The organism is Alcanivorax sp. IL2 (assembly GCF_047495475.1).
In the GTDB taxonomy this organism is placed as follows: domain Bacteria; phylum Pseudomonadota; class Gammaproteobacteria; order Pseudomonadales; family Alcanivoracaceae; genus Alcanivorax.
Genome location: NZ_CP179932.1, coordinates 1313169 through 1369819, shown reverse-complemented (window position 1 = coordinate 1369819; position 56651 = coordinate 1313169). Strand labels below are relative to the sequence as shown.

The 56651-nt window shown below is 57.7% G+C and carries 58 protein-coding genes and 1 tRNA gene (2 of these 59 cut by a window edge); 26 read left to right on the top strand and 33 right to left on the bottom strand.

The window, feature by feature from the left end:
- Positions 1–72, top strand: the end of a protein-coding gene (locus ACMG4N_RS06395) for an N-methyl-D-aspartate receptor NMDAR2C subunit (RefSeq protein WP_297770202.1). Its footprint begins 555 nt before the window's first position; the window shows 72 of its 627 coding nt (coding positions 556–627); its start codon lies beyond the left edge, outside the window; it ends in the stop codon at positions 70–72.
- A gap of 229 nt (positions 73–301) precedes the next feature.
- Here ACMG4N_RS06395 and ACMG4N_RS06390 read toward each other — a convergent pair whose 3' ends face one another.
- The 6 genes from ACMG4N_RS06390 to ACMG4N_RS06365 form a co-directional block, all read right to left on the bottom strand.
- The gene (locus ACMG4N_RS06390; RefSeq protein ID WP_297770200.1) at positions 302–598 is read right to left on the bottom strand and encodes a hypothetical protein; all 297 of its coding nucleotides are present in this window, start codon (positions 596–598) and stop codon (positions 302–304) included.
- A 153-nt stretch (positions 599–751) separates the two neighbouring features.
- Positions 752–1054 (bottom strand): hypothetical protein, encoded by a 303-nt coding sequence (locus ACMG4N_RS06385; RefSeq protein WP_297770197.1) that lies wholly within the window; start codon positions 1052–1054, stop codon positions 752–754.
- 1332 nt (positions 1055–2386) lie between these two features.
- Entirely contained in the window at positions 2387–2983 is a 597-nt protein-coding gene (locus ACMG4N_RS06380; RefSeq protein WP_297770194.1) for an NlpC/P60 family protein, read from the bottom strand.
- Between the two features lie 28 nt (positions 2984–3011).
- Entirely contained in the window at positions 3012–3686 is a 675-nt protein-coding gene (gene rpe, locus ACMG4N_RS06375; protein WP_297770191.1) for a ribulose-phosphate 3-epimerase, read from the bottom strand.
- A 117-nt stretch (positions 3687–3803) separates the two neighbouring features.
- A complete protein-coding gene (murU, locus tag ACMG4N_RS06370; protein WP_297770188.1) occupies positions 3804–4469 on the bottom strand; it encodes an N-acetylmuramate alpha-1-phosphate uridylyltransferase MurU in 666 nt (221 codons plus the stop codon).
- The gene (locus tag ACMG4N_RS06365; RefSeq protein WP_297770185.1) at positions 4466–5470 is read right to left on the bottom strand and encodes an aminoglycoside phosphotransferase family protein; all 1005 of its coding nucleotides are present in this window, start codon (positions 5468–5470) and stop codon (positions 4466–4468) included. The genes murU and ACMG4N_RS06365 overlap by 4 nt, the downstream gene beginning before the upstream one ends.
- Positions 5471–5560: 90 nt before the next feature.
- Here ACMG4N_RS06365 and ACMG4N_RS06360 point away from each other — a divergent pair, with 90 nt between their 5' ends.
- The 9 genes from ACMG4N_RS06360 (at position 5561) to ACMG4N_RS06320 (ending at position 17485) form a co-directional block, all read left to right on the top strand.
- Entirely contained in the window at positions 5561–7843 is a 2283-nt protein-coding gene (locus tag ACMG4N_RS06360; protein ID WP_414433122.1) for an LPS-assembly protein LptD, read from the top strand.
- The gene (locus ACMG4N_RS06355) at positions 7836–9164 is read left to right on the top strand and encodes a peptidylprolyl isomerase (RefSeq protein WP_297770179.1); all 1329 of its coding nucleotides are present in this window, start codon (positions 7836–7838) and stop codon (positions 9162–9164) included. Before ACMG4N_RS06360 ends, ACMG4N_RS06355 begins: the two co-directional genes overlap by 8 nt.
- On the top strand, positions 9161–10165 hold the full coding sequence (gene pdxA / locus ACMG4N_RS06350; protein ID WP_366516928.1) for a 4-hydroxythreonine-4-phosphate dehydrogenase PdxA: 1005 nt from the start codon (positions 9161–9163) through the stop codon (positions 10163–10165). Before ACMG4N_RS06355 ends, pdxA begins: the two co-directional genes overlap by 4 nt.
- Positions 10162–10956: a 16S rRNA (adenine(1518)-N(6)/adenine(1519)-N(6))-dimethyltransferase RsmA gene (gene rsmA, locus ACMG4N_RS06345; protein WP_297770176.1), complete on the top strand. Its 795-nt coding sequence runs from the start codon at positions 10162–10164 to the stop codon at positions 10954–10956. The genes pdxA and rsmA overlap by 4 nt, the downstream gene beginning before the upstream one ends.
- Before the next feature lie 75 nt (positions 10957–11031).
- The gene (apaG, locus tag ACMG4N_RS06340; protein WP_297770174.1) at positions 11032–11409 is read left to right on the top strand and encodes a Co2+/Mg2+ efflux protein ApaG; all 378 of its coding nucleotides are present in this window, start codon (positions 11032–11034) and stop codon (positions 11407–11409) included.
- A gap of 54 nt (positions 11410–11463) precedes the next feature.
- Complete coding sequence (locus ACMG4N_RS06335) at positions 11464–12270, top strand: symmetrical bis(5'-nucleosyl)-tetraphosphatase (RefSeq protein ID WP_297770171.1); 807 nt, start codon at positions 11464–11466, stop codon at positions 12268–12270.
- Positions 12271–12656: 386 nt separating this feature from the next.
- Positions 12657–14579, top strand: coding sequence for a PrkA family serine protein kinase (locus ACMG4N_RS06330; protein WP_297770168.1), 1923 nt, complete (start codon positions 12657–12659; stop codon positions 14577–14579).
- Between the two features lie 108 nt (positions 14580–14687).
- On the top strand, positions 14688–15971 hold the full coding sequence (locus ACMG4N_RS06325; protein WP_297770165.1) for a YeaH/YhbH family protein: 1284 nt from the start codon (positions 14688–14690) through the stop codon (positions 15969–15971).
- Complete coding sequence (locus ACMG4N_RS06320; protein WP_297770163.1) at positions 15968–17485, top strand: SpoVR family protein; 1518 nt, start codon at positions 15968–15970, stop codon at positions 17483–17485. Before ACMG4N_RS06325 ends, ACMG4N_RS06320 begins: the two co-directional genes overlap by 4 nt.
- Positions 17486–17688: 203 nt before the next feature.
- Here the strand turns inward: ACMG4N_RS06320 and ACMG4N_RS06315 are convergent, their stop codons facing one another.
- Positions 17689–18606, bottom strand: coding sequence for a DMT family transporter (locus ACMG4N_RS06315; RefSeq protein ID WP_297770160.1), 918 nt, complete (start codon positions 18604–18606; stop codon positions 17689–17691).
- 416 nt (positions 18607–19022) lie between these two features.
- On the opposite strand from ACMG4N_RS06315, the gene ACMG4N_RS06310 reads away from it, so the two are divergent.
- From ACMG4N_RS06310 to ACMG4N_RS06295, 4 genes are read left to right on the top strand one after another with little or no spacing between them, the layout of a single operon-like run.
- Positions 19023–20261 (top strand): multifunctional CCA addition/repair protein, encoded by a 1239-nt coding sequence (locus ACMG4N_RS06310; RefSeq protein ID WP_297770154.1) that lies wholly within the window; start codon positions 19023–19025, stop codon positions 20259–20261.
- A complete protein-coding gene (locus ACMG4N_RS06305; RefSeq protein WP_297770151.1) occupies positions 20240–20977 on the top strand; it encodes a pteridine reductase in 738 nt (245 codons plus the stop codon). Before ACMG4N_RS06310 ends, ACMG4N_RS06305 begins: the two co-directional genes overlap by 22 nt.
- A 19-nt stretch (positions 20978–20996) precedes the next feature.
- Positions 20997–21422, top strand: a complete 426-nt coding sequence (locus ACMG4N_RS06300) for a DUF4124 domain-containing protein (RefSeq protein ID WP_297770148.1) — start codon at positions 20997–20999, stop codon at positions 21420–21422.
- Positions 21395–22339, top strand: a complete 945-nt coding sequence (locus ACMG4N_RS06295; RefSeq protein WP_297770145.1) for a DUF4124 domain-containing protein — start codon at positions 21395–21397, stop codon at positions 22337–22339. The genes ACMG4N_RS06300 and ACMG4N_RS06295 overlap by 28 nt, the downstream gene beginning before the upstream one ends.
- Positions 22340–22532: 193 nt before the next feature.
- Here ACMG4N_RS06295 and folK read toward each other — a convergent pair whose 3' ends face one another.
- Both folK and folB read right to left on the bottom strand, forming a co-directional pair.
- Positions 22533–23039 (bottom strand): 2-amino-4-hydroxy-6-hydroxymethyldihydropteridine diphosphokinase, encoded by a 507-nt coding sequence (gene folK, locus ACMG4N_RS06290; RefSeq protein WP_297770142.1) that lies wholly within the window; start codon positions 23037–23039, stop codon positions 22533–22535.
- The gene (gene folB / locus ACMG4N_RS06285; RefSeq protein ID WP_035244902.1) at positions 23032–23394 is read right to left on the bottom strand and encodes a dihydroneopterin aldolase; all 363 of its coding nucleotides are present in this window, start codon (positions 23392–23394) and stop codon (positions 23032–23034) included. Before folB ends, folK begins: the two co-directional genes overlap by 8 nt.
- A gap of 176 nt (positions 23395–23570) precedes the next feature.
- Between folB and plsY the strand changes: the two genes are divergently transcribed.
- A complete protein-coding gene (plsY, locus tag ACMG4N_RS06280) occupies positions 23571–24185 on the top strand; it encodes a glycerol-3-phosphate 1-O-acyltransferase PlsY (protein WP_297770136.1) in 615 nt (204 codons plus the stop codon).
- A 113-nt stretch (positions 24186–24298) separates the two neighbouring features.
- On the opposite strand, the gene tsaD is transcribed toward plsY, so the two are convergent.
- Positions 24299–25357 carry a tRNA (adenosine(37)-N6)-threonylcarbamoyltransferase complex transferase subunit TsaD gene (tsaD, locus tag ACMG4N_RS06275; RefSeq protein WP_297770833.1) on the bottom strand — a complete coding sequence of 353 codons (1059 nt, stop codon included), beginning with the start codon at positions 25355–25357 and terminating at the stop codon, positions 24299–24301.
- Positions 25358–25517: 160 nt separating this feature from the next.
- Here tsaD and rpsU point away from each other — a divergent pair, with 160 nt between their 5' ends.
- The 6 genes from rpsU (at position 25518) to ACMG4N_RS06245 (ending at position 30762) form a co-directional block, all read left to right on the top strand.
- Positions 25518–25733, top strand: coding sequence for a 30S ribosomal protein S21 (gene rpsU / locus ACMG4N_RS06270; protein WP_035244904.1), 216 nt, complete (start codon positions 25518–25520; stop codon positions 25731–25733).
- 13 nt (positions 25734–25746) lie between these two features.
- Positions 25747–26193 (top strand): GatB/YqeY domain-containing protein, encoded by a 447-nt coding sequence (locus ACMG4N_RS06265; RefSeq protein ID WP_297770133.1) that lies wholly within the window; start codon positions 25747–25749, stop codon positions 26191–26193.
- A 137-nt stretch (positions 26194–26330) separates the two neighbouring features.
- Positions 26331–28232 carry a DNA primase gene (gene dnaG / locus ACMG4N_RS06260; protein WP_297770131.1) on the top strand — a complete coding sequence of 634 codons (1902 nt, stop codon included), beginning with the start codon at positions 26331–26333 and terminating at the stop codon, positions 28230–28232.
- A gap of 184 nt (positions 28233–28416) precedes the next feature.
- Positions 28417–30321: an RNA polymerase sigma factor RpoD gene (gene rpoD / locus ACMG4N_RS06255; RefSeq protein ID WP_297770128.1), complete on the top strand. Its 1905-nt coding sequence runs from the start codon at positions 28417–28419 to the stop codon at positions 30319–30321.
- A gap of 66 nt (positions 30322–30387) precedes the next feature.
- Positions 30388–30464, top strand: a tRNA-Ile gene (locus ACMG4N_RS06250).
- Positions 30465–30594: 130 nt separating this feature from the next.
- Positions 30595–30762 carry a hypothetical protein gene (locus ACMG4N_RS06245; RefSeq protein ID WP_297770124.1) on the top strand — a complete coding sequence of 56 codons (168 nt, stop codon included), beginning with the start codon at positions 30595–30597 and terminating at the stop codon, positions 30760–30762.
- A gap of 51 nt (positions 30763–30813) precedes the next feature.
- Here the strand turns inward: ACMG4N_RS06245 and ACMG4N_RS06240 are convergent, their stop codons facing one another.
- Positions 30814–31749: a DUF808 domain-containing protein gene (locus ACMG4N_RS06240; protein WP_414433121.1), complete on the bottom strand. Its 936-nt coding sequence runs from the start codon at positions 31747–31749 to the stop codon at positions 30814–30816.
- Between the two features lie 148 nt (positions 31750–31897).
- On the opposite strand from ACMG4N_RS06240, the gene ACMG4N_RS06235 reads away from it, so the two are divergent.
- Positions 31898–32590 carry a 4'-phosphopantetheinyl transferase family protein gene (locus ACMG4N_RS06235; RefSeq protein WP_297770119.1) on the top strand — a complete coding sequence of 231 codons (693 nt, stop codon included), beginning with the start codon at positions 31898–31900 and terminating at the stop codon, positions 32588–32590.
- A 108-nt stretch (positions 32591–32698) separates the two neighbouring features.
- Here the strand turns inward: ACMG4N_RS06235 and ACMG4N_RS06230 are convergent, their stop codons facing one another.
- The 13 genes from ACMG4N_RS06230 to ACMG4N_RS06170 all read right to left on the bottom strand — a co-directional run bounded on the left by ACMG4N_RS06230 (position 32699) and on the right by ACMG4N_RS06170 (position 43782).
- Positions 32699–33553 carry a tetratricopeptide repeat protein gene (locus ACMG4N_RS06230; protein ID WP_414433120.1) on the bottom strand — a complete coding sequence of 285 codons (855 nt, stop codon included), beginning with the start codon at positions 33551–33553 and terminating at the stop codon, positions 32699–32701.
- An 11-nt stretch (positions 33554–33564) separates the two neighbouring features.
- Positions 33565–34518 carry a type II secretion system F family protein gene (locus tag ACMG4N_RS06225; protein WP_414433119.1) on the bottom strand — a complete coding sequence of 318 codons (954 nt, stop codon included), beginning with the start codon at positions 34516–34518 and terminating at the stop codon, positions 33565–33567.
- Positions 34519–34533: 15 nt separating this feature from the next.
- The gene (locus ACMG4N_RS06220) at positions 34534–35523 is read right to left on the bottom strand and encodes a type II secretion system F family protein (RefSeq protein ID WP_290510988.1); all 990 of its coding nucleotides are present in this window, start codon (positions 35521–35523) and stop codon (positions 34534–34536) included.
- Positions 35524–35532: 9 nt separating this feature from the next.
- Complete coding sequence (locus ACMG4N_RS06215) at positions 35533–36834, bottom strand: CpaF family protein (protein WP_414433118.1); 1302 nt, start codon at positions 36832–36834, stop codon at positions 35533–35535.
- A 14-nt stretch (positions 36835–36848) separates the two neighbouring features.
- Positions 36849–38036 carry an AAA family ATPase gene (locus tag ACMG4N_RS06210; RefSeq protein ID WP_414433117.1) on the bottom strand — a complete coding sequence of 396 codons (1188 nt, stop codon included), beginning with the start codon at positions 38034–38036 and terminating at the stop codon, positions 36849–36851.
- A gap of 21 nt (positions 38037–38057) precedes the next feature.
- Positions 38058–38558 carry a TadE/TadG family type IV pilus assembly protein gene (locus ACMG4N_RS06205; RefSeq protein WP_297770105.1) on the bottom strand — a complete coding sequence of 167 codons (501 nt, stop codon included), beginning with the start codon at positions 38556–38558 and terminating at the stop codon, positions 38058–38060.
- On the bottom strand, positions 38548–39027 hold the full coding sequence (locus ACMG4N_RS06200) for a TadE/TadG family type IV pilus assembly protein (RefSeq protein WP_297770102.1): 480 nt from the start codon (positions 39025–39027) through the stop codon (positions 38548–38550). Before ACMG4N_RS06200 ends, ACMG4N_RS06205 begins: the two co-directional genes overlap by 11 nt.
- On the bottom strand, positions 39020–40348 hold the full coding sequence (locus tag ACMG4N_RS06195; RefSeq protein ID WP_414433116.1) for a pilus assembly protein TadG-related protein: 1329 nt from the start codon (positions 40346–40348) through the stop codon (positions 39020–39022). The genes ACMG4N_RS06200 and ACMG4N_RS06195 overlap by 8 nt, the downstream gene beginning before the upstream one ends.
- Positions 40349–40393: 45 nt before the next feature.
- Positions 40394–40648 carry a hypothetical protein gene (locus ACMG4N_RS06190; protein ID WP_297770097.1) on the bottom strand — a complete coding sequence of 85 codons (255 nt, stop codon included), beginning with the start codon at positions 40646–40648 and terminating at the stop codon, positions 40394–40396.
- Entirely contained in the window at positions 40641–42098 is a 1458-nt protein-coding gene (locus ACMG4N_RS06185) for a type II and III secretion system protein family protein (RefSeq protein ID WP_414433115.1), read from the bottom strand. The genes ACMG4N_RS06190 and ACMG4N_RS06185 overlap by 8 nt, the downstream gene beginning before the upstream one ends.
- 26 nt (positions 42099–42124) lie before the next feature.
- Positions 42125–42967, bottom strand: a complete 843-nt coding sequence (gene cpaB, locus ACMG4N_RS06180; protein ID WP_414433114.1) for a Flp pilus assembly protein CpaB — start codon at positions 42965–42967, stop codon at positions 42125–42127.
- A 73-nt stretch (positions 42968–43040) separates the two neighbouring features.
- The gene (locus ACMG4N_RS06175) at positions 43041–43541 is read right to left on the bottom strand and encodes a prepilin peptidase (protein WP_414433113.1); all 501 of its coding nucleotides are present in this window, start codon (positions 43539–43541) and stop codon (positions 43041–43043) included.
- 61 nt (positions 43542–43602) lie between these two features.
- Positions 43603–43782 (bottom strand): Flp family type IVb pilin, encoded by a 180-nt coding sequence (locus ACMG4N_RS06170; RefSeq protein ID WP_297770085.1) that lies wholly within the window; start codon positions 43780–43782, stop codon positions 43603–43605.
- A 543-nt stretch (positions 43783–44325) separates the two neighbouring features.
- Here ACMG4N_RS06170 and ACMG4N_RS06165 point away from each other — a divergent pair.
- A complete protein-coding gene (locus tag ACMG4N_RS06165) occupies positions 44326–44937 on the top strand; it encodes a TetR/AcrR family transcriptional regulator (protein ID WP_414433112.1) in 612 nt (203 codons plus the stop codon).
- Between the two features lie 106 nt (positions 44938–45043).
- The gene (locus tag ACMG4N_RS06160; protein WP_414433111.1) at positions 45044–45679 is read left to right on the top strand and encodes an endonuclease; all 636 of its coding nucleotides are present in this window, start codon (positions 45044–45046) and stop codon (positions 45677–45679) included.
- 150 nt (positions 45680–45829) lie between these two features.
- Here the strand turns inward: ACMG4N_RS06160 and ACMG4N_RS06155 are convergent, their stop codons facing one another.
- From ACMG4N_RS06155 to ACMG4N_RS06140, 4 genes are all read right to left on the bottom strand, one after another.
- Entirely contained in the window at positions 45830–47605 is a 1776-nt protein-coding gene (locus ACMG4N_RS06155; protein ID WP_414433110.1) for an acyl-CoA dehydrogenase C-terminal domain-containing protein, read from the bottom strand.
- A gap of 197 nt (positions 47606–47802) precedes the next feature.
- Entirely contained in the window at positions 47803–48174 is a 372-nt protein-coding gene (locus ACMG4N_RS06150) for a YbaN family protein (RefSeq protein WP_290510974.1), read from the bottom strand.
- 102 nt (positions 48175–48276) lie between these two features.
- Entirely contained in the window at positions 48277–49773 is a 1497-nt protein-coding gene (locus tag ACMG4N_RS06145; RefSeq protein ID WP_414433109.1) for a DUF945 family protein, read from the bottom strand.
- Positions 49774–49915: 142 nt separating this feature from the next.
- On the bottom strand, positions 49916–51712 hold the full coding sequence (locus ACMG4N_RS06140) for an acyl-CoA dehydrogenase C-terminal domain-containing protein (protein WP_297770068.1): 1797 nt from the start codon (positions 51710–51712) through the stop codon (positions 49916–49918).
- Positions 51713–51988: 276 nt separating this feature from the next.
- Here ACMG4N_RS06140 and ACMG4N_RS06135 point away from each other — a divergent pair, with 276 nt between their 5' ends.
- Positions 51989–52177 carry a Trm112 family protein gene (locus ACMG4N_RS06135; RefSeq protein ID WP_290510782.1) on the top strand — a complete coding sequence of 63 codons (189 nt, stop codon included), beginning with the start codon at positions 51989–51991 and terminating at the stop codon, positions 52175–52177.
- Positions 52178–52230: 53 nt separating this feature from the next.
- Positions 52231–53325, top strand: a complete 1095-nt coding sequence (locus tag ACMG4N_RS06130; RefSeq protein WP_297770066.1) for a phospholipase A — start codon at positions 52231–52233, stop codon at positions 53323–53325.
- Positions 53326–53628: 303 nt separating this feature from the next.
- Here ACMG4N_RS06130 and ACMG4N_RS06125 read toward each other — a convergent pair whose 3' ends face one another.
- The 5 genes in view from ACMG4N_RS06125 to ACMG4N_RS06105 are tightly spaced (at most 29 nt apart) and all read right to left on the bottom strand, a layout consistent with a single transcriptional unit that may run on beyond the window.
- Positions 53629–54756, bottom strand: a complete 1128-nt coding sequence (locus tag ACMG4N_RS06125) for a DUF3570 domain-containing protein (protein ID WP_290510780.1) — start codon at positions 54754–54756, stop codon at positions 53629–53631.
- On the bottom strand, positions 54747–54968 hold the full coding sequence (locus tag ACMG4N_RS06120) for a DUF4266 domain-containing protein (RefSeq protein ID WP_297770064.1): 222 nt from the start codon (positions 54966–54968) through the stop codon (positions 54747–54749). Before ACMG4N_RS06120 ends, ACMG4N_RS06125 begins: the two co-directional genes overlap by 10 nt.
- 11 nt (positions 54969–54979) lie before the next feature.
- The gene (locus ACMG4N_RS06115; protein WP_414433108.1) at positions 54980–55471 is read right to left on the bottom strand and encodes a TlpA disulfide reductase family protein; all 492 of its coding nucleotides are present in this window, start codon (positions 55469–55471) and stop codon (positions 54980–54982) included.
- A 23-nt stretch (positions 55472–55494) separates the two neighbouring features.
- Entirely contained in the window at positions 55495–56097 is a 603-nt protein-coding gene (locus ACMG4N_RS06110) for an outer membrane beta-barrel domain-containing protein (RefSeq protein WP_290510777.1), read from the bottom strand.
- 29 nt (positions 56098–56126) lie between these two features.
- Positions 56127–56651, bottom strand: partial view of an outer membrane beta-barrel protein gene (locus ACMG4N_RS06105; RefSeq protein WP_414433107.1) — the 3' portion only. 219 nt of this gene lie beyond the right edge of the window; only the last 525 of its 744 coding nucleotides appear in the window; its start codon lies beyond the right edge, outside the window; its stop codon occupies positions 56127–56129.

Here is a 56651-nt window from a genome sequence, read left to right as displayed (position 1 = left end):
GAGCTAAGGGAGAAGCTGGAGTTGCCAGCCAGAGAAAACCTCTGTCGCGCACTGAAGAATCTGCGAGATTAACGCCCTATCCGTAGGAGTGTCGCTCGCGGCGCGATTTCTAAAAATCGGGATCAGGTCTTAAATATTTCAATCAAGTGCACGATGCAAGAGCTGACCCCATTAATCGTGGTTATGTTTTTTGGTCCCACCCTACAACTTGATCGTTATCAAGTGTGATTCGAAGACCGTATCGGTTACCACCTTGGTGATTATACTTCCAGACTTCTTTCTTCTTGGTTTTAAGGGCTTTTTAGTCCACGGAGTGTGGCCGACCCAACGAATCCACAAGCTGTTCAGCAGTTTGCCCCTGCCAAAAGGAACGATTCATAAGCGCCAAAACAAGATCTTCATCCTTATACTTCGCCATCAAGGACTCTCTTCGCTGTTTTTTCTGAACGGCCCGGACAAAAATGATCACCCCGACAACTGAAGCCACAATAGCTACAATTGAAACCCAACCAACAGACTCTCCCAGCTTCATTGCCCCATAAATAGGAAGAGCAATCACAATCAAGGCTGCTATACCTTGCGTCTCTGCTTTCGTCATCCTTTTCGCCATTCAGCCCCCTTTCAAACATAACGTCGCCAACAACGGCAGACTTGTGATTGTAAATTTTGCGCAACAATGGCGAAGCCATGCACAAAAGGCGCAAGCCCAAGGCTGTCCAGAGAGCGCAGCGAACGATGTTGCTTGGCCTTGTTAGGTGTTTCTGCCTTTAAGTAAGCCAAGTTCATAAAATGTTTTATCAAAGTCTCTTAATCGCTCATTCTCAGGGTAGCTGTACTCTGCTTGCATTAATACATCACGCCAATCTACTTGAGCGAGCTTTACTTTCTCGTGAAAAGTTGAAACATCACCATTAGATAGATAAACAATAGCCCGTATGATTCTATTGCCAATCATGCCCTTTGTTTTGGCATCAAGAACTTTCAACTCTTCGTGGACTTCGTTGGCTCTTTCGCCAAAGTCGTTCTCGATTTTTTGGTATATGTCTAATGCCATTTAACACCTAACGCCCGGCTCACGCGCCGGTTTGGAGCCGCGAAGCGGCGAAAAACCGGTCTCTGTGCAGCCGATTGTTATAAGTTCTTGGTATTAACTCTGTTCCCGCAATGAATGCACACGATGGAGCCACTGAACCACTTTGCAACCACGGATGCCCAATTACCACTTGAGTCAGGATGTGGCTTTTTAAAGGTCTGGATGGTGAGGCACCGGCCACAATGAGGGCAGCGGACGAAGAATGCGAGAACAACGTGCACTGCTGCGAAAACCAAAAACCCGTAGAACAGCCTGACCAATACACCTTTATCTCCAGACTCAGCCACCATCGTAAAGGCGAAATACAAGCCACAGGCCAATAACATTGCCCAAGCGCAGTAGACGCTGATCGCATTAAGCTTTCCGATGGTAAGGAATTTCACCATGCTTTTAGATCCCGCAACTTATAACGCCATGCTCAGCCGCCGCGTCAGCGGTCTAACTGGAGCTTCTTGTTAGGTTGCGGCACAAGAACCTCAACCAGCCTCACTTCTTCAGGCGTTCTCCATGCGTAAAGGAACAAAGCAATCAAGGCAATCCCTCCAACAATGACAAGTACCGACGGATGGTTAGCACCTAGATATATAGCTAAAAAATGCAAGACAAATGCTACCAAACCATATTTTATCAGTGTAGGAGCCGCACCCTTCCACCCCTTTTCTTTGATAATATTCTCAGGCCTTTTTAGATACACACCACAATGAGGGCATATAAAAGACAACTTCTTTTCCCTCCAATCCTCGCATCCCGCATTACGGGGAGAGAAAAGTTCACCACAATTTTGGCACTTGTATCTCATGACAACCTAACAGTGTATTCAATTGCAGATGCGATATATCACTTTGCAATATATCCCCGACCCAACTCTTTGCTCAAATCACGCTAAAACCGAATTGACTCAGTGGGTTACCGCCAGAGCAGCATCCACTCTCACCTGACTTTTCTTGCATTTGCGTGTTGAACAGGAAATTTAGTTCGGACTTTTCTCGCACCCCAAAACCCGAAAATTCACTTTATCTCAGCAACTTACAAAAATATGTAAGCCATATCCTACAAATTAAACTTGCGCGCGGGTGAAAAACGGGCGGAGGAGTGGCCACATATCAGGCCGACAATAAGCGGGACGCTTCGGGTACAACGGATGAATTGCGGTTTGCGTAGGGTGCACTGAGCCTGGGGCGAACTGCACCGCTTGGGTGGGAAATGGTGCAGTTCGCCTTAGGCTCAGTGCACCCTACTCGTTCGGTAGAGGGGTAGGTGCGGTAACGCTAGGCGCGCAAGAGATGGAGCGTATTACAGGCCTGCCAGACGACGGGCCTGCCAGTAACGCTGGCGCCAGTAGGGATTACTGAGGGACGAAGTCATCACGCCCTTGCTGGAGGACGCATGAAGGAAATCGCCGTTGCCCATGTAGATGCCTACATGGCGGTTGCCGGGGCCGGTGCGGAAGAACACCAGGTCGCCCACGCGGATCTCATCACGGCGGACTTTTTCGCCGCTTTTCAGCAGTTCGGTGGTGGTGCGCGGTACCTGCATACCCAGGCGGGACAGGAAGGTGAGATAGACAAAGCCGGAGCAATCCACACCGCGGGGGCTCAGGCCGCCGTAGCGGTAGGGAACGCCTTTCCAGTCTTCGTGCTGGGCTTGCAGGGAAACGCGCAGGGGCGGCGCTTCGGACATCACTTCTGCCACCAGCGCATCCAGTTCCTGCTGGGACTGGAGATCCGGTGCTGTGCCGGCATACGCCGCATCGGCGGGCGCACCGGGCGCTTGCGAGGCGGGAGGCGCGTCAACAGGTGCCCTGCCGGCACAGCCGGCCAGCAGGAGCAGCAAACAACTTAACAAAGGAAGGGTGTGGCGCATGGAGGGATAAGGCAGCGGTGTGGCCATTCGGTTCCCTCCTGAGCGGCGTAGGCCCTCAGGCCTGCGCCAGCTCCTCGCGCATTTGCTGGATGACCGCGGCGTAGTCGTCCTTGCCGAAGATGGCGGAGCCGGCCACGAAGGTGTCGGCGCCGGCGGCGGCGACTTCGCGGATGTTCTTTTCGGAAACGCCGCCATCCACTTCCAGGCGGATATCATAGCCGCTGGCGTCGATCATCTGGCGCACGGCGCGGGTTTTGTCCAGCGTGGAGGGGATAAACTTCTGACCGCCGTAGCCCGGGTTCACGCTCATCAGCAGGATCATGTCCAGCTTGTCCATCACGTATTCCAGGCAATCCGGGCGGGTGGCCGGGTTGAGGACCAGGCCGGCCTTGCAGCCGTAGCTCTTGATCAGCTGCAGGGAGCGATCCACGTGCTGGCTGGCTTCCGGGTGGAAGGTAATGTAGCTGGCGCCGGCTTCGGCGAACATGCTGATCAGTTCATCCACCGGGCTGACCATCAGGTGCACGTCGATGGGGGCGGTGATGCCGTGGTCGCGCAGGGCCTTGCAGACCATGGGGCCGATGGTCAGGTTGGGCACGTAGTGGTTGTCCATCACGTCGAAGTGGATCACGTCCGCCCCGGCGGCCAGCACGTTATCGCACTCTTCCCCGAGACGGGCGAAGTTGGCCGCGAGAATGGAGGGGGCGATCAGATAATCCTGCTTGGGCATGACAATTCCTCAAAATTCGTTTGTCGCGACAGTGTCACTGTGGGAGCGGTCGTTCGACCGCGAAAATGTGCCGGGGCCGAAATCGCTGTCGAACGACCGCTCCCACAAAAAACCGTTTCAGCGTCGGGTCAGCAATCGATCCAGTTCGTTCAGGCGCTCGGGGGTGCCGATATCCCACCACTGGCCGATGTGGTGCTCGCCGCTGACGGCATCGTCTGCCATGGCGGCGCGCAGCAGCGGCGCCAGTTTCGCTTCGCCATCGGGCAGATCCCGGAACAGGGCCGGATCGAACCGCCCCATGCCCGCATAGGTCAGCCTGGGTTCGCCATTATCGCGCACCCGGCCCCCTTCTGTCAGATGAAAATCCCCGCCCGGGTGGTGGTCCGGGTTATCCGCCAGCACCAGATGCACCGGGTCGGGACGGTCTGCCACCAGCCGGGACAGGTCGAAGTCGGTCCAGATATCGCCATTCACCAGCACAAAGGGCGCATCGCCCAACAGCGGTAGCGCCCGGCGAATGCCGCCGGCAGTTTCCAGCGGAGTGCCTTCATGGGAATAGGCGATGGGGATGCCAAAGCGCCGACCGTCGCCCAGGGTGGCGGCCAGTCTGTCGCCCAACCAGCCGGTGTTGATTACCAGGGAGTCGATGCCGGCATCACGCAATTTCTCGATATGGTATTCGATCAGCGCCTTGCCCCCGGCCTGCAGTAACGGCTTGGGGGTATGGTCGGTGAGGGGCCGCATGCGCTTGCCGTAGCCGGCGGCCAGGATCATGGCTTTCACTCGTTGTCCTCGAGCTGATCCAGGATCCACTCCAGGTCCGCCAGCTCCGGGCGGCGGGCGATGACGGTGCGCAGGTAGGCGAAGAATCGGGCTACATCGCCCAGATATTTGGGTTTGCCGTCCCGGTGGCAGATGCGGGCAAAGATACCGATCACCTTGAGGTGGCGCTGGGCGCCCATCAGGTCGCAGTGGCGCAGAAAGGTATCGAAGTCCGCCGGCACCGGCAGGCCTGCGGCGGTGGCCTTGTCGAAATACTGGCGCAGCCAGCCCAGCACCCGCTCTTCCGGCCAGCTGATAAAGGCATCCTTGAACAGGCTGATCACGTCATAGCTGATGGGGCCGGCCACCGCGTCCTGGAAATCCAGCACGCCGGGGTTGGGGTCGGACACCATCAGGTTGCGGGGCATGTAGTCCCGGTGCACAAAGACCTGCGGCTGGGCCAGGGCCGATTCGATCAGCACAGCGAACACACGGTCCAGGCGCTGGCGCAGCTCGCCGGTGACCACCTTTTCCCGGTGGCGAAACAGGTACCACTGGGGGAACAGCTCCAGCTCCCTTTGCAGCAGGGCTTCGTCATAGACTGGCAGGCCGCTCACATCGGTATGCAACTGCTGGGTAATCAGGGTATCGATGGCGGCGCTGTACCAGGCATCCGCATTGTTCTCGTTCAGGGCGGTCAGCCAGGTTTCATTGCCCATATCGGTGAGCAGCAGAAAGCCCTGGTCCAGATCCTGATGGACGATTTCCGGCACATGCAGGCCGGCACGCTGAAGACGCTGGGCCACGTCGATAAAGGGGCGACAATCTTCCTGGGCCGGCGGCGCATCCATGGCGATCAGGCTGCGGCCACCATGCTGATAGCGAAAATAACGACGGAAACTGGCATCCGCGGAAGCCGGCTCACCCGCCACACCGGCACCGAGGTAAGTACTTACCCACTGGTCCAGGGCGACCTTGCGGGGGTCGGCCTTATTGTCGGATTTACTTTTATCAGGCTGCATTGCCTTCCTTGTTCGATTACACTGCCGCTTTTACAGGGCGGAATTGCCGCCGCTGTACAAAACGGCCTTTTTACCTGTTCTGAGCAGCCGATGCCACTGCCCGTACAACGAATTCTTATCCCCGGCCTGCTGCTACTGGCAGGCACCAGCACCGCGGACAACGACCTTAACTGGGTTGACCGCGAAGAAATGGCCACGTTCCCTGCCGTGCAACAGCGCAGCATCCCGGAATGGTGTGGCGGCATCTACTATAACCCGGCCGTGGGCATCCCCGTGGCAGGCAGCGACACCGTGGTCACCGCCGACCACTCCACCATGTCGCAGAATGGCCTGATCGAGCTGGACGGCGACGTGCTGATCGAACAGCCCGGCAGCCGCATTACCACTGACAGCGCGCAACTGGACCAGGCCACCGGCAAGTTCCAGCTGGAAAACGGCATGCGCCTGGAAAGCGACCAGGCCACCTTTATTGCCTCCAGCATGAGCGGCCAGACCCGCCGCAAGGAAGGCAGCCTGCTGGGTGTGCGCTATTCCCTGCTCAATACCGCCGCCCGCGGCAGCGCCGACTATATTTTCCTCAACGAAACCACCACCACCATTACCCGTGGCACCTACACCACCTGTGCGCCGGGCTCCAATGGCTGGTCTCTGGAAGGGGAACGTATTTTCCTGGACCGGGAAAAGGGCTGGGGCGAAGCCAATAATGTGGTGCTGAAGGTGAAGAGCATGCCGATCTTCTGGCTGCCCTGGATGACCTTCCCCATTGACGACCGCCGCAAGACCGGCCTGCTGTTCCCCACCATTGCTATCGGTGACAGCAGCGGCGGCCTGGACATTACCCAGCCGATCTACGTGAACATCCACCCACAGCTGGATGCCACCATCGGCCCCCGCTTTATCGATGGCCGTGGCGAAGGGGTGGACTCCGAATTCCGCTACCTGACGCCCTGGGGCGAAGGCGACATCAGCTACGGGGTGCTGTTCAACGACCGCAAGTTCGATGACGAAGACCGGCAGGTGGCCCGTTGGACCCATAACGGCAATATCAACCGCTGGAATCTGAAGACCGACTTCAATTACGTGTCGGACGACTTCTATTTCAAGGACCTGGACACCGGCCTGGAAATCAGCTCCCAGACCCACCTGCCCCGGCTGGCGGAAGCCCGCTATTACGGCCGCACCTGGCAGGTAATGGGGCGCATGCAGTCCTGGCAGACCATCGACCCGACCCTGGCGGATCAGGATCTGCCCTACCGCCGTCTGCCACAGTTGCAGCTCACCGGTGACCCGACCCTGTATGGCCCCCTGAAAGGGCTGTGGCTGTCTGATATCACCTCTTTCGAGCGCAGCGGGTCCGATGACAGCGGCAAGGCCACCGGCCTGCGCGCCCACGCGGCCCCGGCCCTGAACCTGCGCCTGCAGCAACCCTGGGGCTATCTGGAACCCCGCGCCCGGCTGTATCACACCCGCTATGAGCTGGACAGTGTGGACGCCAACGCGGAAGACAATCCGGATATCACCACCTGGGGGGCCAGTGTGGATTCCGGCCTGTTCTTCGAGCGCCCCAGCCGCTGGTTTGGTGAAGACTTCACCCAGACTCTGGAACCGCGCCTGTTCGTCAACAAGGTGGCGTTCAAGAATCAGGACTTCCTGCCCAACTTCGACAGCCGCGAGCTGACCTTCTCCTACAACTCGCTGTTCCGGGAAAACCGCTTTATCGGCTACGACCGCATTGGTGACGAGGAAAAACTGGCGCTGGGCCTGACCAGCCGTTTCCTCCATGATGCCACCGGCCGCGAACAACTTCGGCTGCGCCTGGCCCAGGGTTTCTACTTCGAAGACCGCAAGGTGGTCACCGAGCAGACCGTGGAAGACCCCACCGATGACCAGACGCCACTGGTGGGTGACGCCCGATGGAACTTTGCCCGCGACTGGTACCTCTACACTGAAGCCCAATGGGATCTGGAAGAAAACGAGCGGGAACGCTCCAGCTTCCAGATCGGTTACAACGACCGGGAACGCCGGGTGGTCAATGTGGGCTATCACGACCGCCCCGAAGACGACATCCGCGAATCGGAACTCAGCGGCATCCTGCCAATTCATCGCCACTGGCGCATGGTAGGCCGCTGGATGTACGACCTGGAAAACAAGCGCACCCTGGAAACCATAGCCGGGGCCGAATACCGCAATTGCTGCTGGAAACTGCGCCTGCTGAGTCAGCGGGAACTGGTGGATGATGATGGCGATGGCGATCTCGAAGCCGACAGCACCATCTGGATACAAATTCAGATGGTTGGCCTGGGCGGCTTCGGCGGCCAGGTGGATGCCCTGCTGGAGCGCAGTATTCCGGGATACAGGAGACAGTATGATTGATAGAACGCTGCACGCTGCACGACGCACGCTGCACGCCAGACACACCCTGCTTGGCCTGCTGGCCATGGCCGTGCTGATGTTGCCGGCCTGGTCCCACGCCAAGGTGCAGATGCTCGACCGCATCGTGGCCGTGGTCAACGACGGCGCCATCATGGCCAGCGAGCTGGACGAGCGCATCAACACCATTGCCCTGCAATTCCAGGAAAAGGGCCAGCCACTGCCGCCCCCGGCGGTGATGCGTGAGCAGGTGCTCGACCGCATGATCCTTGAGCGCATGCAGCTGCAACTGGCCGACCGGGGCGGCATCAAGGTCGACGACGCCACCCTCAATCAGGCACTGGCCGGCATTGCCCGCCAGAACGGCATGACCCTGGAAGATTTCGCCGCCGCCCTGCGCCAGGACGGTTACGACTGGGCCCAGTTCCGTGAGCAGATCCGCCAGGACATGCTGATTTCCCGCCTTCAACAACGCAGCGTTGCCTCGCGCATTCGCATCACCGACCGGGAAGTGGACCGTTTCCTGAATTCGGAAATGGGCAAGAAGATGTTCGAAGCCGACTTCCGTCTTGGCCATATTCTGGTGCGGCTACCCGCCGGCGCCAGCCCGGAGCAAGTCCAGGACGCCAAACAGAAAGCCGAGAGCATCGTGGAACGCCTGAAGCAGGGCAGTGACTTCCAGCAGCTGGCCACGTCGGAATCCGACGGCCCCAAGGCCCTGGAAGGCGGTGACCTGGGTTGGCGCCCGGCGGCCCAATGGCCCAGCCTGTTCGCAGAAACCGCCATCGACATGAACAAGGGCGAGATTTCCCAGCCGCTACGCTCCGGGGCCGGCTTCCATATCATCAAGATGATGGACCGCAAGGGCGGCATCGAAAAAGTGGTCACCCAGTACCAGGTCCGTCACGTACTGATCAAGGCCGATGCATTGACCAGCCCCCAGGAGGCTCGCTCAGAAGCCATGCGCCTGCACGACAGCATTGCCTCTGGCCAGCAAGCGTTTGCCGCCGTGGCAGCGGAGCATTCCGACGATCCGGGTAGTGCCCGTAACGGTGGCGAGCTGGGCTGGATCACCCAGGGCGAGATGGTGCCGGAATTCGAGGACATGATGCTCAACACCCCGGTGGGCGAGCTGTCGCCGGTGTTCGAAAGCCAGTTCGGCTTTCACTTCCTGCGCGTGGACGACACCCGCGACGCGGACATGAGCGAAGAATTCCGTCGCATGCAGGCCACCCAGGCCCTGCAGAAGCGCCGTTTCGAGGAAGAGCTGGAAACCTGGCTGCAAGAGCAGCGCAGCGAATCCTACGTGGATATTCGCTTATGAGTCTGACGTCTGACGTCGGACGTCTGACGCCAGAACGTCCCATCGCCATCACCTGCGGGGATCCCGCAGGCATCGGCCCTGATCTGGTACTGACCCTGCCGGCATCCTTCCCGGACGCCCGGCTTGTTGTCATCGCTGATCGCGACGTCCTTACCCAGCGAGCCAGGCAACTCGACCTGGCCATTACGCTCTCCGACTGGCAGCCAGGGCAACCGCTGACACCGGGCACCCTGCCGGTGTGGCACACCCCGGCCGGGTCGTCGGTGACCGCCGGGCAGCCCGATCCGGCCACCGCCAGCGGCACCCTCACCATGCTCAGCCGCGCGGCACAGGGCTGCCTGGATGGCACCTTTGCCGCCATGGTGACCGCTCCTGTGGCCAAAAACGTGATCTGTGAGGGCGCCGACCCGGCCTTTACCGGCCATACCGAGTTTCTCGCCGAACAGGCCGGGGTGGACCAGGTAGTGATGATGCTCACCGCCCGCGAACTGCGGGTGGCCCTGGTCACCACCCATCTGCCGCTCAGTCAGGTGTCACGGGCGGTAACGGCAGACAGCCTGACCCGCACCCTGACCATTCTGCGCGACGACCTGATCGGCAAGTACCGCATTGAGGCGCCGCGCATTCTGGTGCTGGGGCTTAACCCCCATGCCGGCGAAGGCGGCCACCTGGGCCGCGAAGAACTGGATGTGATCATCCCCACCCTGGACGCCCTGCGCGATCAGGGCATGGCGCTCACCGGCCCGGTGCCGGCGGATACGGCCTTTCAGCCGGACCTGCTGGCGCAGCACGATGCGGTGCTGGCCATGTACCACGACCAGGGCCTGCCGGTGCTCAAGTACGCCGGCTTTGGCGAAGCCATCAATATCACCCTGGGGCTGCCCTTTATCCGCACTTCCGTGGACCATGGCACCGCCTTCGATCTGGCCGGCACCGGCCAGGCCAAGGCCGGCAGCCTGATCGCCGCCACCCGACTCGCTCTGGAGCTTGCCGCCACATGACAGAACACCGCACCCGCAAACGTTTCGGCCAGCACTTTCTGCATGACCGCAATCTGGTAGACCTGATGGTGCGTACCCTGGGGCTGCAGAAAGACGACACCCTGGTGGAAATCGGTCCCGGGCGCGGCGCGCTCACCTACCCGCTGCTGGAAAAGCTGCCGCATCTGCACGTGGTGGAGCTGGACCGGGACCTGATCGCCCTGCTGCGTCAGGAAAACAGCCCGGAACGCCTGACCATCCATGAAAGCGACGCCCTGCGCTTCGATTTCCGCACCCTGAAACCGACGGACAAGCCGCTGCGGGTGATCGGCAACCTGCCCTACAACATCTCCACGCCGCTGATCTTCCACCTGCTCAGCCAGGCGAACGCCATCAGCGACATGACCTTCATGTTGCAGAAGGAAGTGGTAGACCGGCTCACCGCCCGCCCCGGCACCCGTGACTGGGGGCGCCTGTCGATCATGGTGCAGTACCACTGTCAGGCGGATTACCTGTTCTTTGTCCCCCCGGAGGCCTTCAGCCCGCCGCCCAAGGTGGATTCCGCCGTGGTCCGGCTGATGCCCCATGCCAGCCTGCCCCACCCGGCGGACGACGAAGAGCATCTGCGGCGGCTGGTGGCCCAGGCCTTCACTCAACGACGCAAGGCCATCCGCAATAGTCTAAAATCACAGGTCACCCTGGAGCAGTTCGAGCAGGCGGGCATTGACGCCGGCCTGCGCCCGGACCAGCTCTCCGTGGCAGACTATGTGGCCCTGGCCAATATCACCCGGCCAGAGGCGGGCACCGCCTAGCCGGGCCAAGCAGCCGCGCCAGAGCCAGCCAGGTAACCGAACCCATTCAGCGAGAATCACATCAACGGAGCAACCATGAGCCCGCGCCATAATATTCAGGTCTCGGTGGAAACCGAATTTCTCGCCGATCAGAGCGACGTGGACAACCAGCGCTGGGTGTTTGCCTACCACATCACCATTCGCAATGAGGGTACCGTCAGCGCCCGCCTGTTGACCCGTCACTGGGTGATCACCGATGGCGAAGAGCGCGTGCAGGAAGTCCATGGCGAAGGCGTCATCGGCGAACAGCCCCACATCGCCCCGGGCCAGGCCTTTTCCTACACCAGCGGCGCCATCCTGGAAACCGAAGTCGGCAGTATGCGCGGCAGTTACCAGATGATTGCAGAAGATGGCACACACTTCGACGCACAAGTCCCGATGTTTACTCTTGCGGTACCGCATGCGCTGCATTGATTCCGGCCTGCAACACGCCAACAGGACCAGGCCAACCGGGACTGGAGGTGCCCATTGAGCGATTACGCCATCGGTGACTTGCAGGGCTGCCTGAAGCCCTTCAATTGCCTGCTGGAACAAATCAATTTCAATGCGGATCGCGACCGGCTGTTCCTCGCCGGCGACCTGGTCAACCGCGGCCCGGATTCCCTGGGCACCCTGCGCCGGGTTTATGAGCTGCGCGAGAATGTGCACGCCGTACTGGGCAACCACGACCTGCACCTGCTGGCAGTGGCCCAGGGCAGCACCGACAGCCGCCGTAAGGACACCCTCACGGATATCCTCGAGGCACCGGACCGCGACGCCCTGTTGGGCTGGCTGCAGAACTGCCCGCTATTGGTGGATATCCCTGAACATCAGGCGGTGATGACCCATGCCGGCATTCCGCCACTGTGGACACTGCCCGAAGCACGGCAACGGGCCCGGGAAGTGGAGCAGGTACTGCGCGGCCCTCAGGTGGGCGAGTATTTCGCCAACATGTACGGTAACCAGCCGGCGGGCTGGGACAACGCCCTGCAAGACGCGGAACGCTGGCGGGTCATCACCAACCATTTCACCCGCATGCGTTTTGTGGACCTGGCCGGAGCTCTGGATCTGGGCAGCAAGGGCGAAGCCGATGCCCCTCCGGAAGGTTTCATGCCCTGGTTCCTGCACCCCCATCGTCAGGCCACTGACACCCGCATCCTGTTCGGCCACTGGGCGGCACTGGAAGGCCACACTGACGTGGCAAACGTAGACGCCCTGGATACCGGCTGCGTCTGGGGCGGCAGCCTCACCGCCCTGCGCCTGGACGATCTGACCCGCATCGCCTGCCACTGCTGACTCTCAGCGCATGCAGGCGCTTTCCCTCGCTGTAACACCCTGCGCAAATCCATGGCAATCTGCCAGCTACCTACGAGTGTTCGAACGGTGTTTTGCTTACCACTTGCCGCCCTTTACGGCTCGCCTCCGGCCTGTCAGACATTCGCCACACTTCATCCTTTTTCTGCCAAAAAACATTTCCTTCCGCTTTGACTTCATCTGCCGTTTGGCTACATGCTAAAGATGTGACTGCACGGTCAGACCTGCAGTCATGAATACCCACTTTCATTTTTTATTTACGCGACTTTTTTTAATAATCAATCAAAGTGATCAAGGCATCTATCAAGGACACGTACCGCATGTAGTTTTGTTGTGACCATTGTTGGTTTCGCCAGGAGGAAGCAGGCATGAGCATTATCAGCCACTACCAGGCCCGGTTTGACAGCACACAGCAGGAAGAAATGTCGCTGGAAGAATACCTGGACCTGTGCAAACGCGACCCCAGCGCCTACGCCACGGCCCCCGAGCGCATGCTGATGGCCATCGGCGAGCCAGAAATGGTCGACACCGCCAAGGACCCACGCCTGTCACGCATCTTCTCCAACAAGGTCATCCGTCGCTACCCTGCCTTCGACGAGTTCTACGGCCTGGAAGAGGTGATCGAGAATATCGTCAGCTACTTCCGCCATGCCGCTCAGGGCCTGGAAGAAAAGAAACAGATTCTTTACCTGCTCGGCCCGGTGGGCGGCGGCAAATCCTCCCTGGCGGAAAAGCTCAAGGCGCTGATGCAAAGAGTGCCTTTCTACGCCATCAAGGGTTCCCCGGTTAACGACTCTCCCCTGGCCCTGTTCGACCCGGAAGAAGATGCCCCGATTCTGGAAGAGGAATACGGCATCCCGCGCCGCTATATCCGCACCATCATGTCGCCCTGGGCGGTAAAACGACTGCATGAATTCGGCGGCGACATCAGCCAGTTCCGGGTGGTGAAACGTTACCCGTCCATTCTCGACCAGGTCGCCGTGGCCAAGACCGAGCCGGGTGATGAAAACAACCAGGATATTTCTGCCCTGGTGGGCAAGGTGGATATCCGCAAACTGGAAGATTTCGCCCAGGACGACCCGGACGCCTATTCCTTCTCCGGCGGTCTGTGTCGGGCCAATCAGGGCATTCTGGAATTCGTGGAAATGTTCAAGGCACCGATCAAGGTGCTGCATCCCCTGCTGACCGCCACCCAGGAAGGCAATTACAACGGCACCGAACACATGGGTGCGATTCCCTTCGACGGCATCGTGCTGGCCCACTCCAACGAAGCGGAGTGGCACACCTTCAAGAACAACAAGAACAACGAAGCCTTTATCGACCGGGTCTATATCGTCAAGGTGCCCTACTGTCTGCGTGTCACCGAAGAAATGCAGATCTATGAAAAACTGCTGCGCAATTCCAGCCTGCGTGACGCCCATTGCGCACCAGACACCTTGCACATGCTGGCGCAGTTCTCTTCCCTGACCCGCCTCAAGGAACCGGAAAACTCCAGCATTTATTCCAAGATGCGGGTCTATGACGGCGAGAACCTGAAAGACGTGGATCCCCATGCCAAGTCCATGCAGGAATATCATGACATGGCCGGCGTCGACGAAGGCATGAACGGCCTCTCCACTCGCTTCGCTTTCAAGATCCTGTCCAAGGTCTTCAACTACGACCACACCGAAGTGGCAGCCAACCCGGTGCATCTGATCCATGTGCTCGAGCAACGCATTGATCAAGAGCAGTTTCCCCAGGAGCAACAGGAGCAATACCGCCGCTTCATCAAGGAGTACCTGGTACCGCGCTACGTGGAATTTATCGGCAAGGAAATACAGACCGCCTACCTGGAGTCCTATTCCGAGTATGGCCAGAACATCTTCGACCGCTATGTCACCTACGCGGACTTCTGGATTCAGGATCAGGAATTCCGCGACCCGGACACCGGTGAGATTTTCGACCGTCAGGCTCTCAACGAGGATCTGGAGAAAATCGAAAAGCCCGCGGGCATCTCCAACCCGAAGGATTTCCGCAACGAAGTGGTCAACTTCGTCCTGCGCGCCCGCGCCAACAACAATGGCAAGAACCCCAGCTGGCTCAGCTACCAGAAACTTCGCGACGTGATCGAGAAGAAAATGTTCTCCAACACCGAAGACCTGCTGCCGGTGATTTCCTTCAACGCCAAGGGCAGCGAAGACGATCAGCGCAAGCACAGCAACTTCGTGCAGCGCATGGTCTCCCGAGGCTATACGGAAAAACAGGTACGCCTGCTATCCGAATGGTACCTGCGAGTTCGCAAGGCGCAGTAGCAAACTCCCCGTAGGAGCTATGCTTGCATGGCGAACCTGCTTGCGAATACCCATGATTCGCCATGCAAGCATAGCTCCTACGCAAGGGGCACATAGCCGGAGGAAGCAATGAGCTACATCATTGATCGCCGCCTGAACGACAAGCGCAAGAGCACGGTCAACCGCCAGCGTTTTTTGCGTCGTTATCGCAAGCACATCCGCGAAGCCGTCAATGATGCGGTGAACCGCCGCTCCATTCAGGATATGGAACAGGGCGAGCGTATCAATATTCCTCGCAAGGACCTGTCCGAGCCCATTTTTCATCATGGCCCCGGCGGGCAACGCAGTATCGTGCACCCCGGCAACAAGGAGTTTCACCCGGGCGACCGGATCATGCGACCGGAAGGCGGAGGCGGACAAGGCAGCGGGGATGGTCAGGCCAGTGACCAGGGGGAAGGCGATGATGCCTTCGCCTTTGAAATCGACAAGCAGGAATTCCTCAACTTCCTGTTCGAGGACCTGGAGCTTCCCAACCTGATAAAGCGACACCTGGAAGGCGCCCAGACCTTCCAGACCAAACATGGCGGCATTGTCAGCCAGGGCATGCCCGCCAAGATCAATATTGTCCGCTCCATGCGCCAGGCCTCCATGCGGCGCCGGGCACTCACCGCCGCCACCCGGCGACGCATTCGTGATTTCAAAGCGGAACGAGAGGAACTGCTACAAAAGGACCAGTCCCCGCAACGCCAGGCTCGCCTGCAGGAACTGGACGAGCAGATTGCCAAGCTGGAACGACGCCTGGATCGCATTCCGTTTCTGGATACCGTAGACCTGCGCTTCAATCATCATGTGAAAGTGCCCGTGCCGGTGAGCCGGGCGGTGATGTTCTGCATCATGGATGTATCCGGCTCCATGAATCAGGACATGAAGGATCTGGCCAAACGTTTCTTCCTGTTGCTGTATCTGTTCCTGCAGCGCAATTATGAAAAAATCGAGGTGGTTTTTATCCGCCACCACACCAGTGCCAAGGAAGTGGATGAGGAAGAGTTTTTCTATTCCCGGGAGACCGGCGGCACCATTGTCTCCAGTGCATTGAAACTCACCCGCGACATCATCAACGAACGCTACCCGGTGGCGGAGTGGAATATCTATGCCGCCCAGGCCTCCGATGGCGACAACTGGAATGATGACTCCCCGGCCTGCGCCAAGTTGATTGAAGAAGAACTGCTACCCAAGTTGCAGTACTTCTCCTACGTGGAAGTTATGCCCCGTGCCCACCAGGCCCTCTGGGACCACTATCAAAGCATCATGGAAAAACACCCCACTGCGTTTTCCATGGCACAGATTGACGAGCCCGGCGAGATCTACCCGGTTTTCCGTCACCTGTTCAAGAAACGCATGGAGGACGCATGAGCTTTTTATCTCAAGGGTCCGACTGGGATTTCGAACTGCTGGCGCGCTATGACGAGGCGATTGCCGATATTGCCCATAACAAATATGGCCTCGACACCTACCCCAACCAGATCGAGGTGATTTCCTCCGAGCAAATGATGGACGCCTATTCCTCGGTGGGCATGCCGGTGGGCTACAACCACTGGTCCTTCGGCAAACAGTTTGTCGAAGTGGAGGGCCGCTATCGGCGCGGGCAGATGGGGCTGGCTTATGAAATCGTCATCAACTCCGACCCTTGCATTGCCTACCTGATGGAAGAGAACAGCATCGCCATGCAGGCCCTGGTGATCGCCCACGCCAGCTATGGGCACAATTCCTTCTTCAAGAACAATTACCTGTTCAAGACCTGGACCGATGCCTCCTCCATCATCGATTACCTGGTATTCGCGCGGAACTACATTGCCGAGTGCGAAATGCGCCACGGTGTCACTGCCGTGGAGGAAACCCTGGACTCCTGCCATGCCCTGATGAATTACGGGGTAGATCGCTACAAACGCCCCTCCCCCATTTCCGCCGTGGAGGAAAAACGCCGCCAGCGCGAACGGGAAGAGTCGCTGCAGAAGCAGGTCTCGGAGTTATGGCGCACCTTTCCGCAATTACAGCCGGCCACCCAACGTCGCGAGGAGGACGGCACCTTCCCGGCTGAACCACAGGAAAACCTGCTTTATTTCATCGAGAAAAATGCCCCTCTTCTGAAACCCTGGCAACGGGAAATCATCCGCATCGTGCGCAAGATGGCCCAGTACTTCTACCCGCAACGCCAGACCAAGGTAATGAACGAGGGTTGGGCATGCCTGTGGCACTACACCCTGCTCAACGATCTCTACGACAAGGGTCTGGTCACCGATGGCTTCATGCTGGAATTCCTGCAGAATCACAGTCAGGTGATCTACCAGCCCCCCTTTACGGCCCCCTTCTACAGCGGCATGAATCCCTATGCGCTGGGCTTCAACATGTTCCAGGATATCCGCCGCATTTGCGAAAACCCGGATGACGAGGACCGGGAGTGGTTTCCGGAAATCGCCGGCTCCAACTGGGTCGAGACGGTGAAATTTGCCATGGAGAGCTTCAAGGATGAGAGCTTCATTCAGCAATTTCTGTCACCGAAACTGATCCGTTACTTCAAGTTTTTCCAGATCGACGATGACGATCACAACGATTACGTGGAAGTGGCAGCGATTCATAATGAACAGGGTTACCGCAAGGTCCGCGACGCCCTGGCCGAGCAGTACAACCTGAGCATTCAGGAGCCCAACATCCAGATCGTGCGCGCCAACATTCATGGCGACCGAGCCCTGACCCTGCGTCACCAGCGTAGCAGCAGCCGACCTCTGGATGATGACAGCGCCCGGGAAGTCCTGCGCCACCTGCACCGGCTGTGGCAGTTCGACGTACACCTGGAAAGCGTGGAAAACGGCAGCGTGGTCAGCCATCACAGCATGCCCCCGGAGCCGGCCCCTACCGTTTCTTCGTAACCAATAGCCTGTGCCGCAAGACTGAACGGCAAAGGTCGCAGCCATCAGAGAAACGCGTAACAACCAGAATGTGTAGGGTGCACTGAGCCCAAGCGAACTGCACCAACCCGGGGCCGCAGCGGTGCAGTTCGCTTGGGCTCAGTGCACCCTACAAATGCCGCCTCCTCATAACGTCCACAAACGTTCGAGCCGCGTTACCACTTTCAACTTTCCACTTGAAACCGCTTGAGCTGCCGCCTTACCTGATGATCCCCCAACACAAACAGGGACAGCGCCAGCACAATCACCCCGGCACCGATCAGCACCATACTGCCCAGGCTCTCGCCATTGAGCAGATTGCCCAGCGCCAGCGCCAACACGGGTGTAATCAGTGTGACCAACGCCACCGTGGCGGCAGGCAGCCGTGACAGGATCTGGAAATAACAATAAAAACCCAGCAGAGAGCCAAACACGGCCAGGTAGATAATGGCGGACAGCCCACGCAGGTCGCCGCTAAAGGCAAACGACTGGCCAGCAATGAGCATGGCCACTGCGTAGCACGGCAATGACAATATCAGGCCGCCGACGGTCTGTTGCATGGGCTGCAGACCGGCGCCCACCCGCTGCACGGCAATGCCGCCCCCGGCAAACAGGGTCACCGCAGACAACATCCACAACAGCCCGGTACCACGCTCACCCAGGTCCGCGCCGGCCAGCAGGCCCGCCAGGTTTTCGTCAAACACCAGCGCCAAGCCGAACAAACCCAGCAGGCAGGCGCTCCAGTGCCAGCCATTCAGTCGCACGCTGCCAGGCAAAGATTGCATCATCAGGCCGGAGAGTAATGGGGCCAGACCGAAAATCACCGAAATCAGACCGGAAGGCAGATGTGTGGCCGCCATGTAGCTACACGCCATGGCCCCAAAAATACCCGGCAAGGCAACGGTATAACTGAGCACAGCGCGACCATGCAGCGGCAGGCTCTGACGCTTCCAGCACAACCACAGCAAACCCAGCAGCGCAGCAATGGCCATACGCACGCCAGCTGCCGCCAGCGGTGCCATGGCATCACCACTCCATTTAATCCCCAACGGCGTGGTTGCCCACACCGCCACTACGATCAAATACGCTGCCAGGGTTGGCATGTCGTTCTCCTTGGTTGAGGAGCAAGTTGAAAGTTCAAAGTTGAAAGGCGCGGCAGGTGCTGGTGCCAACCGACAACCTCCTCAGCCGCGCCGCAAAGCGAGAAAACCATGCTCCACACTCTTTCCCTTTACGGCGGGGCTGAGGAGGTCAATGATTAGCAGCTGCCTTTCCCGCGCTTTTCAACTTTGAACTTTCAACTTGCAACTGATTAACGACCTGCCACCTTTCCAAAAACACAAAAAAGGCCGCAGGTCAGGGACACTGCGGCCTTTTTGCAGAACTGAAACTATCAGTCACACAGCCGCAATCCCTGCGCACGCCATTTGCGTGCACAGCGGTCTGCGACCAGCATGTGTAGTTTCAGTACGATAGAAAGCATGCGACCATTCTGTCCAAGATAACGAGAGCGCACAAGATGAAAATTTATCTGGTGGGTGGTGCCGTGCGGGATGCATTACTGGGACTGCCGGTGACAGAAAGAGACTGGGTCGTCGTCGGTGCCACACCCGACGAGATGCAGGCCAAAGGGTTTCGCCCGGTGGGACAGGATTTTCCCGTCTTTCTGCACCCGAAAACCCAGGAGGAATACGCCCTGGCCCGCACGGAACGCAAATCCGGTCACGGTTATGGCGGCTTTACCTTCCATGCCGCCCCCGATGTCAGCCTGGACGACGATCTGGTGCGCCGTGACCTGACCATCAACGCCATGGCCCAGGAGGAAGGCGGCCAGGTGTTTGATCCCTTCAACGGCCGGATTGACCTGAAGGCCCGCCTGCTTCGCCATGTCTCCCCCGCCTTTGCAGAAGACCCCTTGCGAGTATTACGGGTGGCGCGGTTTGCTGCCCGCTACCACTGGCTGGGTTTTCGGGTAGCCGATGACACCCTGGCACTCATGCGGCAGCTGGCTGACAGCGGCGAGCTGGATTATCTGGTGCCGGAACGGGTCTGGAAGGAAACCAGCCGGGCGCTGATGGAGCGCGATCCCCAGGTCTTCTTTCAGGTGTTGCATGCCTGTGGCGCCCTGCGGGTGTTGTTTCCGGAACTGGCTGCTCTGGATGGGGTTCCGCAACCGGAGCAGCACCATCCGGAGGTGGATACGCTGGTGCATCAATGGCTGTGTCTGGAACAGGCCAGTCGACTGAACCTGCCGTTGACGGCCCGTTACGCTGTGCTTTGTCATGATCTGGGTAAGGGCAAAACGCCCGAGGAAGAATGGCCCCGGCATATCGCCCACGAAATTCGTAGCGCCCGGCTGGCGAAAACCGTGTCAAAGCGCTGGCGCGTCCCCAAGGACGCCGCCACCCTGGCGGCCCTGGTGGCGGAATACCATACCCACTGCCACCGGGCCCTGGAGCTGAAACCCGCCACGGTCTGGAAGCTGCTGAAAACGCTGGACGTAATACGCCGACCTGAACGGCTGGAGGATTTTCTTCTCTCCTGCGAAGCCGATGCTCGCGGTCGTACCGGCCTGGAAGATCGCCCCTACCCTCAAGTGGATTACTTGCGTGGTACGGCGCAGGCTGCCAGCAATATTGATGTTGCCGCACTGCGCCAGAGCGGCATCGAAGGGCCGGCACTGGGCGAGGCCATTGAAAAAGCTCGCATTCATGCAATCTCGGAGTTTAAAAAAACATGGCAGACCCCGTCGCCCTGATTACCGGTAGCGCTCGCCGCATCGGCGCAGAAATCGTTCGCACCCTGCATGCCAATGGCATGCGGGTGATTATTCATTACCGCAACAGCGCACAAGAGGCTCTGGCTCTGGCGGACAGCCTCAATCGCTCGCGCCCGGATAGCGCGGCCACGCTTCAGGCGGATCTGGATCAACCCGACCAGGTGCGGCAACTGGCCCAGGATGCCCTGGCCTGCTTCGGCCGCATGGATCTGCTGGTCAACAATGCCTCCAGCTTCTATCCGACCCCCGTCGATCAGGCCGATGATGCCGACTGGGACAGGCTGGTTCACAGCAACCTGCGCGCTCCCTTTATTCTCAGCCAGACACTGGCCTACGCCCTGCGGCAGCAGCAGGGCAGCATTATCAATATTGTGGATGTCTACGCGGAAAAACCGCTACAAAACCATACCCTGTATTGCATGGCCAAGGCCGGACTGGCGATGATGACCCGCAGCCTGGCCCGCGAACTGGGGCCGGATATCCGCGTCAACGGCGTATCACCGGGTCCCATCCTGTGGCCGGAGGCCGGGCAGATGAATCAGCAAGAGATTCAGGATGCCACCGCACTGAAACGCTGCGGCACACCGCAGGATATTGCCCAGACCGTCTTGTGGCTGGGCACACAGGCGCCGTTTGTTACCGGCCAGATTTTGGCCGTGGACGGAGGGCGCTCTCTCACATTACAGGGAAGTTAAACGTGTTCGGGGGGACAGAATGAAAGGACTCATTACACTACTGGCATTGCTGCCACTGCTCGCCAGTGCCGAGGTGTACCGCTGGCAGGATGCCGACGGTAACTGGCACTTTGGCGATCAGCCGCCACAGGAACAGCACGAGAAACTGGATATCAAGGCGCCGCCCAAGATCGGCCAGGGCGAGCGGGTCCGCGAAATCAATCAACGCACCCTGCGACTACGCGAAAGCGAACAGGCCAGGGCGCAGGAACAGGCAGCCAGAGAGCAAAAACAACAAGATGCTCAGGACAAGAAATGCCGAAACGCCAGGGCAAAATTGAAGCGACTGCAGGGCCGTTTCGTCTACCGGGATGACGACGGCAATGTCACCCACCCCACCATGGATAAGGTAAAAGCCGACCAGGACGCCGTTCGCCAATGGATACAACAACACTGTACGCCCTGATCCGCAGCGGCCTCTGCCTGATCGCACTGGTGACATCACTGGCTGCCCATGGGGACATTTTTCAGTGGCGCGATGACAACGGCAAGCTGCACTTTGGTGATCGTCCGCCCGAGCAGGTGGACAGTAAAAAAATCACCCAAAGAACGTCCCCGCTCATGCAGGAACTGGAAATTACCGTACTGCGGCAGGACTTCACTCTGCCCGACGGAATCCATGACACCACCCTGCAGGCGATCCGCAACATCTACCGGCGTTACCGCAACGATTTCGGTCTCGACCTGCATGGCACCGCCCAGGTCAATCTGTATCTGTTCGAACAGCAGGCGGATTTCCGTCAATGGATGGTCGACCGCATCGGCTCCAGCAACGCCAATTACGCCGGCGTGTTTATCCCTTCCCGCAATGAAGTGGCCGTCTGGCGCTGGGGCGATGATCAGGACGTGGCCCAGACGATTCTCCACGAAAGCAGCCACGTACTCCTTTACCAACTGTCCCCGGCTTCACCGGTGTGGCTGCATGAGGGCCTGGCCCAGTATTTTCAGACTCTGCAAGTGCAACCCGATGGCCGCCTGAAAGTCAGTGCCCTGCCTGACGCCCAGGCACGCATCCGCCAATGGATGGATGAAGGGCGGCTGATCACCCTGCGACAGTATCTGTCCCTGGGTGATACCCAGTGGCGGCGCATGGCCCACGAACTCGATGCCATTCCCTACACCGTTGCCTGGGCGACGACGGCGTTTCTGATGTCCAAACCCGTGGGCCGCAGCACATTGCGCCAACTGCTTCAGGAACTGGAAAAAACCGACCGCCGCCCCACGTTGAGAAGGATAGACCAGATCTATCCGGGTGGGCTGACACGGCTGGAGTATGATTTTTTCCGCTGGGCGCAGAGTGACATGGCACCGCATTGGTATTGAATACAGCGGCAAGCTGTAGGAGTTCCTCTTGAGGGACGAATCCGAGCTTGAGCGAGGAAGCTAGCGCCACCTGATCACTCTTTCGACGCCTGGCACACCTGATCGCCCTCCGGGCGATTTCCTTGCTCCGCAAGGTTCGCACCTCAAGAGGTACTCCTACAGCGGCTTCGTAGAAATCGAGCGTAGCCCGTAGCTACGCTTCCAGCGCCACCACCCACAATGCCTGTCCGGCAAAATCCGACTCTTCCAGCAACTGCCGGTAAGGCTTGCCGATTTCCGGGTGAATTGCATCAGGAGCCAGATCCACCAGAGGCTTGAGAACAAAGGCGTGCTTGAGGATTTCGTCACGGGGCAGTTGTACCCCGTCGATATCGCCGGTGAGATCGTTGTAAGTGAGAATGTCGATATCCAGGGTCCGGCTGGAAAATTTCTTTTCCCCACGCACCCGACCATGGTCTTTTTCCATATCGCGCAAGACTGCGGCCAACTCACCCACGGACAAGGCAGTGTCGATTCCCACCACCAGGTTGTAGAAGGCATCGCCGGAAAAACCCACCGCTTCACTTTCGTACACCGGACTGACCGCCAACTCACCGAAGGCGGCAGCCAGTGCCTGCAGACCGGAACGGATATTGTGCTCCCGGTCGATATTGGAGCCCAGGCTAAGGTACACCCGGGCAGATTGATCCGTATTACCCATTGGGTTTTTGACCCCTTTCGATGATCACGCCCACATCCCGCGACCCACGCAGGGCGCCGGGCTTGCTGAGGCGCAGTTTCAGCCAGGGAACATTGAATTCACCAATCACCAGCTGAGCCACGTTTTCCGCCAGGGTTTCCACCAGCTGAAATTCACTGCCCTCGATAAACGCAATCACACGCTTGCCGATGGCCTTGTAGTCCAGCGCATCGTCGATGTGATCCGACGCCGCACCCTTGCGGATATCCGCCGCCATTTCCAGATCCAGGCTGACAGTCTGACGAATACGCCGCTCCCAGTCGAAAATCCCGATCACGGTATCCACTTTCAAATCATTGATATAAACAATGTCCATACTCGCCCTCTTGGCGCAGATTTCACGGGGAAGCGACTTAACATCTTCATAGATCCCTTTTGGGTAATCAGATGTTACGCTTGCAACGCAGGCAGGCGTGTCGCCATGTGTACAATTAACGCCTGCCAAGCATGCAGAATTCGCCACCCCGGCGATGTGAAGGGAGATTATAGCCGGTGCAAGCAGGGACATTACAGGATGTGTGGTATTGGCTGCTGCCATTGTGCGTGGCCGGCTATCTGATGGGCTCCATTTCCAGTGCGATTCTGGTGTGCCGGTTGTTCGGCTATCCGGACCCGCGCACCGAGGGCTCCAACAACCCGGGCGCCACCAATGTGCTGCGTATCGGCGGCAAGCCCGCTGCGGCGCTGACGCTGCTGGGCGACGTACTCAAAGGGGTGATCCCGGTAGTGATAGCCCACTACCTGGGCATGGGCCCGTTCGTGGCCGCACTGGTGGGCACCTTTGCCTTTCTCGGCCATCTGTTTCCGGTGTTTTTCCACTTCCAGGGCGGCAAGGGTGTAGCCACGGCCTTCGGTCTGTTGTTTGCCCTGCACTGGCCCAGCGGCCTGGTGGCGGGTGTCGTCTGGCTGCTGGTCTTCGCCCTCACCCGCATTTCTTCCCTGGCCTCGTTGAGCGCCTTCGTGGTCGCCCCGGCCTGCATCTTCGCCTGGCTGCCCCAGGCCTTCTGGCCCATGGTGGCACTGTCACTGGTCATGATCCTGCGCCATCGCAGCAACCTGCAAAAACTGCTGCGCGGGGAAGAACTGGGGTTCCGGAAGAAGGACTGAGCTGCAAGCCTCAAGCTACAAGCTACAACGCGACAGGCCCTGGTAATTTCTGAGACACGCTACCCGCGCACCACCCCAGGAGCGCGGGCAGAGCTTTTGAGAGCCAACCCGACTTAGTCCGCGCCTTGCAGCTTGCAGCTTGAAGCTTGCAGCTTCTCCAGCTCCGTCAGCGGCCAGCGCGGGCGAACCTTGATGGGCAACTCCGCGCGTTCCCCGGCCTGCAGGCGCAGAGCGCCAGCAAAGGCGATCATGGCGCCGTTGTCGGTGCAATACTGGGGCGCGGGGTAGAACACCTCGACGCCACGCTTGTTCATTTGCTCGGCCAGCTTGGCCCGCAAGGCACGGTTGGCACTGACACCACCGGCCATCACCAACCGCTTGTCCCCGGTCTGCTCCACCGCCCGACGACACTTGATGACCAGCGTATCCACCGACGCTTCTTGGAACGCCAGGGCGATATCTGCCTGGTCCTGCTCGCTGAGGGCGTCCTTGCCGCCCAGATCGTTGATGGTGTTGAGCGTAAAGGTCTTCAGACCGGAAAAGCTCATGTTCAGACCAGGGCGGTCCGTCATTGGCCGGGGGAAGCGGAACCGCCCCGGTGTCCCTTGCTCCGCCAGGGCGGCAATACGCGGGCCGCCAGGATAGCCCAGCCCCATCATCTTGGCGGCTTTGTCAAAGGCCTCACCAGCGGCGTCATCCACGGATTCACCGAGAATGGCGTAATCGCCCAGGGAGCGGGCTTCCAGCAACAGGGTATGGCCGCCACTGACCAGCAGGGCCACAAAGGGAAAGGCCGGCGCATTCGGCTCCAGCAGCGGTGCCAGCAGGTGGCCTTCCATATGGTGCACTTCCACGGCAGGGATCCCCCAACCAAAGGCCAGCGCCCGGGCCACGCCAGCTCCCACCAGCAGCGCCCCGGCCAAACCCGGGCCCGCGGTATAGGCAATGCCATCCAGCTGCTCCGCAGTGGTATCAGCCTCCGCCATCACCTGTTTCACAAGGGGCAGCACCCGCTGCACATGATCGCGGCTGGCCAGTTCCGGCACCACGCCGCCAAAGCGGGCATGCATCTCCACCTGACTGTACAGGGCCTGCCCCAGCAGACCGGCATCGGTGTCATAAATGGCAACCCCGGTCTCGTCACAGCTTGATTCAATACCCAATACACGCATGATGCTCACCCCTTGAAATACGGGCGCCATGATAGCGCCGGACGACCGGATTTGCATTTATTCCTAACTCAGGTAGAATCCCCGCCCTCGCCGCACCCGGGACCACCTGAGCCCGCGGCGAATCCATATAACCCAAAGACTTTTAGGAAGGTGATTCTTCATGCCTCAGGTGAAGGTGAAAGAAGGCGAACCGTTTGATGTGGCCCTGCGCCGTTTCAAGCGTGGCTGTGAAAAAGCGGGTGTTCTCTCTGAAGTGCGTCGTCGCGAGCAATATGAGAAGCCCACTCAAGAGCGTAAGCGCAAACGTGCCGCAGCCGTCAAGCGTCACCTTAAGAAACTGCAGCGTGAGCAGCTTGCACGCAAACGTCTCTACTAAGGTAGACGTCTGAATGAGTGCGCTCAAAGAGCAGCTCACTGCAGCCATGAAAGACGCCATGCGTGCCAAAGAAAAGGCACGTCTTGGCGTTTTTCGTATGGCGCTGTCAGCGATCAAGCAAATCGAAGTGGACGAGCGCATCGAGCCCGATGACGCCCGTGTACTGGCGTTGCTCGACAAGCTGATCAAGCAGCGCAAGGACTCTGCGACTCAATACCGCGATGCGAACCGCCCGGAACTGGCGGAAATCGAAGAAGCGGAAATCGTAGTACTCCAGGAATTTCTCCCCACCCAACTGAGCGACGCAGAAGTCGACGCTCTGATTGATGATGCCATCTCCCAGACCGGTGCCTCAGGCATGCAGGATATGGGCAAGGTAATGGGCATCCTCAAGCCGCAACTGCAGGGCCGTGCCGACATGGGCGCCGCCAGTGGCAAGGTTCGCGCCAAGCTGAACTGATCCCCACGGTCACCCAGCCTGACCGGTTTTATTCGACTCTTTTCCTCTCAATCCAAACTGACTTCGTACGGCGAACGGAACTACCGCCAGTTACCGCTTTCTGTTTGAATAGCCTCCCATCTGGCAGAATCTGACCCATGGCACGCATCCCGGAAAATTTCGTACAGGACCTGTTAGCCCGCACCGACCTGGTGGAGCTGATCGATTCCCGCGTGCCCCTGAAAAAAACCGGCCGCAACTACAGCGCCTGCTGCCCCTTCCATCAGGAAAAGACCCCGTCGTTCACGGTCGCCCCGGACAAGCAGTTCTATTACTGCTTTGGCTGCGGCGCTTCCGGCAATGCGGTGGGTTTCCTGATGGAATACGAGCACCAGAGCTTCCCGGAAGCGGTGAAACAGCTTGCTGGCCGCGCCGGCATGGAAGTCCCGGAAAGCCGCCCGGAAACCCCCGCCGACCGGCAGAAAAAAGACCGCCTGCAATCGCTCTACGACCTGCTCAGCCGGGCCGAAAAATTCTACTGCCAGCAATTGCGCCAGGCACCGGAACGACAAAAAGCCGTCACCTATCTCAAAGGGCGGGGACTCAGCGGGGAGATTGCCAAACGCTTCGGGGTCGGTTTTGCGCCACCGGGTTACGACAACCTGATTGGCGGTTTGTCGCTCACCGAAGCCGGCCTGGAGCAAGCCCTGACTGCCGGTCTGCTGGTGCGCCGTGAAGATACCGGGCGCACCTATGACAAGTTTCGCGACCGCATTATCTTTCCGATCCGCGACACCCGCGGGCGCACTATCGGCTTTGGTGGACGGGTGCTCGGCGACGGCAAACCCAAATACCTGAACAGCCCGGAAACCCCGGTCTTCCACAAGGGCCAGGAGCTCTACGGTCTGTGGGAATGGCGTCAGAGCCGCGACCGCAGCGACCGGCTCTACGTGGTGGAGGGCTACATGGACGTGATCGCCCTGGCCCAGCACGGGGTACCCAATGTGGTCGCCACCCTGGGCACTTCCACCAGCGAAGATCACGCCCGCAAGCTGTTTCGCCAGGTCAACGAAGTCGTGCTCTGCTTTGACGGCGACAAGGCCGGGGTCCGCGCTGCCTGGCGCGCCCTGGAATCGCTACTGCCCGCGCTGGACGACGGCAAACAGGTGCGCTTCCTGTTCCTGCCGGACGGCGAAGACCCGGATACCCTGGTCCGACAACAGGGCCCGGAAGCCCTGCGGGCGCTCACGGAAAAGGCCGACGCGCTCTCCACCTACCTGTTCCGACATCTGTCCGAAGGCCTGGATCTGGCCACGGTGGATGGCCGTGCCCGTCTGGCCCGACTGGCTCTGCCCTATCTGGACAAGCCTGCCGGCCCGGTCTACCGGGCACTGCTTACCCAGGAACTATCGCAGCTGACTCGTCTGGACAAGGAATCGCTGACGCAATTGAAGCCGGCACCCAAACCGGCCCAGGCGCCCGCCGCCCCTTCCCGGCCCGAGCCGGAACCGCATGACGATTTCATGCCCATGGATGGCGGCGAATCAATGCCACCACCGGACGACTACTACCCGGCAGACAACCACTACTCGCCACGGCCTCCCAGCCGCCCCGCCCGTTATCAGGATGGCAGTCGCAAGGGCCCCATGACCCTGCCGGAACGGCTGGTATTGGTACTGCTGGATTACCCGGAGCTGGTGGAAGCGCACCCTCTTCCCGACGGCGTGGAGCTACTGCCCCTGCCCCACATCGACCTGCTGATACAGGTAGCCGGCCTGTGCCGACAGAATCATGGGCCCGCCGCCCTGCTGGGCGCGCTGATGGCACTGGAACAGGGCGAAACCCTGTCCCGTCTGCTCAAGGCCAGCCTCAAACCACCCATGCAGAAAGAGATGGCAGCCCGCCTGTGGCAGGATGCCCTGTCCCAACTGGAAGTGGCCCGCCTGGAAGCCGCCCTTCACGAAATCGAGCAGGCCGGCATCCCCGATACCGCCCAGTGGCAGGAGCTGCACAGAGCCCTGGCCGAAGCTCGCCAGCATGCGCGCCAGCCCCTCAACTAGAAAAAACACATAAACATATGATTTTCATAGAGAAACAACACTAGCAACAATTCACTGCCATCAGGCCCGTAGTCTTGCATTTACTGGCCGAAATCCCCATATACCGGTATAATACGCCGTTTTCCCACGCCACAATCCGCTAGTCAGCCACGGCAAGCTAGCACGACGTTACGGGCTTTATTGCATGACGACTCAAAAGCAGCAGCAACAATCCCAGCTGAAGCAGTTGATCGCGCTCGGCAAGGAACAGGGTTACCTGACCTACGCCGAAGTGAATGACCACTTGCCGGAGTCCATTACCGACACCGATCAGGTGGAAGACATCATTCAGATGATCAACGACATGGGCATCACCGTGGTGGAAAAAGCCGCCGATGCCGATCAGTTGATGATCGAGGAAAGTGCCGACAGCACCGACGAAGTTGCCGCCGAAGAAGCTGCCGCTGTTCTCGCCTCTGTAGAGAGCGAGCCCGGCCGCACCACCGACCCTGTGCGCATGTACATGCGCGAAATGGGCACGGTGGAACTGCTGACCCGTGAAGGCGAAATCGAGATCGCCAAGCGTATCGAGGAAGGCACCCGTGAAGTCCTGCACGCCCTGGCTTTCTGGCCCGGCGCCGTGGACATGCTGATCGACGAATATGCCCGCGTGGAAAACGAAGAGCGCAAGCTCACCGACATCATCGCCGGTTACCTTGATCCCAATGATGACGGCGCCGCCGCCACCAATGCCAACAAGGAACCGACCTTCGCAGAAAAGGCCAAGAAAGCCGCTGAAGCGAAAGAGAAAGCAAAAGAAAACGGCGATGACGACGACGCTGACAAAAAAGACGGCGACGATGACGATGACGATGAAGACGAAGGCGGCCTGGATCCGGTACTGGCAGCAGAGCGCTTTGCCGAGCTGAAAAAACTGCATGAGAAAGCCGAGCGCGCCCTCAAGCGCAACGGTCGCGACCATGCCAGCTCCGCCAAAGCCCTGGAAGCCCTGGCCGAACACTTCACCCTGTTCAAGTTGGTTCCGCGCATCTATGACGAAATGCTGGTCGGCGCGCGCAACAACCTGGACCTGGTGCGTAAATTCGAGCGCCAGATCATGACCTCCGCCATCCGCCGTGGCGGCATGGATCGTCGCGATTTCATCAAGCTGTTCCCCGGCAATGAAACCAACATGGGCTGGGTCGATCAGCAGCTGAAAACCAAAAAGGGCAAGACCATTGCCGACAAGCTGAGTGTCGTAAAAGAAGACATCCAGCGCGCCCAGCGCAAGATCACCACCGTCGAAGAAATCATTGGTCTGCCCGTTGGCGACATCAAGGAAATCAACCGCCGCATTTCCATCGGTGAAGCCAAGGCTCGCCGTGCCAAGAAGGAAATGGTGGAAGCCAACCTGCGTCTGGTAATTTCCATCGCCAAGAAATACACCAACCGCGGCCTGCAGTTCCTCGATCTGATTCAGGAAGGCAACATCGGCCTGATGAAAGCCGTGGACAAGTTCGAATACCGTCGTGGCTACAAGTTCTCCACCTATGCCACCTGGTGGATTCGTCAGGCCATTACCCGCTCTATCGCCGACCAGGCGCGCACCATCCGGATTCCGGTGCACATGATAGAGACGATCAACAAAATCAACCGGGTACAGCGCCAGATGCTGCAGGAAATGGGCCGCGAACCGACCCCGGAAGAACTGGGCGTGCGCCTGGAAATGCCAGAAGACAAGGTCCGCAAGGTACTGAAGATCGCCAAAGAGCCGATCTCCATGGAAACCCCCATCGGCGACGATGAAGATTCCAGCCTGGGCGACTTTATCGAGGACGGCAACATGGAGTCCCCGGTGGATTCCGCCACGTCCCTGGGTCTGGAAGAAGCCACCCGCGAAGTCCTGGCCAACCTGACCGCCCGTGAAGCCAAGGTCCTGCGCATGCGTTTCGGTATCGACATGAACACTGACCACACCCTTGAGGAAGTGGGCAAGCAGTTCGACGTGACCCGCGAGCGTATCCGTCAGATAGAAGCCAAGGCGCTGCGCAAGCTGCGCCACCCCAGCCGCAGCGAACACCTGCGCAGCTTCCTGGATGGCGACCTTTAACGCTTGAAAAAAATTGCCGGCCCCCGAATAATCGGCGGCCGGCATTTTATTGTCCTTCCGTTTTTCGGGCCTATAGCTCAGCTGGTTAGAGCAGTCGACTCATAATCGATTGGTCCCAGGTTCAAGTCCTGGTGGGCCCACCATTTCCCTCGTTATTCCTCTCATCTACACCTGGCGACGCTTAACGACAGCCACTTAATGGCAGTCTGGCGCGGCCCATGGATCCGCTTTACCCTGCAGGAAAGTTGTTCTCAGACAGCACTCGGAGCCACCGTGGACGGCAAAAAAATCTCACTAAAATCCTGGGATGCCATCAAGCATGAGCTGAAGCGCCAGGGCAAAACAGATGCGTTGCGGGAGCTCGAAAGCGCCCTCGAACAAGACCAGAAAATCCGAGCTCTGAAACTGGCCAGGGCCCATGGGCTCCTGCTGGAGCCTTGACGCCTGGTTTGCATCCCCCTGCCCTGCTGATGAGCTATCACCGCACTGAATTCAGTGAGCGCTCGTTTCTTTTCCACGGAATTTCGATACGCTGGTTACTACCGTCAACACCAGAGCACCCGCAACAACTCCGCCCACCAGATTGATCAGCAGCGGCACCAGCCAGGACACAGCGCCGGCCATTTCCTGCAAAGAGTGAATACAGTCATGGGAGCCGGGGATACCATGCACCAGAATTCCGCCACCCACCAGGAACATGGCGGCGGTACCCACCACAGACAGAGTCTTCATCAGCCACGGCGCCACCGTCAGAATCGCTTGCCCAAAGGCAATACGGGCCCCTGCAGCGGTGCTGTCCGCAGGCGTCTGCATCAGGTTCTGACCCGCATCGTCCAGCTTCACGATACCTGCTACCAGCGAGTACACGCCCACCGTCATCAATACGGCAATGGCGCAGATAGCCGCCACCTGTACGCCAAAAGTGGCGCTTTGCACCGCCCCCAGGGAAATCACGATGATTTCCGCGGAGAGAATAAAATCCGTGCGGATCGCCCCCTTGATCTTGCTCTTCTCGAATGCCACCAGATCCACGTTCTCATCACTGACTGCCTGAAGGCGCTGCTGGTGCTCTGCCTCCTTCGCATCCCGGCCATGCAGAAATTTGTGAAGCAGTTTTTCACAGCCCTCATAACAGAGGTAGGCGCCACCGACCATTAGCAGCGGTGTAATCAGCCAGGGCAAAAACACACTGATCAGCAAGGCGGCCGGCACCAGAATCAGCTTGTTGACGAATGACCCCTTGGCCACCGCCCAGACCACCGGCAGCTCCCGCTCCGCCCTGACGCCGGACACCTGCTGCGCATTCAGCGCCAGATCATCCCCCAGCACACCGGCGGTTTTCTTTGCTGCCACCTTGGTCATTACCGATACATCATCGAGAATGGTGGCAATATCATCGAGCAATGCCAGCAAGCTGGTTCCGGCCATGAAACTCTCCTTTGAATAATCACTATGCCTGGGTGCGCATCCAACGCTGATTCTACCGGCACTTATCGTCCGACGCACCGCGAACTCGCCCCCTCTTTTGCCGCGAGTTTGCTATAGTGCAGCCAAAGCCATCGACAGCCCAGAAACCATGCCGGACTATCAGCGCCCACAGTGTCTTACCAATATCCATCGCGAGGAAATTGCCGATGGGCTGGTTCGTGTCGGCTGCCACTACCATATCGAAAAATTGCTCGACGACAGTTTTTTGCGGGCCGATATCCCGTTGCCCTCCTCGCTGACCTCATCGGTCAACAAACGCAAAACCGAATACCTGGCCGGGCGCTGGTGTGCACGGGAAGCGCTACGCATTCTGGGTTTCGAGGGGATTCCGGGCATGGGTGCCGATAGAGCGCCGCTGTGGCCCGACGGCACCGTGGGCAGCATTACCCACAGCAAGGGCTCTGCAGAGGTGATGGTGGCCGACGCCCGGCACTGGCTGGCGGTGGGCCTGGACACCGAGCAGTGGCTAACCGCAGAGCGGGCAGACCGGCTGTGCCGTGAATTGCTGACCGGAGAAGAAAGGGAACACCTGAAAGGACTCAGCCCGATACAACGGGCCAATCGCATCACCCTGATCTTTTCTGCCAAAGAGAGCCTGTTCAAGGCACTCTACCCTCTGACCGGCAAACGTTTTTATTTCCATGATGCCGCCCGTCGCAACCCGCGCTCACTCACCTTGCTGACGACGCTGACAGAGCAGTGGAAACACGGTACCGAGGTACCCTTTCGCTGGCGAGAACGCCAACAGGGCGTACTCAGCTGGATTGCCTTGCCACGCTAAGCGGGCATTGCCTTTACGGCCGCCCGGACACACCACAGTCGTGATAGCCTCGTCGCTTATGCCTCATTGTTAACGGCATGCGCTTCTCACAACGAGGCGGCAGTTACATTATGGCTGACTGCCTTTATTCGCAATACTGGCCAGGTTGGCGGCGATTTTGGGGCGGTGACTGGTGGAGGCGCTACTGGCCTCCTCAAACAGGGCACGAGCCCGCACCTGATCGCCATTAAGCAGCGCCACATAACCGGCATTGCTCAGGGCTTCCGCCCGATTCTGGGAACGCTGCCACGTCGCCACGGCACGCTCATAGTGGCCTTGCCGGGCCTGGGCGATAGCCAGGTTGTGGCTCATGCGCTGCTCCCGGGGGTAGCGTGCCACCGCCCGCTGCAGCAAGGTTTCTGCGTCGCGATACTGGCCCGCCATGATCAGGGAATAGCCGGCATTGTTAATCACCATGGGGCGATCCCCGCCGGCATCCAGCGCCATGCCATACCAGCGGGCGGCAGACTGATAGGAGCCGATCATGTCGTCGGCAATCCCAAGGCCATTGAGGGTACGCCAGCGTAACGGATCATTGCGGTGAGCGATCTGCAACTGACGGCGGGCACTCTCCCACTCTCCCCGGGCCAGCAAGGCAAGCCCCCTGCCCTCCTGGGCCTCCACCAACGTCGGCGCCTCCTCAAGAATCAACTCGTAGGCTTTGAGGGCGGGTTCACTGCGGCCGCTATCCAGGCTTAACCGGGCAATGGCAAGCTTGGCCCGTATCGCCCAGTCATCCTCACGCTCGGTCAGCGGCACGTAATTAGCCATCGCTTCAGGAAAATCCCCTTTGGCACGGGCGGACTCCCCCTGGGCGAATTGTTCATCCGGGCTGAGAATCTCATCAGCCTGGTCGTCCAGGCTGGAAGAGGTCGCGCAGGCACTCAACCAGCCTGCCACCAGAAGTATTAGTAGTGCTTTCATGGTCAGCCCCCTTACATGCGGTCGAGAAAACCGGTGTAGATATGGATGGCCGCCGGGCCCAGGATCACCAGGAACAGGGCGGGAAAGATAAACAGTAGAATCGGTATGGCCAGCTTGACGGGTAACTTGGCCGCTTTCTCGCGGGCGGTCTGGATGCGGATATCCCGCATTTCATCCGCATGCTCACGTAACGCATCCGCGATGCTTGTACCAAAATGCTCGGCCTGTATGAGGATGGATACCAGGGCCTGCATCTCCTCCAGATCGGTTCGCTCGGCCAGGGCTTTCAACGCCTCATTACGGGGCTTGCCGGCGCGAATCTCCAACGTCACCAGTAACAACTCATCACTCATGTCACGTGAGGCAAAATGAAATTCATCCCCGACACGCTTGATCGCCGCATCCAGACTCAGGCCCGCTTCCACGCACACCACCAGCAGATCGAGCACATCCGGGAACACTTCCGCCAGATGCTGCCGCCTGGCTTCTTCCTTGTGCCGCAACACCAGGTTGGGAATAAAAAAACCAATCAGGGCCGATATGACCAGCGCAGCCACCGCCCAGTGTCGCTGGGTCACCAGGGTTGGATACATCAATAATGGCGTGATAGTCAGTACCGGCAGCAACACCGCGAGAAAAAACTTGGCAAGATAATAGATCCCCATGGCCTGGGCGCTGCGGTAACCGGCGCGAACCAGACGGGCACGAATCCGGGACTGCTTCCACTTGTCGTCCGGCACCACCAGGCGCGCCATCGGCTGTAGCCATTTAACCGTGAATGGGCCCTCTTCCGTGGCTTTTCCATGCCCTCTTTCATCAGAAGCAAGCCCCTGAATTTCACGCAAACGCCGGTCGAAGGTGGCGTTACCACTGAACAACCAGTTACCGACTGACGCCACGATGATGACCGTCAACAGAAACAGGGACCCCATTATCAGGACTGACAAGCTAATTCCTTCCAGCATGACATCTCTCCTTGATCAGACCCTGAAGTTGATCATTCGGTGAATGACAATGTACCCCAGCAGCATCAGCCCCAGTTGAGCACCGATCACGATGTAACCCATGGTGGTTTCCACCAGCGTGTAAAGATACGTAGGGTTCAATAGCAACAGCGCCCCGGCTACCACAAACGGCAAGGCAATAAGGATATTGGCAGAAAACTTCATTTCTGCAGCAAGCACTCGAATCTCCCGGAAGGTTCTTGCCCGCGAGCGCATCACCGCAGAAAGGCGGTTAAGGACCTCGGCCAGATTGCCACCGGTGGATTTCTGAATCAGCACCGCGGTGATGAAGTAACGCATTTCCTCACTACTGCTTCGCTGGGCCAGATGACGCAGGGTGTCTTCCAGGTCCATACCGAAGTTCAACTCATCAAAGGTGGTGGCAAACTCGGGGGCAATCGGTTCTGCCATTTCCCTGCTGGCCTGCTTGATGGCCGCAGAGAACGGATTCCCGGCTCGCATGCTGCGGGCAAGAAAATCCATGGCCTCCGGTAATTGTTCCGAAATCTTACGGGCCCGCTCCCGCTTCTTCGCCTTTACATAAGCATAGGGAACATAGAATCCCAGTAGCATGGCAATCGGCAATGCCAGGAACCAGAACACCTTGAGAAGAAGCCAGAGAATCAGAAAAGTCAGCACAAACAGGGAAAGCTGAATCAACAGATAGCGTGAGACCGTGAGATCCACCCCGGATTGAACCAGCATTCGATCCAGGGAATGTGAACGGGGAAACATGGCCAGAATCCGGTTTAACGCCGGCACCTCACTGAACGTTCGCCGGCGCAACAGAGACAACGCCTCTTCATTACTGAGCCCGGAAGCCGAAAGGTTACGAAGCCGCTTGCTCACCGCCTGGGTGCGTTCCACATTCATGGAACGGTAAAGCATGTAGAAGCCTTCAATCAGCCCCACCACAGCCAGAAACGCAATCAGCGATATGATGATAGTGATTTCATTGATAATCATGGCCGCCCCCTATTCGTAAACACGATCAGGATCGAAAACACCTTCATCAAGCGCAACACCACGCTCCTTGATCCGCTGCATCATCATGGGGCGAATGCCCGTAGCCCGGAACTCCCCCTGGACTTTGCCGTTCTCATCCACCCCCAATCGTTTGAACTGGAAAATCTCCTGCATGTTCACCACATTCTGCTCCATGCCGGTAATTTCCTGGACGCTGATCACCGCGCGCCGACCATCAGAAAGCCGCTCGGTCTGCACAATAAGGTCCAGGGCGGCAGCGATCTGCTGGCGGATGACATTGGGAGAAATGGAGACGCCCGCCATGCCGATCATGTGCTCCAGACGAGAAATGCCATCGCGGGCCGAATTGGCGTGAATAGTAGAGAGTGAGCCGTCATGACCAGTGTTCATGGCCTGCAACATATCCAGCGCTTCCTCGCCGCGCACCTCACCGACCACAATCCGATCGGGGCGCATTCTCAAGGCATTCCTCACCAGATCGCGAGCAACAACCGCCCCTTTTCCTTCAATATTGGCCGGGCGCGTTTCCAGTCTTCCCACATGGGGCTGTTGGAGCTGCAGTTCGGCTGAATCCTCGATGGTCAGGATTCGTTCATTGGCAGGGATAAAACCGGACACCACATTCAGCAGCGTGGTTTTCCCGGAGCCAGTACCCCCGGAAATAAGGATGTTGGTTCTCGCCTTGACCGCGGCTTTCAGGAACTCGGCAATAGGCTGGGTAATCGATCGAAAATTCATCAAGTCAGTGACCGTTAACGGGTCTGCCGCGAATTTACGAATAGACAGCAGGGGCCCATCCACCGCCAGCGGCGGAATGATGGCATTGACCCGCGAGCCATCCATCAGGCGGGCATCCACCATGGGGCTGGATTCATCCACCCGGCGCCCGACTGCACCGGCAATTTTCTGGATGATTCGCATCAAGTGATCATTGTTCTGAAAACGGATGTTGACCTTTTCCAGCACACCATGGCGCTCTATATAACAGGTGTCAGCGGTGTTGATCAGGATATCGGAGATAGACGGGTCACGAAGTAGAGGCTCAAGCGGCCCCATACCCAGCACTTCGTTTTCCACGTTTTCGATCAGTACGCTCTGTTCATGCTCATTGAGCACAAACCCGTTTTCATCAATCAGATCACGCAGGGCAAGCCGGATCTGGTTTCGCACCAGCTTGTCCTCCATCTTTTCCATCTGACGGAGATCCAGGCGTTCCATCAACAGTGAGTGCACCTTCTTCTGCACTGCACTGAAATCCATCTCATCAATCCCTCTTTCACTGGCAAACATGGTGAACTCCTTTCTCAATGCCGCCCGATAAGCCGCCCCAGCAGGCCGGCTTGCTCTCTTTTTTCACCGGTAAGTTCTTCCACGATCTTTTCGGATATCTGATATATATCCTTACTGATACGGCTATGTTTTGCGTGCTTACTCAATGGCATGCCATGATCCTGTGACCCCATGACGGAATCGTAGTCGTTGGCAATACGAACCATATTTTCAATCTTCAACGTGTCATGAATCTGTTTATCGGTCACCGTGGAGTGTTTCGAGCGATAACGGTTATCCACAATGGTGATATCACCATCATCAATGCCCACGCTGTGAAAATAGGACATCAGCAAACGGGCATCACGCAACACCGCCAGACTTCGCTGGATCACCACATAGATACTGTCACTGGCCTTGAGAATCTCCTCATTCCAGTCGTTAATCGCTTTGGGAAGATCCAGCACCACCACATCAAACGTTTGTTTCACTACATCCAGGAATTTTTTGACATCAGCGGAACTGACTCGATCAAGTCGAGTAATCTTGTTTGGCGCCGGCAACGCATAAAGACCGGAATCATGGCGACTCATCATGGCGTTGAACATGGTCTTGTCGAGTCTCGATGCCTGTCCCAGCGCGTCCATGACATTTGCCTGCCACTTAACATCCAGATACAGAGACACGCTACCGAACTGAATATCCAGATCGATCAGAGCCACTTTCAAGTCTTCATCCATGGCGGCAATGTCACAGGCAATATTCACAGCGATGGTTGTGGCACCACTGCCAGATTTGCTGTTGATAACAGAAATAATCTTCCCTTTTCTCGCATCTACATCCGGCCCCAGTCCGGTTTTCAACCTGGATAGCTCTCTCTTCAAGTCTTCTTCGGAGGGGGGTATGGGAATGACATCACGGGCGCCAACCCGCATCAGGCGACGAATAACGTCAACACCGGGTTCTCGGAAAGCGGCATAGACGGGAATATCAGGAAGCTCGCTGATCAATGCCTCAATATGCGAAGGATCCTGCTCGCCCTCGTCATTACCCTCGACGATGACAGCATGGCAGCCAGACTCATGGACTTTGACCACCAAGCTGCCGTTAAGCGTATAGGGCAATGCAACAAACCCGGCTTTCAGCCCTGTGACGATCTGGCCGAATTGAGCCTTGGTAGTCTCATTGCGGTATATCAGTCCGATGACCAATCCTGTACTCATCCTTGCTCCCTCTGAATTGCTTCAGGGTGTATTCAGGTCTTCACTGACCCGTGTGCTGGTAAAATCCGGTAGCGTAAGATTCGGGTCCAACCCGATCACACCCGGCAAAACCAATTCATATTCCTGGCCAACAATAGAAACTGAGACCTCTCTGACTGGCCGCGGATTACCGGAAAACCCCGTGGAAGAACAGCCGTAGCGCACGGTTACATTGGCCGCCTGTAGATCCCGATAGAGCGAGTTCATTTCATTCATCAGATCGTCGCAGTTGGCCGAATCACAGGTCACCGTCACGTCCGACACAGCGGAACAGTCCAGAGAGGCAATATCGGTTACCGCGTCATTGACGATGGCATAACGGGCGCCTGCTCGGGTGGCATCCACGGCGCGCGTCCAGGTAAAGATCACCAACGCCAGTTCAATGATGGCAAAGATAAGAAGCAGGAAAAGCGGTAGCGTGATCGCCATTTCCACCATGGTTGACCCACGCTCTCGCTTTCTTGATAGGCATTTATTCACCATGGTAACGCTCCTCCACGGTGGCACTGAGAGTGATAGGCCCCAGATCCAGGAAAGGCACGATGGTGTCGCCAAAGATGGCACTGAAGTCCACGGAAGCTGTGGCAATAATGACGCAAGCGTTATCACCACCGGTGACCATGCGCTGCTCCAGTGTGAAGCTCACATCTCCCGCATTCAGGTCTGGCAGTAGGGCATTACCGTTTCCTGCCTGATTACCAAAAGCCACCAGATTTGCGGCATTATTGATGGAAGCACCCCACTGCCCTGCCTGCGTGCAATCGGCATTCACGCTTTGTGCGGAACGGCTCATATAACGAGCGCCAGACGCCACTGCCTTGCTCAGGGTGTTTTGCTGGTAGATCGCGCGGCCCATCTCGGTAATACCGAACACCAGCACGATCATCAGCGGCAGCAGGATGGCAAACTCCACCATGGCCGCACCTGCCTGACGTGCAGGCAACTTATTCATACAGTTGAATCTGCACATGGTAATTATCATCCGTATCCTGGGCCCAGCCGATGAATTCCCCATAGAACGTCACGTCAGGAGGACCTTCCGCCGGCTTCACCAGAAACATCCTGGCAAAACCGTCTCTGGGAAAAATCACGCCACTTTTCTTTCCTCCCGTAATACCTAATGCTTCGCAGCTCAATACCGCCATGTTCATGACTCGCCGAGACTCCGGACCTGCCGGGTCTACCGGCTGACCAGCCGCAGGAATATCATTGGCAATCTCGTGCTGATACACCTCATAGCGGGTTGGGCGGCTGACATTGCTCCAGCCATTTGGTGCAGGTGTGCCATGGTTTGCTGCCCAGTAGGCATCAAAATCCCAGTCACCATCACCGATACGGCTATCGATAGAATCTGAATTGGCGTCCAGCGGATACGGAACCACGTTGGGTGCCGGCGGCCAGTCGCTGTCAAAATTCTGGAAAGGGTTGGGCCCGTCATAAATACCGAACCGGGTATTCCATCCGGCTCGGGTCTTGGCCGTCATTGAGCCAGTCTGGGTGGTGAACGTTGCCGGCTGGCAACCCACGTCACCTTCATTGGCGATAAACAGCGACACATCATTTGCTCCGGGCCCCGCGTTCGGCGGCTGAAGGAACCCGAAATTACCACTGCTCCACTGGTTGGCCCCCTGCTGGCGCATTTCGATATGTGCACCCACTTCCATTTCATCACTGAAATGAGAGCCCTCGGATTCCCAGGGATCGCACATGGCCATTGGGGGGTAATTACAGGTAAAGAAATTTCGTCCTGCCAACGCATTGGTGACTGCCGTGGCCGTATCTGCAGTATCAATACCCAGAGCGCCGAGTACCGGTAAAAAAATCAGGTCAGAGGTAAATCGGTCCCCATCTGCTGCCAGAGCCGGATCAAGAGTCACTCTCACATAATGCGTATCCACATCCGATGTGGCCGCATACTTGCCTGGCTCCACTTCAGCACCGCTGCAAAAGTCACTGAAGCCCGGATCGGATGGAGAAACATCCGTTTCACTGCCGATGACACAGAAAAACTCGAAGGCGCCTGCCGGTAGCCCGGTGGCCCCCAGTAATTCGGTAACACGGGCAAAACGTGCATCATGCTCGAGCAAATCGCGTGCCGCAGAACGGGCACGGTCCTGAGCATTGTTATCAGAATTCAGCTCAGCAGCCGCAGCCAGGGCAGCAGCATCCGCCGCATTCTGCATATCGGTTCGCATCATCAGAACCCGCCCGACATCAATGGCCAGAGCAGCAACACCGATCAGTATCACGATCAGTATCGCCATCATCACCATATAGGCGCCACGCTGCTGCCTTTTCATCATTTTCATCCTTTTCCATCAGTTGGAGCTGGAGACATCCTCCACGATCCTTCCTTCTTCCACTTTTCCATCATCTTTCAGGAAGCGTTCGTATCCCGCATCCAGCTTCCCGCCATGGGTGCTGATGACAGGATGATCCTTGTAGCGAGCATCCGGATTGATAACCTGAACCTGGTTATTGTGATCCACGCTATAGCCATAATCCGGCCGCAGGGATTCTCTTGCGCAGCCGCTGAGAAAAATCACCATTAGCACTGTCAGTATCCTATTCATTGTTAGCTACCTCCCTGATCTGGTGGCCGAACTTTCCATGCAAACCACCACGGCTTGACGTGTCCTGTGACGGATCATTTTCCTGCTTACGGGCATTGCGATTCCGGGTGGGCTTGTGCTCAAGGAAGCCCATCAAGTACTGGTCGATATCACTGGGGGGAACGAAAACATCCGTGGGCAATGCGTACTGATCGACCCGTTTCGGTGTCACCAGTTTCGGCGTCACAATCACCACCAGCTCACTTTCGTTGCGCTTGAACTCGGTGGAACGAAACAAGGCCCCCAGCACGGGGATGCTGCCCAGGCCAGGCACCTGACTGATCACATTATTCAGGTCATCCTGGATCAGGCCGGCAATGGCAAACGCCTGCCCATCAGCCATCTCCACCGTGGTGCCGGTACGTCTTGTGACAAACCCGGGAATATTGAAACCGGACGCCTGGAAACCATTGGAAGGATCAATGGCGGATACTTCCGCATTCAGCTTGATATTGATGCTGTCATCTGACAGCACTGTGGGTACGAACTTCAGGCCGACACCAAATTCCTTGAACTCCACCGTGATGGTGACATTGCCCTCATCACCATCCTGAGCCACCGGAATAGCCACCTCTCCACCGGCCAGGAAACTGGCTTCCTGACCGGACAGGGCCGTCAGATTGGGTTTTGCCAGCACTTTGGCAAGCCCTTCACGCTCCAGTGCATCAAGCCGCACACTGATACCGTTATAACCGAAGATAGTGGAGGCTGGATCGGTAAAGACGGATGACAGGAAGGGAATATTATTGGGCGCGATACCCGTGGCGGTGGCCAGTGTCTTGACCCCATCCTGGTTAAACGCCTGCAGGCTGACACCCAACTCCTGGAGAGACGTCCTCTTGATCTCGGCGATACGCACTTCCAGCATCACCTGGGTGCCACCACCCACTTCCAGCATATTGACCACCTTCTCCTTGGGGGCAAAGCTGCGCGCTACAGACAGGGCTTGCTCCATGGCCATCACACTGGATGCCTTGCCAGAGAGTATTACCTGATCATTGGCGCCGCGGATCTGGATGCCGTCTTCTTCCGGCATCAATTCATAGATGCGGCGCTTCATCTGATCCATGTCGTAACCGACAATCACATCCATCAGCGCGACCAGATTTCGATTCTTGTCGCGAAACGCCAGGTTGGTATGGCCCGGTTTCATCCCCAGAATCAGCACATGCCGGGATGACAGAAGCTTGATATCCGCGATTTCCGGATTACCAATAACAACCTGATCCAATGGCGACGGCGAGTAGATCATTTGGGATTTTCCCAGAGACAGCGACAGCTCCTCTTTCTGTAAACCATCACTGAACTGCAGCTCGTAACCTTCTACCGCATGCACGCTTGATATCATCGCCATCATCAATGTCGCTAACACACACATTGACCAGCCTGATAACCGAATTTCTGTATGCATCTTCATTCTCCTTCCTCCCTGGAATCCTATTGCGCGCCGGCCGGTGCAGGCGTTTGCTGGCGAACCTCACCTTCTTTCACCGTCTGATTTTCCACTTCCAGACCACGAATCACTTCAACCTGTGGTTTGGGAGGCGCACGCCGAACACGGCGAACCACTTTGGTTTCCCGAGCCGGCTCCTCTGTCAGAAGATCCTTGTAGGTCACCAATTCGGTCTCAACAATGGATGCGTCGAACTCGTTTCTCAGCAACAGATTCAGGTCACCCGTTTTGGCAGCCAGAACAATACGCTGGCCATCAAAAGGCGCGACCAGAATAGTGATAGCGTTGACCACTTTCGGTTCGGTATCGGTTTCGCTGGAGCGCTGGTCGATCCCCAGCACTTTGGCATTTTGCAAAATCACCCGCGTCACCGGGTTTTTGTCAGAACGCCCGAACGTGGTGGTGTGCAGAACATCGACATAATCGCCCGGCATAACAAAACCACCGGCCCCGGTTATCTCATTCACCGACAGCGTCAAGGCACGCTTGTCTTCAGGGATTTTGGCAGGCAGGCCACCTCGGGCACCGTACGGTGAGAGCTTGTATTTCAGAATCGGCTCACCCTTGATCGCCTGGGTCAGAATAAGCGGAGGCTTGTCTTGAAGCAGTGCGGACTTGGTCCGAAACGCACCCTCAGGAACACTGGATTCCGGCCAATCCACCACATTAAGCAGCACCTCATCCAGCCGGGTTCCACTGTTCAGATCCGCTGCTGCCACCACCACCGGCACGGTGGCGATGGTTCGCATATCCGCTCGGCTGCTCACTTCTCGTTGTAGAAACTGGTTCACCAGGTAGACCGTAAGCCCACCCAGAATAATGGCCACCAGAAGAATCAATAGCGGTCGCAACTGCATGAGGAATCTCCTTTTCCGTCCCTTCCCGTATCACCCACTGTTATTACGGTAGCGGCGATACACCTGACACTGTGAGTACCGCACCGGCAGCGATGGCCACCGCATACGGTAATTTTGCCTGACTGCCGTCCTGCTCCATTTCACCGGCAGGGGCACCTCGTACCACTGCAAACAATCTTTTTCCTGTTTGTCGAAACGCGCCTTTCGCAACTATCGCCAGTACCGCCAGGACAAGGCCGCACAGCGCTGTATTCAGTAATAATTCAGGAACCAGGGAGAGCCCGGCTATCAGAGCAACAAGCGCCAGCAACTTCACATCACCAGCCCCCAGCCAGCCCAATAACCAGAAAACAAAAACCGAGAGAAAAACAATTCCTGCGGCAGCAAAGTGCGAGGGCAACACGGAAGCACCTTGTACGAGAAATAGAACAGCAGGAATAACAAGAATAAAAATCGCGATAAGACGATTGGGGATTCGCCTTTCGGTGATGTCGTAATACACCGCCGGCATCAATAGAGATAAGGTCAGAACAAGAGTCACCATTTCCGGATCACCTCCTCTGCCCGCCTTGCGGCGGGCAGAGTTTCTGGATCAGCTATATCAGTTATTCAGCGTTTGCAGCGGTCAGTTCTGTGTTAACGGTTTCGAAGGATGTGTTCACCTCCTGACCGATAAGAACAATCGTTGCAATAGCGACCACGGAAATCAGAGCGACCAGGATTGCGTATTCCACCATGGTGGCCCCGTCTTCTTCTTTGATGAATTGCATAAACAGCTGTTTCATGACTTGTCCTCCAGACATCAAACTTTCCTTTAGTTAGCCGCCTGTAAAATATGTCAGCCTTGCAAAGCTGGTCACATAAACAATGCGGACATACATCATTTGGCGCTTGCACAACGGGCAAATATATATATTTGCTGTTTGAGGGATTAATCTTTCTGTAACCTGTTTCTGCTAGAGAAAATGAATACCGTTCCTCCCCTGTTTTTTTTCTTTATAAATCAATCAAATACTCCATACCCCAAATGAGTTAAAGCATAAAAAATACGATAAGCGATTGAATTTCTTGAGGAATAGGGAATGTTAATATACGACTTTCGTTGTAAGCCATTTCGTAACCAGAGGACGCTGGACTCATTACGAACAAGGTTCTCTGCATAAAACGCCGAGCTTTATATATTTTTATATTCTTCCTGAACCCTCTCTCACCGTGCCATACCGACTTCAAAAGGTGGCTTTTGCAGGGTTCTGCAAAGCGACAAGGCACAAATTGCCGAGAAGTGTCCTGTTCAGTACCCTTTGTAAAACGTCAACAGGCCCGCAATCATGAGTCAGCCCATCAGTCAGCGTGGCCAGAAACGCCAGCAGGCCATCCTTGAAGCTGCCACGAACACCTTCCTTCAGCACGGCTATGAAGGCACCACACTGGACATGATCATCAGCCAGGCTGGCGGCTCCCGGCGCAGCCTCTATGACTATTTTGGTGACAAGCAGGGACTGTTCAGCGCGGTCATTCGTTTTCACGCCGACAAGCTGGTGGAAGAAGTACGCTCTATTGATGTGATTGGCATGTCTGCCCGTGACGGGCTGACGATGCTGGCAAAGAACTTTGTGTTCGCCCTCCTGGAGCCGCTCAATCTGGAGCTGTACCGTCTACTGATCAGCCACGCCCCGGCCTTTCCGGATCTGGGGCGCACGGTCTACCTGGCCGGGCCGGAATTGCTACTCAGCGAGCTGGAACAGTATTTGAAACATCTGCAGCGAGAGGGAGAACTGCCAGCCAAGCTACCTACCCCGCATACCGCCCGCCAGTTCCTGGGCATGGTGAAGGCCGAGTTCCAACTGTGCGCCCTGCTGGCACCGGAGCAACTACCCTCAAAAAGTGCGATCAGCGCACATATTCATGACTGTGTGACTTTTTTGTTAGACAACCGTTAGTCCAGCCATTGGCACCTTTCATCACCCCGGTATACATTATGGTTAGCTGTCACTCTGGCTTTGGGGGCTAAGATGGCAAGAGCAGACATGTGACGGGGCTCACAATATGAATAAGTTTTCACTGGTGCTGCTGGCATTTTTCTTGCCTATAGCTACCAGCTATGGCGACACGCCTGATAAGACGTTTCTTAAGCAGGTGTACGCCAACGGCGGCAAAACGCTGTATTGCCAGGAAGCTTTCCAGGCCGATGATCGGGTTTCTCTAGAACATATCTATGACGAGCGCCGGCTTGCCCAACATTTTGGTTGCCGAACCAGTCGGCTATGCCAGAGCAATCGCCAGTTTGTCGAGGTCTCACGGGACCGCCACAGCCTGTTCCCGGTAACGCGACACGCTGAACTTGACCGGCGCCGGACCCTCCTGGGCGATCTGCCTGCCACCACAGCCACGGATCCCGAGTGTGGTTACAAGCAAGCCTTTCAGGTGTTCGAACCACCAACGTCCGCCAAGGGTGATGTGGCCAGGGCCATGCTGTACTTGTACGACAGGTATGACATCCCCCTGCTGGGCACGCTGGAGATGTACCAGCGCTGGCACCGGGATGACCCGGTGGACGACGAGGAACGTCGCCGCAATAACGTGATCGAGCAGATACAGGGCAACCGCAACCCTTTCATCGATGAACCGGATCGCGCGGAATCTCTGCAAGGCAGTTCGCCGTTGAATATGCAGTTTCCGTAGAAGCAGGCGAAAGTTAAAAGTTTAAAAGCGGAAAAATTTACCTGGCTCATTAAACGCAAGAGGCCGCGCCCCTTCATTGGGCGCGGCCTCTTGGTTTTCAGTACGGGATAACCTCTCCCGCGTTTTAACTTTGAACTTTCAACTTTTAACTCAGAACAACTCGCCGTCCAGACCCATCATGGTATCCGCCCCACTCTTGATCTGGGCAAACAAGGCATGGGCCTTGGGCAGGACGCGCTGGAAGTAGTACTGGCAGGTGACGCGCTTGGCCTTGGCGAAATCGTCGTCACGACCATCGGTGGCTGCCAGCATCTGCGCCCACAACCAGGCATAGAGCACATAGCCGAACAGGTCCAGATACTCCACCGCGGCAGCACTGATGGCGTCCGGATTGCTGGCCGCTTGGGACAGCAGTTCGTCGGTGGCGTCCTTGAGCAGGGTCAGCGCCGCCTGCAGCTCACTGCTGATGGTAGCCAGCTGGCCGTTAGCGCTGTTTTCCTCGGCCCAGGCCTGGGCATCCGCCAGGAACGCCTCAACAGACTTGCCGCCATTACGCGCCACTTTACGGCCCGCCAGGTCCAGAGCCTGGATGCCGTTGGTGCCTTCGTAGATCTGGGAAATGCGGCAGTCGCGCACGAACTGCTCCATGCCCCACTCACGGATATAACCGTGGCCACCGAAGACCTGCTGCCCGGTGATAGTGGTGTCCAGCCCCCGGTCGGTAAAGAAGGCCTTGGCCACCGGCGTCAGCAGGGCCACCCGATCTTCCGCCTTTTTCTTGGCGTCCGCGTCTTCGCTGAACTTGGCGGTATCCAGTTGCATCCCGACATAGGCGGCCAGGGCGCGGCCGCCTTCATTGATGGCGCGCATGTTCATCAGCATGCGACGCACGTCGCCGTGAACGATGATCGGGTCCGCCGGACCATTGGGGTTTTTCGCGCCAGTGGCACTGCGGCCCTGCAGACGTTCGCGGGCATAGTCCACCGCGCTCTGGTAGCTCACTTCACCCAGGCCCAGGCCCTGCAGGCCAATGGACAGGCGCTCATAGTTCATCATGGTGAACATGCAGGCCAGCCCCTGATTCGGCTCGCCGATGATCCAGCCCTTGGCGTCGTCGAAGTTCATTACACAGGTGGCAGAGCCCTTGATGCCCATCTTGTGTTCGATGGAGCCACAGGTGGCCCCGTTGCCCTCACCCGCGTTGTTGTCCGCGTCGGGCAGGAATTTGGGTACCAGGAACAGGGAAATGCCCTTGGAGCCAGCGGGCGCATCCGGCAGTTTCGCCAGCACCAGGTGGATATGGTTGCTGGTCATGTCGTGCTCACCACCGGTGATGAAGATCTTGGTGCCGGTGATGTTGAAGGAACCGTCGTCGTTGGGCTCGGCCTTGGTGCGCAGAATACCCAGATCGGTACCGGAGTGAGGCTCGGTCAGGCACATGGTGCCGCTCCACTCACCACTGTAGAGCTTGGGCAGATACTGCTCTTTCAGTTCCTGGCTGGCATGGGCATCAATGGCCAGGCAGGCGCCGCTGGTGAGTGCAGGATACAGGGCGAAGGAGGAGCAGGCGCTGTGCATCATTTCCTCGAACAGCACCGCCAGGGACTTGGGCATGCCCTGACCACCAAATTCCGGGTTTCCGGAAAACGCGCTCCAGCCGTTTTCCGCAAAGGTCTTGAAGGCATCTTTGAAGCCGTCCGGGGTGGTCACTTCACCGTCGTTCCAGGTGCAGCCCTGCTCGTCACCGTTACGGTTCAGCGGGAACAGCAAGCCTTCGGTCATCTTGCCCGCTTCTTCCAGAATGGCGTCGGACAGGTCGCGAGTTACCTCGGCGGTGGCAGGCATGGAGGCCCACAGCTGATCCGCTTTGAACACATCGTTGAGAACAAAACGCATGTCCTCGAGGGGCGCTTTATAGGTCGCCATTTGCACATCTCCCGAAAGTTGGCAGGGCGCAAATTTTAGGCAGGCAAAGCGTCAGGTAACAGGGTTATTTGTGACCCGCCGTTCATGGCCCCCACCGTTGACGCAAGAATCACGTATTGTGGATGAAATTGGGAACATTAAGGGCAGTTTGCGCACATTTTGCTTCATTTTCGCCGTATTCGAATAAATCCGCCGGCCTATTCAAGCGGCTCCGGTCGGCGCCACATCCACAGCAATACCCCGCAAAGAAACAGCGGCACACCGATTTTCACGTAATTCGGGGCGGCAGACAGGCTGATCAAGGCAATGCTGATCAACATCATGGTGGAGGCGGCGCACTTGGCACGGCGGGGAATGGCACGCTGTTCGCGCCACTGACGGATGTGGCTGCCATGGCGGGGATGGTGCAACAACCAGTGCTCAAGCCGCGGCCAGCCATGGCTGCCAGCCCAGGCGGCCAGCAACAGAAAGACCACTGTCGGCATACCCGGGACCACCACACCGATCATGCCCAGCAGAACGAACAGGATTGCCGTTGAGCGCCAGCACAGCACCCTGACTGTCTCCATGTCTCCCCTCCTTAGAACAGGCAATTGCCCCGCCAGAGAGTCATTACAGCATGCCCCATTTTCGGGGAATAAAAAAACCCGCCGGACGGCGGGTTTTGCGGATCAGTCGACGTGATAGGCCAGCGGATCGTCCAGGGCTGCCTCGCCTTCAGCCGCCTGCGGAGCGGCAGCTGGCCCGGAAATCGCTTTCATGCGCTCCTGCAGCTCTTCTGGGCTCACCGGCTGACCATTAAGGCTCAGGGCGCCGCCATTGGCGCTGAGCACACTGCTCCAGCGCTCGCCCTGCCTTTCTACCACGCCCTGCTCGGCCAAGGCTGTCAGCCGGGCGACGTAGGGCGCCGGCACCAGTGACTCGTGCATGTCCACGCGCACTTGCACATCCAGCATTTGCTGGATCTGCGCTTCATTGAGCGCCATTAGCTCGTCGGCCGGCAGGTTGTTGCCATCCAGCCCCAGGTAACGGGCTTTGCTGTCGACGGTGAGCTGTCGCTCGCCCTGGTGGTCCACCAGCATTTGCAGTGACAACTTACTGTCACCAGGGTGCAGCAGTTGCTCCGCAGCCACCTGGGTCATTTCTGCCAGCAGGGTCTGGATACGGGCCATCTGCTGTTCCATATCCTGCTCGCCATTGCCGGACAGGGCGCCCATCAGTGCCCGGGTCTGGATTTCATCCATTTCCCGGTTAAGGGCGTGCACCTTGACCAGTGCCTGCCGGTCCAGACCGGCGTAGTCCATGCCCAGGTAAGCGCTGTCCATGGGCAGCGGCACCATTGGCCCGCTGATATTCTCCAGCCATAAGCGGCTGTCGCCGCTAAGCGTATCACCGTGGTCCTTGCTGTTGCCCTGCAGGGTCAGGTCAAACGCCAGCATCGGCTGCTCCCCCTGAGACCAGCGCAACTCCTTGCCGGCAAGGTTGATATCTGCCAGCGGCAATTCACCGCCCAACATGGCAACGATATCCACGGAACCCGTGAGTGAGTCCACCGCGAAACCCATTTTCGGGGAGGACACATCCAGCCCCCGCAGGGACAGGTAGGTGTTGACCGGGTAGGTGTCAGCGGTCGGACGCAACACGTCCAGCTGCAACTCCTCGAGCACCACCTTGCCCATGGGGGCCTCCAGATTCACTGGCGACACCGCCACCTTCATGGTCAGCCCACCATCAAAGCCATAGCGACTGTAACCGGTCACCGGCGGCTTGCCCTGGAAGATTTCATTCACCATGGCCGCCATTTCCGGGGGCAGCTCACGCAGATCCAGCACTTCCTCACTGGCGGCAATACCCACAAACAAGCCATCATCGGTCCAGGCGAAAGGCCCGTGGTGAATGGTGCTCAGGGAGCAGATTTGCCCGGACAACATCGCCAGGTTCGGATTGGATGCCAGCTCGCCCTGAGCGATCAGGCAGGTCACCGCCTCGGAACGGAACAGCCCGCGATCATAACGAAGCACGTCAAAAACAATATCGCTCTGACCCGGAAGCACTTCCAGACCGGCCACTTCTTCGCGAACCAGCGTCTCGGCGCGCATGCCCACATAAAACGTAGCCCCCAGCCACGCCACAACCAGCACCACAATCAGTGCAATAACCTTCTTCATGGATATAACCCCCCTCATCCCTGTTACGTCTTTTTTGTGTCGACACTATAACGAAAAACCAACATTTACGTAGCTGCGCGGTTTTCAGGCAAAAAAAAGCCCGCCGTACAAGGGCGGGCTTTTTTCTGACACTGACGCCGGATCAGAACGCGAAGTGTTCTGCGTCCAGTTCCATCAGGCAGTCCAGGCCACCTTCAATGGCGCCCTTGTGACCGGCCGCACGCGGCAGGATGCGCTTGAAGTAGAACTTGGCCGTGCTGATCTTGGCCTTGTAGAAGTCCTCATCACCGGCACCGGATTCCAGCGCAGCGTGTGCCACAGCTGCCATGCGGGCCCACAGGTAGGCCAGGGTCACGTAGCCGGAGTACATCAGGTAATCCACGGAAGCGGCACCCACATAATCCGGATTCTGCATGGCCTGCATGCCGATGGCCTGGGTCAGCTCACCCCATTCCTTGTTGTAAGCAGCCAGCGGCTCCAGCAGTTCCTTCAGGTCGGCATTGTCCGCGTTGGTTTCGCCGAACTTGTGTACGACCTTGGTGAAGTTACGCAGGGCCTGCCCCTGGGTCATCATGACTTTACGACCCAGCAGGTCCAGCGCCTGAATACCGGTGGTGCCCTCGTACAGGGTGGAGATACGCGCATCACGCACGTTCTGTTCCATGCCCCATTCACGGATAAAGCCGTGGCCACCGTAGATCTGCACACCGTGGTTGGCCGCTTCCAGACCGGCTTCGGTGACGAACGCCTTGGCGATCGGCGTCAGCAGGGCCATCAGATCGTCGGCTTCCTTGCGAGCAGCCTCGTCTTTCTCCAGCTTCACCTTGTCACCCAGCTGGGCACACAGGTACACCAGTGCGCGACCACCCTCGGCGAACGCCTTGGAGGTCAGCAGCATGCGACGCACGTCCGGGTGAACGATGATCGGGTCGGCGGGGCCTTCCGGGTTTTTCGGGCCGGACAGGCTGCGCATGGCCAGACGGTCCTTGGCGTAGGTCAGGCCACCCTGGAAACCCAGCTCGGCATGGGCAACGCCCTGAATGGCGGTACCCAGACGGGCAAAGTTCATAAAGGTGAACATGCAGTTCAGGCCTTTGTTTTCCGGGCCGATCAGGTAACCGGTAGCGCCGTCGAAGTTCATTACGCAGGTGGCCGATGCCTTGATGCCCATCTTGTGTTCGATGGAACCACAGGTCACCGCATTGCGCTCACCCACAGCGCCGTTGCCGTCGGTGAGAAACTTGGGAACGATGAACAGGGAAATACCCTTGGTGCCCTTGGGCGCATCTGGCAGGCGAGCCAGTACGATATGGACGATGTTCTCGGCCATGTCATGCTCACCAGCAGAGATGAAGATCTTGGTGCCGGTGATGCTGTAGGAACCGTCCGCGTTAGGCTCGGCCTTGGATTTCAGAATACCCAGGTCAGAACCACAGTGAGGTTCGGTCAGGCACATGGTGCCGGTCCACTCACCGCTGGTCAGCTTTGGCAGGTAGCCATTTTTCTGCTCGTCGGTACCGTGCTCTTCAATGGTCGCCACCGCACCGTGGGACAGGCCCGGGTACATGCTCCAGGACCAGTTGGCGGTACCGGTCATTTCAGAGATAGCGATGCCAGCGGAGCCGGGCAGGCCCTGACCGCCGAATTCCGGGTCGCCGCCCATGGCCGGCCAGCCGCCTTCCACATACTTGGCGTAGGCTTCCTTGAAACCTTTCGGCGTGGTTACCACACCGTTGTCGAAACCACAGCCTTCCTCATCACCGGAACGGTTCAGGGGAGCCAGCTCGTTTTCGGAGAACTTGGCGCCTTCTTCCAGGAAGGCATTCAGCAGTTCGCTGTTGATCTCTTCCAGACCCAGCCCCTGGTAGTGGCCGTCCATGTCCAGGACTTCATTCAGTACAAAGCGCATATCGCGCAGGGGAGCCTTGTAATCCGGCATCTCAAATCTCCCTAAAGAAACGGTGACAATGAGGCGGGCCATGGGCCCGCCATAATTTGGGACGCTAATCTTAGGTCAGGGCTCCTGCACCGCTCTACCCCTATTTGTGACCCGCGAGTCAAACAAGCGTTTGAAACTACCGTTTGCCTCTCTAGTTAACTGTTTTAACAGGTTTTTCGTAAAAACAGCTCGGAGTTGCGGTGGTATCCTCTCCCCTGCCGTGGACATTGGGTATACTCGCCAAAGACGGCTGAATGACTGCTTAGGAACCCGCCAATGATTGATACCAACCTGCTCGACATCCTGGTTTGCCCGGTCAGCAAAGCACCACTGATCTATGACGACAAGGCCTGCGAACTCAAGTGCAAGGCCAGTGGTCTGGCCTATCCGGTCCGTGATGGCATTCCTGTCATGCTGGAGGATCAGGCTCGCTCAATGAGCAATGAGGAAGTCAGCAACCTGTAACTGGATGCTGGCCGTGCCAGACGGAAACATCGGCAACGTAAAAGGATCACTGCATGTACAAGTCCCTGGTGCTGGCCCTGACACTGATAAGTGCCTCTCTCTGTGCCGCCACCCTCCACGCCGAAGAAACCCCGCCAGCATCCGAACGAGAGAAAGAAGAAGCCCGGGCCTCCGAGGGTGATAGCGCCCCGGTGCCCGATGAGTCGGTGGGGAGCATGAGCAAGGCCCAACAGCAGAACGACTGCCTGTTGCGAAGTGCGCAGACCGCCAATGAGCAGGTCACCCTGAAAGAGCTGCGCGGCTGGTGCCAGAACGGCGAGGAGCTACCCGGGGAGCGCACCAATGAGGATGCCTTGCGCGCTCGCCTGGCGCTGGAAAACACCACCCGCGGCAATCCCTTTGTGATTACCCCGCATCGCCGCAATTACCTGCTGCCGTACAGCTACTGGTCCAACCGGCAGTGGAATGACCCCGACAAGGATGATCGGGACCTGCAGCCCAACGAGGTGAAGTTCCAGCTATCCCTGAAGGCGCCCCTGAAGGAAAACATCGTCGACGATGTAACCTTGTGGATGGCGTTCACCGGCACCTTCTTCTGGCAGGCCTATAACAGCGAAATCTCCGCGCCGTTTCGGGAAACCAATTACGAGCCGGAAATCTTCATTTCCAAGCCTGTCGACTGGCAGATCGGCCCGCTGGATTCCGAGCTGTTGGTGGCCGGCTTCAACCACCAGTCCAATGGGCGCGATGTACCGGTATCGCGAAGCTGGAACCGGGTATTCATGAATTACGTCTTCAAGACCGGCGACTATTACTGGTCCGTGAAACCCTGGTACCGGATTCCCGAAGAAGAGAAAGACGACCCTCTGGATACCTCCGGTGATGATAATCCGGACATAGAAAAGTTCATGGGCAATTTCGAGCTGGAAGTGGCCTACCCGTTCCGCAACCACGTGCTCGAGCTGATGGTGCGCAACAACCTGCGCTCCGACAACAAGGGCGCCGGCCGCATCAACTATTCTTTCCCGCTCAGCAAACGCTTTAAAGGATTGGTACAGGTATTCAGTGGTTACGGGGATTCATTGATCAACTACGACGATTACGAAAACCGTTTCAGCTTCGGGATTTTGCTGACGGATTCGTTGTAAGAGACAACGCCGGAAAAATTTTGCAGGAGCGCCGCTCGCGGCGCGATTCAGGCGAAAGAACCGGGCTTCGCTATAGGAGCCATGCTTGCATGGCGAACCGAGCGTAGCGAGGCGGCAGAGATCAACCTAGCCGCCATTCTTTTCTGAAACCTGTCGAGCTCTGAGACTCCTGATCTCCCTCCGGCCGATTTCCGCGCAAGCGCGGTTCGCCATGCAAGCATGGGCTCCTACCGCGGCTTCGTAGAAATACCGAGGTCCGAGGAACTTTCCATCCTTTCCCTATCCAACCAGCGTAGCTCGTAGCTAATACCACAACGTAAACAGCAGCCGGGTTACCGTGGCATCAAAGCTGTACAGCGGTTCGGTGCCCGGTGTGGTAGCGACGCGGATATCGCGGAAGTTCTCGTAGTCAAAGCTGAAGCGATCCACCCACAGATTTAGCCCTGCCCGGTCGAAGGTATCCCAGTTCGATTTGCTGAATTCGAAACCAATCCCTACCCCCACCACGGTAGAGCTGAATTCGCTGAGCTCCTTGTCTCTGGCAAGAAAATTCTGGGCATTCTGGAATGGAAACAGATCGGCATAAAAATCCGCCTGGCCTTGCTGGTAGGCCCGATAACGCCCCTCAAGAGTCCACTTTCCTCCCAGCGGCTGTATCAGCTTCAATTGCCAGCTATTGGCATCAATGCCCCAGGAGTCGTTATACAACCGGTACTCGCCATGCAGACCGGCTCGCCAGGGCAAGTAGTAGGACAGCCGTAGTGAGGTAGCTTCACTGGTGCGGGTTTCTGGATAGCGCTCTGGCTCAAAACTGTAATTGCCACCCGATGTCAGATACCGCACGGAACGATAGGGGTTGTTCAGATAGCCTTCATCGGTGATCAGCTCATGGCCCAGACTGGCCCTCAGATTGCGGGTAAGAATCTGCGATACATTGATCCGAAAATGCTGCCGATCGGCTTCTTCGGCGAAGGTGTTATCGTCACTACGAAACACTTCATCCCAGCCTTTCGAATAGCCAAAGCTCAGAGTTGTCAGGTCGCCAAAGAAATCCTGGCTCATGTCAAAGTGCACCGAGTTCGCCTCGAAATCATTTTCTTCGCTGTTGGCGTAACTCAACGAATAGATGGCCTTGCCATGCAGATAATCCACGCCAACACTTTTCTCGGTGCGCTCTTCCGAGTAGGGACTGGCACTGACCAGCACATCAATGGACGCCGCGGAGACTTCATCCACATAATAATTGGCATGCACCGCCACCTTGTCGGCCACGGACTTTCTTACCAGCACGGACGGACCATTGATTTTCATGCCGCCACCTTCGTACTGGTGATACAGCACATCAAGCCGATCCTCTGGCAATACCGAGGCCTGCAGCAACGCGCTTGAACAGACCAGCACGGCCGCCAGCAGCGCACGCATCAGTTGCATCCGCAGCCTCCACCGGCGCTGCCTTCCGCCCCACGCATGCTTTCCCTCGCCTGATGCACATGGCCCATGTAGCTTTCCGCCACTGGGTGTGCGGACACATTCATCACCGGATCCGCCAGGCGGGCACGCTCATAGGGCTTTAGCCAAGGTTTCACTGCGCAGCCGCTGGCGGTAAACGCCAGCAATAGAACAAGACCGCAGAGACGCATCATTGCCGCTCTATTCATTCCAGCACCAGCGCCTTCACCTGGTCTTCGTATTTATCCATGTAGCCGTCCTTGTAACCACGGTGGTGATGACGGACCACGCCATTGCGGTCAATCAGTACGGTGGTGGGCATGGCATCCACGCCATAGGTTTCACTGGTACTGTTCTGCGGATCAAACAGCACCGGGAAGGTCACTGGAATCTTGTCCAAAAGGCGATCCGCCTGGTCGCGATTCTCATCCAGGTTGACGCCCAGCACGGTGAAGCCGTAGTCGCGATACTCCTGATAAAGATCGTCCAGCAACGGCATTTCAGTACGGCAGGGTCCGCACCAGGAGGCCCAGAAATTCAGCAGGATCACCGTGCCCCGCTGTTCGCTGAGCTTCAGGTTGCTGCCATCCAGAGTCTTGAGCGTAAAGTCCGGTGCTGGCGCCCCCTCTGTGGCAAGCGCATTGCTGGCAAAAATCAGCGCCAACGCGCCTATCATCATTGTCAGTGTCTTTTTCATTGTTGCTCCCCCATTTCTTATTTTCAGAAAAACAGACTGACACCAGCGGTCAGCTCCAGATTATGCGTGGTCTTGTCCTCGCCAAGCACATCCAGATTGAAGATATGGTCTTTCATATCCACCCGCACGGCGATCAGATCATTGACCAGCAGGCGGTACCCCACACCGACACCCAGGGTGAAATGCTCGTCACCGGCGAAATCGGTAATCCCGGCTCCGCCAAGCAGATAAAGGGCGTTATTGAACGTTCGCCCGCCAGATAGAAAGGCCTCGCCGGGCAGCAGGTTGTACCCCACCGACGCCTGGTAATAAGTGAACTCACGTTCATCATCATTCAGCAGACGCACCCCCGCATTAAGGGTTTCGAAACTGGTTTCCCCAGCCTCGGCGCGCCCCAGCACTGCCTCGAAGAACACATCCTCGGACAAATGATAATCCAGCCGCACGCCCACCACCGGCTCGGCACCAAAATCTTCAATCGAGAGGATGCCTGCGTACACCCCCGCCTCAAAGTTTTCGCTATCGATATCCGCTTCCTTGATGCGACGCCGCTCGATTTGCGGATCCAGAACCGATTCCGGGTCTGCGTCGCGCACAGCGGATGTGTCGTCTGCCGTTTCAGCCATTGCTGCCGTCGGGAGCAATAGCGGCAGGATCAGAAAAGCAGGGAGAAACCGAGTTTCCATTCTTCCAGATTCCGGTTGTCGTTTTCTTCGGTGAACAGCACATAACTTCGGTATTCACCCCGTAATACAAAACCGCGAGCCAGGTAGGCCTTCAACCCGGCGCCGGCAAAAGCCAGCGTCTCGTCACGATCTTCCGGGCGCACCAATGTCGCCCGCGGTTCAATACTGGCACGGCCAGTTCCCAGCATCGTATAGGGAGAGATTCTCCAGCGCGGAAACAGCTGATGCTGAAGATTGAAATCAATCAACTTGGTATTGGAAAAATTCCCACTGGCCTGGGTGAACATGGCCTCGGCAGTGAGGTTTTCTGTGAACCGATAGCCAAGCCCCACCGCCAGCGAGGTGACGCCTTCAAGCTCTCCCGCCAGCACCGATGCCTGCCAGTGCCCACCGGTAAAATCCTCGTGACCCAGATTCTGCAGTTCCGGCGTCTCACCGCTGCCGTCCAGGGTGGACAGCAGCGCCTTGCGAGGCACCCAGCCAATGCGACCCCG

Coding starts and splice junctions, on each gene's coding strand:
- ACMG4N_RS06325 (WP_297770165.1), top strand. CDS start 14,688: ATGAGCTACATCATTGATCGCCGCCTGAACGACAAGCGCAAGAGCACG.
- ACMG4N_RS06170 (WP_297770085.1), bottom strand. CDS start 43,782: ATGAAACAGCTGTTTATGCAATTCATCAAAGAAGAAGACGGGGCCACC.
- ACMG4N_RS06360 (WP_414433122.1), top strand. CDS start 5,561: ATGCCACTGCCCGTACAACGAATTCTTATCCCCGGCCTGCTGCTACTG.
- dnaG (WP_297770131.1), top strand. CDS start 26,331: ATGGCACGCATCCCGGAAAATTTCGTACAGGACCTGTTAGCCCGCACC.
- ACMG4N_RS06315 (WP_297770160.1), bottom strand. CDS start 18,606: ATGCCAACCCTGGCAGCGTATTTGATCGTAGTGGCGGTGTGGGCAACC.
- ACMG4N_RS06150 (WP_290510974.1), bottom strand. CDS start 48,174: ATGGAGACAGTCAGGGTGCTGTGCTGGCGCTCAACGGCAATCCTGTTC.
- ACMG4N_RS06130 (WP_297770066.1), top strand. CDS start 52,231: ATGTACAAGTCCCTGGTGCTGGCCCTGACACTGATAAGTGCCTCTCTC.
- ACMG4N_RS06225 (WP_414433119.1), bottom strand. CDS start 34,518: ATGCTGGAAGGAATTAGCTTGTCAGTCCTGATAATGGGGTCCCTGTTT.
- ACMG4N_RS06145 (WP_414433109.1), bottom strand. CDS start 49,773: ATGAAGAAGGTTATTGCACTGATTGTGGTGCTGGTTGTGGCGTGGCTG.
- ACMG4N_RS06330 (WP_297770168.1), top strand. CDS start 12,657: ATGAGCATTATCAGCCACTACCAGGCCCGGTTTGACAGCACACAGCAG.
- ACMG4N_RS06190 (WP_297770097.1), bottom strand. CDS start 40,648: ATGAATAGGATACTGACAGTGCTAATGGTGATTTTTCTCAGCGGCTGC.
- ACMG4N_RS06240 (WP_414433121.1), bottom strand. CDS start 31,749: ATGGCCGGAACCAGCTTGCTGGCATTGCTCGATGATATTGCCACCATT.
- ACMG4N_RS06115 (WP_414433108.1), bottom strand. CDS start 55,471: ATGAAAAAGACACTGACAATGATGATAGGCGCGTTGGCGCTGATTTTT.
- rsmA (WP_297770176.1), top strand. CDS start 10,162: ATGACAGAACACCGCACCCGCAAACGTTTCGGCCAGCACTTTCTGCAT.
- ACMG4N_RS06160 (WP_414433111.1), top strand. CDS start 45,044: ATGAATAAGTTTTCACTGGTGCTGCTGGCATTTTTCTTGCCTATAGCT.
- ACMG4N_RS06235 (WP_297770119.1), top strand. CDS start 31,898: ATGCCGGACTATCAGCGCCCACAGTGTCTTACCAATATCCATCGCGAG.
- ACMG4N_RS06385 (WP_297770197.1), bottom strand. CDS start 1,054: ATGGCATTAGACATATACCAAAAAATCGAGAACGACTTTGGCGAAAGA.
- ACMG4N_RS06175 (WP_414433113.1), bottom strand. CDS start 43,541: ATGGTGACTCTTGTTCTGACCTTATCTCTATTGATGCCGGCGGTGTAT.
- rpoD (WP_297770128.1), top strand. CDS start 28,417: ATGACGACTCAAAAGCAGCAGCAACAATCCCAGCTGAAGCAGTTGATC.
- ACMG4N_RS06295 (WP_297770145.1), top strand. CDS start 21,395: ATGGATACAACAACACTGTACGCCCTGATCCGCAGCGGCCTCTGCCTG.
- ACMG4N_RS06215 (WP_414433118.1), bottom strand. CDS start 36,834: ATGTTTGCCAGTGAAAGAGGGATTGATGAGATGGATTTCAGTGCAGTG.
- ACMG4N_RS06300 (WP_297770148.1), top strand. CDS start 20,997: ATGAAAGGACTCATTACACTACTGGCATTGCTGCCACTGCTCGCCAGT.
- ACMG4N_RS06165 (WP_414433112.1), top strand. CDS start 44,326: ATGAGTCAGCCCATCAGTCAGCGTGGCCAGAAACGCCAGCAGGCCATC.
- ACMG4N_RS06320 (WP_297770163.1), top strand. CDS start 15,968: ATGAGCTTTTTATCTCAAGGGTCCGACTGGGATTTCGAACTGCTGGCG.
- rpe (WP_297770191.1), bottom strand. CDS start 3,686: ATGCCCAAGCAGGATTATCTGATCGCCCCCTCCATTCTCGCGGCCAAC.
- ACMG4N_RS06210 (WP_414433117.1), bottom strand. CDS start 38,036: ATGAGTACAGGATTGGTCATCGGACTGATATACCGCAATGAGACTACC.
- ACMG4N_RS06355 (WP_297770179.1), top strand. CDS start 7,836: ATGATTGATAGAACGCTGCACGCTGCACGACGCACGCTGCACGCCAGA.
- ACMG4N_RS06185 (WP_414433115.1), bottom strand. CDS start 42,098: ATGCATACAGAAATTCGGTTATCAGGCTGGTCAATGTGTGTGTTAGCG.
- ACMG4N_RS06220 (WP_290510988.1), bottom strand. CDS start 35,523: ATGATTATCAATGAAATCACTATCATCATATCGCTGATTGCGTTTCTG.
- ACMG4N_RS06195 (WP_414433116.1), bottom strand. CDS start 40,348: ATGGTGATGATGGCGATACTGATCGTGATACTGATCGGTGTTGCTGCT.
- ACMG4N_RS06310 (WP_297770154.1), top strand. CDS start 19,023: ATGAAAATTTATCTGGTGGGTGGTGCCGTGCGGGATGCATTACTGGGA.
- ACMG4N_RS06200 (WP_297770102.1), bottom strand. CDS start 39,027: ATGAATAAGTTGCCTGCACGTCAGGCAGGTGCGGCCATGGTGGAGTTT.
- ACMG4N_RS06120 (WP_297770064.1), bottom strand. CDS start 54,968: ATGATGCGTCTCTGCGGTCTTGTTCTATTGCTGGCGTTTACCGCCAGC.
- ACMG4N_RS06265 (WP_297770133.1), top strand. CDS start 25,747: ATGAGTGCGCTCAAAGAGCAGCTCACTGCAGCCATGAAAGACGCCATG.
- ACMG4N_RS06135 (WP_290510782.1), top strand. CDS start 51,989: ATGATTGATACCAACCTGCTCGACATCCTGGTTTGCCCGGTCAGCAAA.
- ACMG4N_RS06155 (WP_414433110.1), bottom strand. CDS start 47,605: ATGGCGACCTATAAAGCGCCCCTCGAGGACATGCGTTTTGTTCTCAAC.
- ACMG4N_RS06125 (WP_290510780.1), bottom strand. CDS start 54,756: ATGCAACTGATGCGTGCGCTGCTGGCGGCCGTGCTGGTCTGTTCAAGC.
- ACMG4N_RS06205 (WP_297770105.1), bottom strand. CDS start 38,558: ATGGTGAATAAATGCCTATCAAGAAAGCGAGAGCGTGGGTCAACCATG.
- ACMG4N_RS06230 (WP_414433120.1), bottom strand. CDS start 33,553: ATGAAAGCACTACTAATACTTCTGGTGGCAGGCTGGTTGAGTGCCTGC.
- tsaD (WP_297770833.1), bottom strand. CDS start 25,357: ATGCGTGTATTGGGTATTGAATCAAGCTGTGACGAGACCGGGGTTGCC.
- ACMG4N_RS06390 (WP_297770200.1), bottom strand. CDS start 598: ATGACGAAAGCAGAGACGCAAGGTATAGCAGCCTTGATTGTGATTGCT.
- rpsU (WP_035244904.1), top strand. CDS start 25,518: ATGCCTCAGGTGAAGGTGAAAGAAGGCGAACCGTTTGATGTGGCCCTG.
- folK (WP_297770142.1), bottom strand. CDS start 23,039: ATGGGTAATACGGATCAATCTGCCCGGGTGTACCTTAGCCTGGGCTCC.
- ACMG4N_RS06140 (WP_297770068.1), bottom strand. CDS start 51,712: ATGCCGGATTACAAGGCTCCCCTGCGCGATATGCGCTTTGTACTGAAT.
- ACMG4N_RS06305 (WP_297770151.1), top strand. CDS start 20,240: ATGGCAGACCCCGTCGCCCTGATTACCGGTAGCGCTCGCCGCATCGGC.
- ACMG4N_RS06380 (WP_297770194.1), bottom strand. CDS start 2,983: ATGGCCACACCGCTGCCTTATCCCTCCATGCGCCACACCCTTCCTTTG.
- pdxA (WP_366516928.1), top strand. CDS start 9,161: ATGAGTCTGACGTCTGACGTCGGACGTCTGACGCCAGAACGTCCCATC.
- apaG (WP_297770174.1), top strand. CDS start 11,032: ATGAGCCCGCGCCATAATATTCAGGTCTCGGTGGAAACCGAATTTCTC.
- ACMG4N_RS06365 (WP_297770185.1), bottom strand. CDS start 5,470: ATGCAGCCTGATAAAAGTAAATCCGACAATAAGGCCGACCCCCGCAAG.
- folB (WP_035244902.1), bottom strand. CDS start 23,394: ATGGACATTGTTTATATCAATGATTTGAAAGTGGATACCGTGATCGGG.
- ACMG4N_RS06110 (WP_290510777.1), bottom strand. CDS start 56,097: ATGGCTGAAACGGCAGACGACACATCCGCTGTGCGCGACGCAGACCCG.